General features: G+C 43.7%; 54 protein-coding genes (1 of these 54 running past the window's edge). 33 read left to right on the top strand and 21 right to left on the bottom strand.

Annotation, left to right across the window (positions count from 1 at the left end; genetic code table 11):
- The 6 genes from hemF to L1070_RS18270 all read right to left on the bottom strand — a co-directional run.
- Positions 1-506, bottom strand: the 5' portion of a protein-coding gene (hemF, locus tag L1070_RS18295; RefSeq protein WP_070987999.1) for an oxygen-dependent coproporphyrinogen oxidase. It extends 409 nt beyond the left edge of the window; 506 of the gene's 915 nt are visible here — the first part of the coding sequence; its start codon is at positions 504-506; its stop codon lies beyond the left edge, outside the window.
- 5 nt (positions 507-511) lie between these two features.
- A complete protein-coding gene (locus tag L1070_RS18290; RefSeq protein WP_237126638.1) occupies positions 512-1,087 on the bottom strand; it encodes a Sua5/YciO/YrdC/YwlC family protein in 576 nt (191 codons plus the stop codon).
- On the bottom strand, positions 1,080-1,655 hold the full coding sequence (locus L1070_RS18285) for a topoisomerase DNA-binding C4 zinc finger domain-containing protein (protein WP_237126637.1): 576 nt from the start codon (positions 1,653-1,655) through the stop codon (positions 1,080-1,082). The genes L1070_RS18290 and L1070_RS18285 overlap by 8 nt, the downstream gene beginning before the upstream one ends.
- Positions 1,656-1,734: 79 nt before the next feature.
- On the bottom strand, positions 1,735-2,208 hold the full coding sequence (locus tag L1070_RS18280) for a DUF494 family protein (RefSeq protein WP_070988003.1): 474 nt from the start codon (positions 2,206-2,208) through the stop codon (positions 1,735-1,737).
- Between the two features lie 2 nt (positions 2,209-2,210).
- Positions 2,211-3,314 (bottom strand): DNA-processing protein DprA, encoded by a 1,104-nt coding sequence (gene dprA, locus L1070_RS18275; protein WP_237126636.1) that lies wholly within the window; start codon positions 3,312-3,314, stop codon positions 2,211-2,213.
- A gap of 24 nt (positions 3,315-3,338) precedes the next feature.
- Positions 3,339-4,460 carry a LysM domain-containing protein gene (locus tag L1070_RS18270; RefSeq protein ID WP_237126635.1) on the bottom strand — a complete coding sequence of 374 codons (1,122 nt, stop codon included), beginning with the start codon at positions 4,458-4,460 and terminating at the stop codon, positions 3,339-3,341.
- A 119-nt stretch (positions 4,461-4,579) separates the two neighbouring features.
- On the opposite strand from L1070_RS18270, the gene def reads away from it, so the two are divergent.
- From def to trkA, 4 genes are read left to right on the top strand one after another with little or no spacing between them, the layout of a single operon-like run.
- On the top strand, positions 4,580-5,086 hold the full coding sequence (gene def / locus L1070_RS18265) for a peptide deformylase (protein WP_070988009.1): 507 nt from the start codon (positions 4,580-4,582) through the stop codon (positions 5,084-5,086).
- A gap of 59 nt (positions 5,087-5,145) precedes the next feature.
- Positions 5,146-6,093 carry a methionyl-tRNA formyltransferase gene (gene fmt / locus L1070_RS18260; RefSeq protein ID WP_070988010.1) on the top strand — a complete coding sequence of 316 codons (948 nt, stop codon included), beginning with the start codon at positions 5,146-5,148 and terminating at the stop codon, positions 6,091-6,093.
- On the top strand, positions 6,090-7,376 hold the full coding sequence (rsmB, locus tag L1070_RS18255) for a 16S rRNA (cytosine(967)-C(5))-methyltransferase RsmB (RefSeq protein ID WP_237126634.1): 1,287 nt from the start codon (positions 6,090-6,092) through the stop codon (positions 7,374-7,376). The genes fmt and rsmB overlap by 4 nt, the downstream gene beginning before the upstream one ends.
- Before the next feature lie 9 nt (positions 7,377-7,385).
- Positions 7,386-8,762 (top strand): Trk system potassium transporter TrkA, encoded by a 1,377-nt coding sequence (trkA, locus tag L1070_RS18250; protein ID WP_070988014.1) that lies wholly within the window; start codon positions 7,386-7,388, stop codon positions 8,760-8,762.
- Positions 8,763-8,767: 5 nt separating this feature from the next.
- Here the strand turns inward: trkA and L1070_RS18245 are convergent, their stop codons facing one another.
- From L1070_RS18245 to L1070_RS18225, 5 genes are all read right to left on the bottom strand, one after another.
- Positions 8,768-9,442, bottom strand: coding sequence for a flagellar brake protein (locus tag L1070_RS18245; RefSeq protein WP_237126633.1), 675 nt, complete (start codon positions 9,440-9,442; stop codon positions 8,768-8,770).
- A gap of 120 nt (positions 9,443-9,562) precedes the next feature.
- Complete coding sequence (locus L1070_RS18240; RefSeq protein WP_237126632.1) at positions 9,563-11,014, bottom strand: TrkH family potassium uptake protein; 1,452 nt, start codon at positions 11,012-11,014, stop codon at positions 9,563-9,565.
- 49 nt (positions 11,015-11,063) lie between these two features.
- The gene (locus L1070_RS18235) at positions 11,064-11,678 is read right to left on the bottom strand and encodes a YigZ family protein (RefSeq protein WP_237126631.1); all 615 of its coding nucleotides are present in this window, start codon (positions 11,676-11,678) and stop codon (positions 11,064-11,066) included.
- Positions 11,679-11,744: 66 nt separating this feature from the next.
- Entirely contained in the window at positions 11,745-13,067 is a 1,323-nt protein-coding gene (gene pepQ, locus L1070_RS18230; protein ID WP_070988117.1) for a Xaa-Pro dipeptidase, read from the bottom strand.
- Positions 13,068-13,192: 125 nt separating this feature from the next.
- On the bottom strand, positions 13,193-15,079 hold the full coding sequence (locus L1070_RS18225; protein WP_237126644.1) for a transglycosylase SLT domain-containing protein: 1,887 nt from the start codon (positions 15,077-15,079) through the stop codon (positions 13,193-13,195).
- Positions 15,080-15,351: 272 nt separating this feature from the next.
- Between L1070_RS18225 and fadB the strand changes: the two genes are divergently transcribed.
- The 3 genes from fadB to tusA all read left to right on the top strand — a co-directional run bounded on the left by fadB (position 15,352) and on the right by tusA (position 19,111).
- Positions 15,352-17,514 (top strand): fatty acid oxidation complex subunit alpha FadB, encoded by a 2,163-nt coding sequence (fadB, locus tag L1070_RS18220; protein ID WP_237126630.1) that lies wholly within the window; start codon positions 15,352-15,354, stop codon positions 17,512-17,514.
- A gap of 10 nt (positions 17,515-17,524) precedes the next feature.
- Positions 17,525-18,691 carry an acetyl-CoA C-acyltransferase FadA gene (gene fadA / locus L1070_RS18215; RefSeq protein ID WP_070988121.1) on the top strand — a complete coding sequence of 389 codons (1,167 nt, stop codon included), beginning with the start codon at positions 17,525-17,527 and terminating at the stop codon, positions 18,689-18,691.
- A gap of 180 nt (positions 18,692-18,871) precedes the next feature.
- A complete protein-coding gene (gene tusA / locus L1070_RS18210) occupies positions 18,872-19,111 on the top strand; it encodes a sulfurtransferase TusA (protein ID WP_237126629.1) in 240 nt (79 codons plus the stop codon).
- A gap of 55 nt (positions 19,112-19,166) precedes the next feature.
- Here the strand turns inward: tusA and L1070_RS18205 are convergent, their stop codons facing one another.
- The 8 genes from L1070_RS18205 to dnaA form a co-directional block, all read right to left on the bottom strand.
- Positions 19,167-19,610: a hypothetical protein gene (locus L1070_RS18205; RefSeq protein WP_070988026.1), complete on the bottom strand. Its 444-nt coding sequence runs from the start codon at positions 19,608-19,610 to the stop codon at positions 19,167-19,169.
- Between the two features lie 144 nt (positions 19,611-19,754).
- Positions 19,755-21,824, bottom strand: coding sequence for a glycine--tRNA ligase subunit beta (gene glyS, locus L1070_RS18200; RefSeq protein WP_237126628.1), 2,070 nt, complete (start codon positions 21,822-21,824; stop codon positions 19,755-19,757).
- A gap of 2 nt (positions 21,825-21,826) precedes the next feature.
- On the bottom strand, positions 21,827-22,726 hold the full coding sequence (gene glyQ, locus L1070_RS18195; RefSeq protein WP_070988029.1) for a glycine--tRNA ligase subunit alpha: 900 nt from the start codon (positions 22,724-22,726) through the stop codon (positions 21,827-21,829).
- Positions 22,727-23,045: 319 nt separating this feature from the next.
- The gene (locus L1070_RS18190; protein ID WP_237126627.1) at positions 23,046-24,059 is read right to left on the bottom strand and encodes a hypothetical protein; all 1,014 of its coding nucleotides are present in this window, start codon (positions 24,057-24,059) and stop codon (positions 23,046-23,048) included.
- 259 nt (positions 24,060-24,318) lie between these two features.
- Positions 24,319-26,742 (bottom strand): DNA topoisomerase (ATP-hydrolyzing) subunit B, encoded by a 2,424-nt coding sequence (gene gyrB / locus L1070_RS18185; RefSeq protein WP_237126626.1) that lies wholly within the window; start codon positions 26,740-26,742, stop codon positions 24,319-24,321.
- 12 nt (positions 26,743-26,754) lie between these two features.
- Positions 26,755-27,843 carry a DNA replication/repair protein RecF gene (gene recF, locus L1070_RS18180; RefSeq protein WP_237126625.1) on the bottom strand — a complete coding sequence of 363 codons (1,089 nt, stop codon included), beginning with the start codon at positions 27,841-27,843 and terminating at the stop codon, positions 26,755-26,757.
- Between the two features lies 1 nt (position 27,844).
- Positions 27,845-28,948: a DNA polymerase III subunit beta gene (gene dnaN / locus L1070_RS18175; RefSeq protein WP_237126624.1), complete on the bottom strand. Its 1,104-nt coding sequence runs from the start codon at positions 28,946-28,948 to the stop codon at positions 27,845-27,847.
- A gap of 14 nt (positions 28,949-28,962) precedes the next feature.
- Complete coding sequence (dnaA, locus tag L1070_RS18170) at positions 28,963-30,363, bottom strand: chromosomal replication initiator protein DnaA (protein WP_070988039.1); 1,401 nt, start codon at positions 30,361-30,363, stop codon at positions 28,963-28,965.
- A gap of 558 nt (positions 30,364-30,921) precedes the next feature.
- Here dnaA and rpmH point away from each other — a divergent pair.
- The 7 genes from rpmH to L1070_RS18135 all read left to right on the top strand — a co-directional run bounded on the left by rpmH (position 30,922) and on the right by L1070_RS18135 (position 35,714).
- Complete coding sequence (rpmH, locus tag L1070_RS18165; RefSeq protein WP_008488847.1) at positions 30,922-31,056, top strand: 50S ribosomal protein L34; 135 nt, start codon at positions 30,922-30,924, stop codon at positions 31,054-31,056.
- Positions 31,057-31,062: 6 nt separating this feature from the next.
- Entirely contained in the window at positions 31,063-31,524 is a 462-nt protein-coding gene (gene rnpA / locus L1070_RS18160; RefSeq protein ID WP_237126623.1) for a ribonuclease P protein component, read from the top strand.
- 112 nt (positions 31,525-31,636) lie between these two features.
- The gene (gene yidD, locus L1070_RS18155) at positions 31,637-31,876 is read left to right on the top strand and encodes a membrane protein insertion efficiency factor YidD (RefSeq protein WP_237126643.1); all 240 of its coding nucleotides are present in this window, start codon (positions 31,637-31,639) and stop codon (positions 31,874-31,876) included.
- An 8-nt stretch (positions 31,877-31,884) separates the two neighbouring features.
- Positions 31,885-33,519, top strand: coding sequence for a membrane protein insertase YidC (yidC, locus tag L1070_RS18150; RefSeq protein ID WP_237126622.1), 1,635 nt, complete (start codon positions 31,885-31,887; stop codon positions 33,517-33,519).
- A gap of 200 nt (positions 33,520-33,719) precedes the next feature.
- Positions 33,720-34,412: a cytochrome c biogenesis protein CcdA gene (locus L1070_RS18145; RefSeq protein ID WP_237126621.1), complete on the top strand. Its 693-nt coding sequence runs from the start codon at positions 33,720-33,722 to the stop codon at positions 34,410-34,412.
- 23 nt (positions 34,413-34,435) lie between these two features.
- Complete coding sequence (locus tag L1070_RS18140; protein WP_237126620.1) at positions 34,436-34,936, top strand: TlpA disulfide reductase family protein; 501 nt, start codon at positions 34,436-34,438, stop codon at positions 34,934-34,936.
- The gene (locus tag L1070_RS18135) at positions 34,929-35,714 is read left to right on the top strand and encodes a thioredoxin family protein (protein ID WP_237126619.1); all 786 of its coding nucleotides are present in this window, start codon (positions 34,929-34,931) and stop codon (positions 35,712-35,714) included. Before L1070_RS18140 ends, L1070_RS18135 begins: the two co-directional genes overlap by 8 nt.
- Here L1070_RS18135 and L1070_RS18130 read toward each other — a convergent pair.
- Positions 35,690-37,924: a winged helix-turn-helix domain-containing protein gene (locus L1070_RS18130; RefSeq protein ID WP_237126618.1), complete on the bottom strand. Its 2,235-nt coding sequence runs from the start codon at positions 37,922-37,924 to the stop codon at positions 35,690-35,692. The two genes, L1070_RS18135 and L1070_RS18130, sit on opposite strands and share 25 nt — an antisense overlap.
- 125 nt (positions 37,925-38,049) lie before the next feature.
- On the opposite strand from L1070_RS18130, the gene mnmE reads away from it, so the two are divergent.
- Complete coding sequence (gene mnmE, locus L1070_RS18125) at positions 38,050-39,414, top strand: tRNA uridine-5-carboxymethylaminomethyl(34) synthesis GTPase MnmE (protein ID WP_237126617.1); 1,365 nt, start codon at positions 38,050-38,052, stop codon at positions 39,412-39,414.
- A gap of 53 nt (positions 39,415-39,467) precedes the next feature.
- Here mnmE and L1070_RS18120 read toward each other — a convergent pair whose 3' ends face one another.
- The gene (locus tag L1070_RS18120) at positions 39,468-40,232 is read right to left on the bottom strand and encodes an EAL domain-containing protein (RefSeq protein WP_237126616.1); all 765 of its coding nucleotides are present in this window, start codon (positions 40,230-40,232) and stop codon (positions 39,468-39,470) included.
- A gap of 152 nt (positions 40,233-40,384) precedes the next feature.
- Here L1070_RS18120 and L1070_RS18115 point away from each other — a divergent pair, with 152 nt between their 5' ends.
- The 18 genes from L1070_RS18115 (at position 40,385) to L1070_RS18035 (ending at position 57,575) form a co-directional block, all read left to right on the top strand.
- The gene (locus L1070_RS18115; protein WP_237126615.1) at positions 40,385-41,176 is read left to right on the top strand and encodes an isocitrate lyase/phosphoenolpyruvate mutase family protein; all 792 of its coding nucleotides are present in this window, start codon (positions 40,385-40,387) and stop codon (positions 41,174-41,176) included.
- A gap of 518 nt (positions 41,177-41,694) precedes the next feature.
- Complete coding sequence (gene mioC, locus L1070_RS18110) at positions 41,695-42,141, top strand: FMN-binding protein MioC (protein ID WP_237126614.1); 447 nt, start codon at positions 41,695-41,697, stop codon at positions 42,139-42,141.
- Positions 42,142-42,564: 423 nt separating this feature from the next.
- Positions 42,565-44,454, top strand: a complete 1,890-nt coding sequence (gene mnmG, locus L1070_RS18105; protein WP_237126613.1) for a tRNA uridine-5-carboxymethylaminomethyl(34) synthesis enzyme MnmG — start codon at positions 42,565-42,567, stop codon at positions 44,452-44,454.
- A 15-nt stretch (positions 44,455-44,469) separates the two neighbouring features.
- The gene (gene rsmG, locus L1070_RS18100; RefSeq protein WP_237126612.1) at positions 44,470-45,090 is read left to right on the top strand and encodes a 16S rRNA (guanine(527)-N(7))-methyltransferase RsmG; all 621 of its coding nucleotides are present in this window, start codon (positions 44,470-44,472) and stop codon (positions 45,088-45,090) included.
- Between the two features lie 14 nt (positions 45,091-45,104).
- Positions 45,105-45,890: an AAA family ATPase gene (locus L1070_RS18095; protein ID WP_237126611.1), complete on the top strand. Its 786-nt coding sequence runs from the start codon at positions 45,105-45,107 to the stop codon at positions 45,888-45,890.
- A 15-nt stretch (positions 45,891-45,905) separates the two neighbouring features.
- The gene (locus tag L1070_RS18090) at positions 45,906-46,835 is read left to right on the top strand and encodes a ParB/RepB/Spo0J family partition protein (protein ID WP_237126610.1); all 930 of its coding nucleotides are present in this window, start codon (positions 45,906-45,908) and stop codon (positions 46,833-46,835) included.
- Positions 46,836-46,974: 139 nt separating this feature from the next.
- Complete coding sequence (locus tag L1070_RS18085; RefSeq protein ID WP_237126609.1) at positions 46,975-47,355, top strand: ATP synthase subunit I; 381 nt, start codon at positions 46,975-46,977, stop codon at positions 47,353-47,355.
- A gap of 15 nt (positions 47,356-47,370) precedes the next feature.
- Positions 47,371-48,225, top strand: a complete 855-nt coding sequence (gene atpB / locus L1070_RS18080) for a F0F1 ATP synthase subunit A (protein WP_070988096.1) — start codon at positions 47,371-47,373, stop codon at positions 48,223-48,225.
- Between the two features lie 55 nt (positions 48,226-48,280).
- Complete coding sequence (gene atpE, locus L1070_RS18075; RefSeq protein WP_070988097.1) at positions 48,281-48,514, top strand: F0F1 ATP synthase subunit C; 234 nt, start codon at positions 48,281-48,283, stop codon at positions 48,512-48,514.
- Between the two features lie 57 nt (positions 48,515-48,571).
- Positions 48,572-49,042, top strand: a complete 471-nt coding sequence (gene atpF / locus L1070_RS18070; protein WP_070988099.1) for a F0F1 ATP synthase subunit B — start codon at positions 48,572-48,574, stop codon at positions 49,040-49,042.
- 15 nt (positions 49,043-49,057) lie between these two features.
- On the top strand, positions 49,058-49,591 hold the full coding sequence (atpH, locus tag L1070_RS18065) for a F0F1 ATP synthase subunit delta (RefSeq protein WP_070988101.1): 534 nt from the start codon (positions 49,058-49,060) through the stop codon (positions 49,589-49,591).
- 14 nt (positions 49,592-49,605) lie between these two features.
- Positions 49,606-51,147 (top strand): F0F1 ATP synthase subunit alpha, encoded by a 1,542-nt coding sequence (atpA, locus tag L1070_RS18060; protein ID WP_070988103.1) that lies wholly within the window; start codon positions 49,606-49,608, stop codon positions 51,145-51,147.
- Positions 51,148-51,205: 58 nt separating this feature from the next.
- On the top strand, positions 51,206-52,066 hold the full coding sequence (atpG, locus tag L1070_RS18055) for a F0F1 ATP synthase subunit gamma (protein WP_070988105.1): 861 nt from the start codon (positions 51,206-51,208) through the stop codon (positions 52,064-52,066).
- 32 nt (positions 52,067-52,098) lie between these two features.
- A complete protein-coding gene (gene atpD, locus L1070_RS18050) occupies positions 52,099-53,484 on the top strand; it encodes a F0F1 ATP synthase subunit beta (RefSeq protein WP_070988107.1) in 1,386 nt (461 codons plus the stop codon).
- A 14-nt stretch (positions 53,485-53,498) separates the two neighbouring features.
- Complete coding sequence (locus L1070_RS18045; RefSeq protein WP_237126608.1) at positions 53,499-53,915, top strand: F0F1 ATP synthase subunit epsilon; 417 nt, start codon at positions 53,499-53,501, stop codon at positions 53,913-53,915.
- 337 nt (positions 53,916-54,252) lie between these two features.
- Positions 54,253-56,388, top strand: coding sequence for a winged helix-turn-helix domain-containing protein (locus tag L1070_RS18040; RefSeq protein WP_237126607.1), 2,136 nt, complete (start codon positions 54,253-54,255; stop codon positions 56,386-56,388).
- A gap of 459 nt (positions 56,389-56,847) precedes the next feature.
- Complete coding sequence (locus L1070_RS20370; protein ID WP_275423311.1) at positions 56,848-56,979, top strand: hypothetical protein; 132 nt, start codon at positions 56,848-56,850, stop codon at positions 56,977-56,979.
- Between the two features lie 50 nt (positions 56,980-57,029).
- Positions 57,030-57,575 (top strand): hypothetical protein, encoded by a 546-nt coding sequence (locus tag L1070_RS18035; RefSeq protein WP_139158583.1) that lies wholly within the window; start codon positions 57,030-57,032, stop codon positions 57,573-57,575.
- The last annotated feature ends 96 nt before the right edge of the window (positions 57,576-57,671 follow it).

The following is a 57,671-nucleotide window of genomic DNA, read 5'->3' as shown; positions in this document are numbered from 1 at the left end:
CACCATTTTTTGTAATCATCATACACCTGCTCACCAAAAGGCTTACACAAGTCTTGGGCTGTTTGGTGCCAATGTTTTACATCTTCTAGCACTGGATAAAATGGTGTTAAATCAAAACCACCACCAAACCACCAAATAGGCTCCTCACCTTCTTTTTCTGCGATGAAAAAGCGTACATTGGCATGACTGGTAGGGATGTGTGGATTCTTTGGGTGAATAACCAATGAAACGCCACAAGCGTGAAAACTTCGGCCTGCTAACTCTGGCCTATGTGCCGTCGCAGAAGCAGGCATAGACTCACCAAAAACATGAGAGTAGTTTACTCCACCTTGCTCTATAACAGCGCCATCACGAATAACACGGGTACGCCCGCCACCGCCTTCCTCACGTTGCCACGCATCTTCAACAAATTTTGCTGTACCATCAGCCTGCTCCAAACCAGCACAAATCGAGTCCTGCAATGTCAACAAAAACGCTTTAACTGATTCTAAATTTACCTTGCTCATGTGTATTATTGATTTCCTCGAATAAGTGCACCACTGAGTGCATGTTTTATTTGGCTTGGATTAGCACTCCCACCTAACTCACCCATTACATAACAGGCTATCTGATCATGAAAAGTGGCTTTGGCCTGTGCAATACTCATCACAGGCTCAGCACCAGTAATGTTTGCACTTGTGGATACCAAAGGCTTTGCGAACGTTTGACACAAAGCTTTTACAACTGGGTGGGCACTAATACGAATCGCAATCGTATCGTGATTACCCGTCAGCCACTTAGGTGTATCTACTTTTGCAGGCAGTAACCAAGTGATGGGCCCCGGCCAAGATGAAAAAATGTCGGCCCGTTTGTCCATGGGAATTTTTGCATCATCAACGTAAGGCAAGCACTGTCCATAATTATCAGCGACTAAGATCAGCCCTTTTGTTACGTCTCTTTGCTTAAGGTTGAGTAACTGCATTACCGCAGCTTCATTGTCAGGGTCACACCCTAGGCCATAAACGGCTTCAGTAGGATAACAAAGCACGCCACCTGCGTTAAATGCACTCTGCGCATCCTGCAAATTAATCGGTTGTGTATTACTCACTTTGACTCTCTACCTTGTGCTGACAGGTTTTTTGTGGACATTGTAACACAGCTTTACCCGACCTTCGCTTTTGCACCATGACGCCCCAACCACATTTCGGGCAAGCTTGGGCAACTGGCTGCTGGTTTAAACTGTACTTACAATGTGGATAGCGGTCACATGAAAAAAAGAACTTCCCAAACTTGTTCTTACGCTTTGTTAACTGCCCTTTGTGGCATTTCGGGCAGTCAACTTCTTGCTCGGCTTCTGCCTCTTGCTCATCATGTGCGATGTAGTGACATTCAGGGTAGCCGGTACAACCAATGAACATGCCATAGCGGCCGTTTCGAATCACTAAGTGATTACCACACTCTGGACATGGGGAGTCCTCTAATACTTTAATGTCATGGTTATCATGGTGAGCCAGAGGGCGAATGTAATTACACGCGGGGTAACTGGCACACCCCAAAAAAGGGCCATTTTTGCTGTGTTTGATCACCAGCTCAGAGCCACACTCGGGGCAAACTTCATACTCTTTTTCTAACGCATGCTGTTTTGCATTAAATAAAGAATGGTCAATTTTACTCATATCACCTTCGGCCAGTGCACAATTTTGCGCCTAATATAACCGCCATGGGCTTAGGGTCAAGGGATGACCCTAAAATTTATTAGTGCAAGTAGCCGCCCGGTTCATCAAAAATAAGATCTTCCATCTGGGCATAGGCTTGCTCCTTACCAGGCACGTTAAAGAGCACCATTAAAATAACCCACTTTAGGTCTTCGAGCCCAATCGTTGGCTTTTCTAACGCAAACAAGCGGTCAATCACCATTTCTCTTGTTATTGAATCAATCACACCCACTTGCTCAACAAACATAAGAAAACCACGACACTCAACGTCTAACATTTGGCATTCTTGCTCTGTGTAAATTCGAATAGCGCTATCGGCTTTGCTGTTTAGATAAGGGATTTCATCGCTATGTTGTAGGTCAGCTAACTGCTCTAACCAATCCAGTGCTTTATAGATTTCTTCTTGATTAAAGCCTGCCCGTAACAACTCATCGGTTAACTCATTTTGCTCAACAAAGATATCCGCTTCACTGTGGATATAGTTCTCAAATAGATACATTAGGATATCAAACATGATTAACCCCTTGCTAATTTAATGTAGCCGTCTAAGACGCGTTCTACTTTATCTTCAAGCTCTAGGTCCAATAAACGTGCAACTACACGTTCAACGGGCCACTGGGTCCTTTGCGTTAAGGTATCCACCGAAGTGACCTCAAAGCCAAGGTTTTGTAATACTGGGCAGTCCTCCTGTGGTGAATCATTTTTTATCACACTCTCTATACTATATAGACCGTTTTCTGGCAAAAAGCTCACATCTTCCAGAATGTCTTCTACGCTCTCCGTTAATTTTGCTCCTTGTTTCAACAAGTAATGACAGCCTTGTGACAGAGAGCTTTTAATGGATCCAGGCACCGCAAACACCTCACGATTCTGCTCCAATGCATAGCGCGCAGTGATCAACGAGCCACTTTTCATTTCAGCTTCCACTAGCACCACTCCTAATGACAAACCTGAGATAATACGATTTCGTCGTGGAAAGTGATTTGCTTTTGCCCCAGTTCCCGGAAAAAACTCACTGACCAGCAGGCCTGCCTCCAACACCTGTTGATATAACAAGTTATGGCGTTTAGGGTACACAATATCAACCCCCGTCCCTAGCACTGCGATAGTGGTACCCGATAACAGCTCGTTACCTGCAAGCGCCCCTTTATGAGCTGCTCCATCTATTCCTCTGGCCAGTCCCGATGTAACAACGAGTCCAGCAAGGCGTAATTTATATGCAAAATCAGCGGCTATTTCTAACCCTGTCGCGGTTGCACTGCGACTCCCAACTATGGCTACCTGAGGCTTGGCCAATAACGATATATCCCCTTTACAAAAAAGGATAAAAGGGGGACTGCTGATCTCTTTTAATAACGGTGGGTAAGTATCATCAAAGTAACTAATGACCGAAATCTGTGTCTGCTTACAGTAGGACACGATGCGCTCAAGATAGGACCAGTTAATATGACCGAGTTGCTTGATGAGTTCATCGTTTAAACCCAGCCGCCGCAACTTTGCCTCTGATGAATGAAAAAGTGAGTTAAGTGCACACTTTTTTTGTAGTGCGAGTATTGAGGCTACTCCCAGCCCCTTACACGCGTGCAGTGCTAAACACTGTAATTGTGTTAAAGTTTCCATGCTCCCTCCTTAGAGCATTGAGCGTTAATTTATACTGACACTATCCCCAATCCTGATAGGTTGTAGCGCACTGGTCACTAACGCATAGCTAACTTTGTCATAGACCTTAAAAATCATTAGCTCACCAATTTTCTCTTCTGGCATGTTCCACACCGCATTGTTTTTTGAACTTGAAGTGCTAAACAGCTCCCCTATACTACTAGATAGCTTTTCCAATCGGCTTGCATCCTCAACGTAACGAGGCCCCTTGCTACCTTCAATAACTTTAGGTGAGCGCTTGCTAATATCAAGTATGTGTCCTTCCTGTACGTTATGCTGTCGGCCCAGGTTCAACACCACCACAGTAGTCGCACCGAACTCACGCAACTTGTTGTCACTGGAGATGATTTCACCTTCCACTGGGTGTGAAGGCCTAAGCATACTGAATTGTACAGAAAAGCTTTGCCCCTGAGATATAGGCATTAAAATGTCATTGGGTTTTATCTCTCGCTTAGCAGTTTCGACCTTCACTGTTGCAGGCTTACCCTGCGCCGTATTACCCATATCTAAAACACGCGCCGTTCCTACGAGGTTGGCTTCATAGGCCAAGGTTTTTTGCGAATCAGGGTCAATATACCTATCTTCCACACTATAAATACCATAATGCGCATACTGTTCAAGATCCCCTTTGATATATAACAGGTGCCCTTGCGTTGCCAACTTAACGTTATGATTTGCACCTAAAATAAATGGCAGGTCAGTTAAATCATCTTCGCTCAATGCCTGTTCAAATGCCAACAGCGGCTCTATGAGCGCTGCGGGTAAAGTTGGAATAGCAGTGCTCTTTTGCACAACCACACGAGCGGTAGGTGACAACTTCTTAACCCCTTTGGCCAACGTTATCATTGGCTTTCCTTGTGCGTCATGCCCAAGCACCAATACATCACCGGGGTAAATCAAATTAGGGTCACCCAATTGGGGGTTTTGCTTCCATAGTGTCTGCCATTGCCAAGGAGACGATAAATATAATTTAGAAATGTCCCATAACGTATCGCCCTCTTTGACCACATAGCGGGTCGGTGCATCCTCTTTCACACTCAATTCGTCTGCCAAAGTTGGAAAAGTGATACAAATTGCCATGATCAGAGCTGTAAATGGGTGTTTCATTACGGCTTCCTTGAGTTATTTTTCGATATTATCAACCAAAACCTGTTAAAGGGGAACGCGAATGGCTAAAATAAGAACATATAGTATTTTGCATTTAAGCTTAACGATAAAAGGTAACCATGGCAAAGTTAGAAGTACTTAGATTCCCAGATGAGCGCCTGCGCACAGTGGCAAAACCCGTAGCGGAAGTAAACGATGATGTGCGTCAAATCGTCAAAGACATGTTAGAAACCATGTATGATGAAAATGGGATTGGTCTTGCAGCAACTCAAGTTAATATCCACCAGCGTATTGTCGTCATTGACGTATCTGAAGAACGTAATGAACCTCGAGTGCTTATCAACCCTGAAATCACTCGTAAAGAGGGCTCTACGACCAGCGAAGAAGGCTGCTTGTCGGTACCTCACTCTTGGGCCAAAGTAGACAGAGCAGAAGAAATCACGGTTACTGCGCTTAATGAACAGGGTGAAGAATATAGTTACGATGCGGATGGCCTGCTTGCGATTTGTACACAACATGAGCTTGACCACTTAATGGGTAAGTTATTTATAGATTATTTGTCGCCACTGAAGCGCCAACGTATCCGTAAGAAGCTAGAAAAAGAAGCTAAGTTGGCTGCTCGCTAATTTGCGCGCAGACAATCCTCGCTTAACTCTCTTCCCATTAACTAATATTGGATAATTCAGTGACCAAGCCATTACGCATTGTTTTTGCCGGGACGCCAGATTTCGCTGCGCGTCATTTAAGTGCCCTAATCAACTCCCCTCATCACGTTGTCGCGGTTTACAGCACGCCAGATAGACCAGCTGGTCGAGGTAAAAAACTAAAAGCCAGTGAAGTAAAAACATTGGCTCTTGAACATAATTTACCTGTATATCAGCCTGAATCATTAAAAACCGAAGATGCACAACGTGAGCTTGCTGAGCTCAATGCTGATGTAATGGTGGTCGTGGCATATGGTGTCTTGTTACCAAAAGCCATTTTAGAAACGCCTAAGTTAGGTTGTCTAAACGTGCATGGTTCTATATTACCTCGTTGGCGCGGTGCAGCCCCAATTCAACGTGCCCTTTGGGCGGGCGATCAGCAAACCGGCGTAACCATCATGCAAATGGATGAAGGGTTGGACACAGGTGATATGCTGCACATTGCAACCTGTCCGATCACAGCACAAGATACCAGTGCGAGCCTATATGACAAGCTAGCACAACTTGGTCCCGTTGCGTTACTCGATACATTAGAGCAACTTAGTAATGGTACGGCAGTCGCGACCAAGCAAGATGATGCACAAGCCAACTACGCCAAGAAGCTATCTAAAGAAGAGGCTAATATTGACTGGACCATGACCGCCACACAAATCGCGTTAAATGTCAGAGCATTTAACCCATGGCCTGTGTGTTTTACATCTATGGCACAACAAACAGTGAAAATCTGGCAAGCCGAGGTGGTTGAACAACAAGGTGAAGCTGGCGTTGTACTCAGTAGCGATAAGACAGGTATTGTCATTGCCTGCGGTGAACAAGCTTTAAAAATCAATCAGTTACAGCCGCAAGGTAAAAAGCCTATGTCAGCGCAAGACTTCCTCAATGGTCGAGCAGATTGGGTTGCACCCGGCTCAAAGGTAGGCCACTCATGACAAATGTACGAGCGTTGGCCGCACAAACACTGTTTCAAGTGGTCGACAAAGGTCAGTCTTTAAGTACTGTATTGCCTAATGCCGCAAGTAAACTAAACCCGAAAGACAAAGCATTACTACAGCAGATATGCTACGGCGTGCTGCGCTATTTACCCACACTTGAGCATTACTGCCAGCAATTGCTTGACCAACCTCTCAAAGGTAAACGTCGGGTTTATCAATTTTTGCTTTATGTGGGTATGTACCAACTACAATACATGCGTACACCGGAACACGCAGCGGTCGCAGAAACCGTCAATGCTTTGCAAAGTATGCGAGCGCCAGGCTTAAAAGGACTCGTAAACGCGATACTGCGCACCTTCCAACGCCAATTTAGTGAATTAGAAGATAGCGCAAACCGTATCCCTGTGTGTCAATATAATCACCCTAGCTGGTTTATGAAGAAGTTGCAGGCAGCCTATCCTGATCAATGGCAAGACATTCTAGCCGCCAACCAAGACCAAGCACCGATGTGGTTGCGCGTAAATCAAGCGCATTACAGTGTTGCTGAATATAGCGAACTGCTGGATGAGGCTGGTATTAGCCATTGCCTTGAGCCTCGCTTTGAAGATGCCATCGTGTTGGATAAGCCCTGTGATGTTTATTTGCTTCCAGGATTTCGAGAGGGGGCCTGCTCGGTGCAAGATGCCGCAGCGCAACTCGCCGCTCGGCTTCTCAACCCACAAAACAACGAACGCATTCTAGATGCATGCGCAGCACCAGGTGGCAAAACGTGTCACATACTAGAGTTAGCTGATGCTAACGTTGACGCACTAGATGCCGATAGTGAACGCCTACTTCGGGTGGAAGAAAACCTAAAACGCCTTGGCCTGCACGCTCATTGCATACATGCAGATGCATCTACACCAAATGATTGGTGGGATGGGCAACCCTATGATCGTATTCTGTTAGATGTACCCTGCTCTGCAACGGGTGTCATCCGTCGCCATCCCGATATCAAGTGGCTCAGACGCAACACCGATATTGCCGATCTAGCACAGCTACAACAGCAGATCTTAGAGAATATCTGGCCACTACTAAAACCTGGAGGCACGCTGCTGTATGCCACCTGCTCAGTTTTACCAGAAGAAAACTGTGACCAAGTAGCCGCATTTTTAAAAAACACAGACGATGCTTTGCATCAATCTCTACATCAGGACGATACCCCAACAACGCCTGGGCTACAGTTACTCCCTGGGCTGAGTGACGGTTTCTATTATGCAAAAATAACCAAACGACAATAAGCTATAACTATGAAAATCATCATCTTAGGCGCCGGCCAAGTCGGGGGCACACTTGCAGAAAACTTAGTAGGTGAACAAAATGAGATCACCGTGGTAGATATTGACGGTGACAGACTACGTGAACTACAAGATAAGTATGACCTGCAAGGAGTAACGGGTCACAGCGCACATCCCGATGTGTTGCGCCAAGCTGGCGCTGAAGATGCGGATATGATTATTGCGGTTACCAGCTCTGATGAAGTAAATATGATCGCGTGTCAGGTCGCTTATAGTATTTTTAATACCCCGACCAAAATCGCGCGTATTCGCTCAGAGCAATATCTGAAATACAAAGAGAAGTTGTTCCAAAATGATGACTTGCCTGTTGATCACTATATTGCGCCTGAACAACTCGTTACCAAGTATATCCGTCGTTTGATTGACTACCCGGGCGCATTGCAGGTTCTGCAATTTGCCGAGGGCATGTTATCTTTGGTTGCGGTAAAGGCTTACTACGGTGGTTTACTCGTCGGCTATGCCTTATCAGCGTTAAAAGAGCATATTCCTAACGTCGATACCCGAGTTGCAGCAATTTACCGCCAAGGCAAAGCAATTAAGCCTCTGGGCACAACGGTAATTGAAGCCGATGACGAAATTTTCTTTATCGCTGCAACGAAGCATATCCGTGCTGTCATGAACGAACTGCAAAAGCTTGAGCGTTCATACAAAAAAATTATGATTGCCGGTGGTGGCAACATAGGTGCGGGTTTAGCACGCTCACTGGAGCGTAATCATAGCGTAAAACTTATTGAGCGAAACCAGCAGCGCGCGTCACAGCTATCGGAAATGCTGGATAATACGGTGGTTTTCTGTGGTGATGCATCCGATCAAGAGCTGCTATCTGAAGAGCACATCGAACAAGTCGATGTCTTTATTGCTGTTACCAACGACGATGAAGCCAACATTATGGCCGCCATGCTTGCCAAACGCATGGGCGCACAGAAGACCATGGTACTGATTCAACGCGGTGCTTATGTTGACCTCGTTCAAGGCGGTGAAATTGACATTGCCATCTCGCCCCAACAGGCCACTATTTCAGCATTATTGACCCATGTTCGCCGGGGTGACATTGTTAATGTTTACTCATTGCGAAAAGGGGCCGCTGAGGCCATTGAAGCGGTAGCTCATGGGGATGAAACCACCTCTAAAGTTGTTGGACGAACCATAGGTGAAATCAGGCTACCTGTTGGTACTACCATAGGTGCAATTGTGCGCAACGACGAAGTTTTGATAGCCCATGACGACACCACCATACTCTCGGGTGACCATGTCATCATGTTCTTAATTGATAAACGCCAAATCAGTGTGGTTGAAAAACTCTTTCAGGTCAGTGCGTTATTTGTCTAACCCGGTTATCTCATATCCAGCGCTGTCAGGTCGATTAGATACTCCTGTAACAGCGCGGCTATTTTTTGCTCTTGTGACACCAATTTAATACCAACCATGGCCAGCTCATCATGATGAGTGGTACTACATACCTCTCCTTGCAAACGAATAGGCTCATTTCTCTTGCCAGAGATCACCACATGGCATGATTTATCGTGTAGTGGTAAATCAACCTTTGCCCCCCGCAAACTAAATTGTAAACCCGTTGGCGAGATGTCTTTGATCACCCCATCACAGGTTGAACGACTGGTCATCAAAGTCGCTGGTATCAGTGTGGGGATCCTCACATGATGGCGCAAACAATGACTTTGAATTTCCTGTGGAGGGTAGAGAAAAATCAATTTTGTAGGGGTGTAGGCGACGGCTTTTATATCCGTTTTAAACGCAATGATTTGTCCATCACTATGGTCAGCCACAGCTCGCACAATGACCGAAGCGCCTTCTTTTACATGCTCTGTTATCTTACCTAGTTGCTTTTGTCCGGGATAATTGAGGATTAAGTACTGCCCAGGTAGATACCCGATAAACTCTGTTTTAACACGTTTGGAATTAGCAGCCAGTAGAATTTCAAGATCCACCAGATTACCAACAGAGATCAGTTCTATTTTTTGCTCACCAGAAGAGGACTTGCTTTTATACATGACTTAGGCCTAACTGATATGTACAACATTACATCGCTTAAGCTTAGAACATATCGGGTCATGGCGACAGTGACATAGCGGCGAATGTTCCGCTATGTTCACGTAAATGATTGTGGGTAATTAGCCTCGCCAAAACGTCGGCGTAAATAACACGAGTAAAGTAAATATCTCCAGTCGACCAAATACCATTGCCAAGGTAAGCAACCATTTAGCGGTATCTGTGATATCACCATAATGCGCAGCGACATCACCAAGGCCTGGGCCCAAATTGTTCAAACACGCCGCCGTTGCCGAAAATGCGGTGATGTTATCCAATCCCGTGCCGAGCAGCGCAATCATGATGATCACAAATACTAACGCATAGGCCGAAAAGAAGCCCCAAACCGCTTCGACGACTTTATCAGGCAAGGCCTTACGTCCCAGTTTTATAGAGTAAATAGCCCGTGGGTGCACAAGTCGATTGAGCTCACGAACACCTTGTAGATACAACAAAAATACCCGCACAACCTTCATACCGCCACCGGTTGACCCTGCACATCCGCCAATGAAGCTGGAAAATATCAGTAGAATTGGTAAAAAAAGTGGCCACGCCGAAAAGTTATCCGTGGCAAATCCCGCGGTAGTACTGATGGAAACCGCCTGAAACATCGCCTGATCCAAGGTTTCATCACCATTGCTATAGACCTTATTTGATGACAATACCGCAAAGCAGATCACCACAAGGGCCAGCTGAATAAGCAAAAACACCTTAAACTCTGGGTCACGTAAATAGGCTCTCACGTTACGACTAGCCACCGCAGCATAATGCAATGAGAAGTTCACACCTGCAATCAATAAGAAAAATACACAAATAAAATTGATAGCAGGACTGTCAAAATGACCAATTGAAGCATCATAGGTCGAGAAGCCACCAATTGCGATGGTTGAAAAAGCGTGGCAGATGGCATCAAACCAACCCATGCCAGCAATCCAATAAGCAATCGTACAGGCAATAGTAAGCGAAACATAGATATACCATAAGTGCTTTGCGGTATCGGCTATTCGTGGCGTCATCTTAGAGTCTTTCACAGGCCCCGGCGTTTCCGCGCGATACAGCTGCATACCACCGACACCAAGCATCGGGAGTACCGCAACCGCCAATACGATGATACCCATGCCACCTAACCACTGTAGTTGCTGGCGATAAAACAGCACAGATTTAGGCAGGTATTCTATCCCAGTTAACACCGTGGCACCGGTGGTTGTTAGCCCTGAGAATGCTTCAAAAACCGCATCGGCCAATGATAAATTGGGAGACTGAAGGAAAATGAGTGGCACTGATGCAAACGATCCTAGTACCAACCAGAACAAGACTACGATCAAAAAGCCTTCACGCGCTTTTAAGTCACCATTTTCTTTACGGTTTGGATAGTAAGCAATTAGTCCAATGACAATGCTAAATACAAACGCCAAGACGAATGGTACACCACCACCGTCTTTATAAATCAATGATACCAGCGCTGGAGGCACCATGGTCAGGCTAAATAAAGCCACCAGCTGGCCGAGTATTTTTATTATGGTACGAAATTGCATGGTGCGTTTCGCTTTTTTAGTGATTTAAAATTATAGAATAAGGATTGTCTTACGCTTTGATTGTTAACTCAACTGCACCGTGCGTTAAATCTAAAATTTCTTGGCTCGCCCGTTGTGCTTGGCGGCGATCAATATCAATACGCCACTCAATGGCTGCGCCGTACTGCTTATCCATCGATAATATCGTAAAGTGCGTATTTAAGTATTGTTCTATCACCCCTTGCAGTGCATAGTCCGAGCTCCCAATCAAGGTGACTGCAGGGATTTTTAAACTGGTTTGTAATTGCGCCAATGCATTATTTAGCGTACCACCATAAGCACGTACTAAGCCGCCCGTACCCAGCTTTATACCACCAAAATAGCGTGTTGTTACCGCTGTTATCTCACCCAGTCCAGAGCCAATCAACACATTCAGCATCGGTTTGCCAGCCGTACCATTGGGTTCACCATCATCAGAGAAACCGTAAACATGACTGCCACCAGGTTGCCCTGCCACATGCGCCCAACAGTTATGTCGCGCATCTGGGTATTCGTCATTGATTTGCTTAATAAAAGCTTTAGCATCATCAATATTCGGAGTATGGGCCAAGTGCACAATAAATGTGCTTTTTTTTATTTCTTCATGATAACTCAAAGAGCCGCTTGGAATATGGTATTCAGACATGAAATTATTTAACGCCTTACAAACAAAAAAGGAGCCTAATGCTCCCTTTCATCATACACCGAGTGATTAGTCTAAGTCTAAGTCACGCGTCATATTTTCTAACCTGTCATCATGGACAATGATGTTATCTTCAATACGAATACCACCAAATGGTTTGAACTGCTCAACTTTCTCCCAGTTGATGTAACGTTTGTTGTCTGTTTGCGCTAAATCACCTAACAGAGATTCAATAAAGTAAAGACCAGGCTCGATAGTGAACACTTGCTTCGCTTCGATCTTACGTGTACACCGCAAGAATGGATGCCCCTCAGGTGGCGCCTGATGTGTACCCGCTTCATCCGCCATGAAGCCGCCCATATCATGCACTTGTAAACCAAGGTGATGACCCAATCCATGCGGGAAGAAGGTGGATGTAATCCCCTTCGCCACGATGTCTTGTGCGGGTAACTTCACAATATCAAAGTCAGCCAAAACTTGTGCCACTCGGTCATGACATGCAATGTGTAGCTCTCCATATAGCTTGCCTGGACTCAGCATTTTACCGAGCTGAATTTGATGATCATTCATCACACTCAGCAACTCAGCAAATTCGCCCTGCTTTGCAAAGTCGTAAGTACGCGTAATATCCGACGCATAGCCATGAAAGTTTGCACCCGCATCAATCAAAAATGAACGATGTTGTTTTGGTGCTTCGCGTTCAAAGTGTGTGTAGTGCAAGATGGCACAGTTTTCATTGAGGGCGACAATGTTGCCATATGGCGTGTCATTTTCCATATGCTGTGTGGCATTTAAATACGCCTGCTGAATAGCATACTCAGAACCCCCTGCATAAAACGTATCTCGTGCAGCTTTGTGGCCTAGTACCGCTAAACGGTTTGCTTCACGCAAACAGCTCAATTCATACTGTGTTTTGTAAGCACGGTGATAATGTAGATAGTTCATCACCGCTTCAGGGTTGACGATAGAAAAGCCAAGCGCCTGCGCAACTTCTAAATACTCACCTATATAAGCAAAGTTGGCCTTATCATAAGGCAAGAACTTTTCAACTTGATCAGGTTGAACCAATAACTCAATATCAAAGTAATCGGCCCAAAAATCATTCGGCTCATCAGGCACCTTGTGCCAAAAATCAACGGGACGGTAGAACACTAGCTTTGGCTTATCCAGACCATTCACAACTAACCAGCAGTGAGGGTTATCAATCACGGGTAACCAGGCTTTAAACTGCGGATTGACCTTAAATGGATAATACATGTCATCTAAGAATTGTCGCTTCGCCTGACCTGAGTGGATCACCAATCCCTCTAGTCCTTCTCGCTCAATAATGGTTTTTGTGCGCTGTTGCAAGGTTGCAATATGTTCGGCGTAATATTGTGCTAATTGTTCCATGGTTAACCGTTTCGTTTGTTGTGATAAATTGAGTCTAACACAAGCTCGAAAAAGCAATCCAGCGAAGTCGCCAGATTGCTCTGCATCCAAGCCTGTGGCCTGTTCACTATCCAATACAGTGTAAACTAGCCACCAATTTGCATCTCTAAAAGCGGCGCAACAACGTTGCCCTTTCTACCCAATCTTGTATGGTAAACCTGCCTGTAAGCAAATACGTTCTTCACATATTCTCGGGTCTCTCTGTATGGGATAAGCTCTATCCACAATTCGGCAGGCATCGCATCCTTGGGCAGCCATTTTTTAATCCGATGATAGCCCGCATTATAGGAGGCTGTTGCCAACATTTCATTGCCGTCATTTTTCTTCTTCAAATACTCTAAATAATCGGTACCCATTTTTATATTGGTCGCAGGGTGAACTAAATTTCTCTTCGACACCCGCTTTTTACTAACGTAACGTGCGGTGCTCGGTAACAGCTGCATCAGACCGTAAGCATTAGCGTGAGAGCGTGCATCTGGCGCAAATGAACTTTCTCTGCGTGCAATGGCGATGCTCCATGCCACATCAACATGATTATGTGCGCTGTAACGTTTAAACAGTTCTTCAAAAGCCATCGGAAAACGCAATTCAACGTAGTCCCAAGCCTTAATCTGCGCCAGTGTATAAATGGTGCTGTCATACCAATCCAGTTCTGATGCCAAAATTGAAGCTGCCAGTTTTTCAGCCTCACTGGAAGTATTAGTCAAATAGTTCCATTCACGGCGTGCTGAGGTATAGCGCTCAAGCTGATATAAAGCCTTCGCGCGTTTGAACCCAGGAGCCTGAGCCACTTTCGCCAATAAACTCTCAGGTACATTCAACGACTTGGTATTTAATGAAACATCCAACCCTAAACGTCCCGCAGCCAAAAAGCCGTAATAATCTCGCTCCTTAGCAATGCGTTGCCATAACTGCTTCGCTTTGTCCTGCTCGCCGCGTTGTGCATAGCTATATGCCAGCCAATAAGTTTGTCCATGACTGAGATTTTCCATGCCAGTAAACAACGCCGCAATACCAGACCAATCCTGTTCTTTGAGCATATTACTCATCATCCACTGGCGAAGTTTACTATCTTGTAGCTCTGGCGGTACTTTGTTGAGCCAAAACTTTGCTTCTGGGTGACCTTTTGAGGCCAAAGCCAAGGCAAAGCGATACGCCACGCTATTCTTTTGCTGCTCAGTGAACTTAAACATGCCTTGTAGTTTATCCCATGCACGCAATGCAAGCTTTTGGTCTCGCCAAATCAGTCGACGCACACCATATACTGCAATTTCAGCTTCTTTGCTGTTGCGATTTTTATACCGATATAAACCAGCGGCAGCGCTTGGGTCTCGCCTAACCGTCGTGTACAAATCAGCAAGATAAGCTTCATCCTTCGGCAATAGCGTCTTTAAATATCTCAGTAAAGATACTTGTCCACCTTGCGCAGCTTCGCTGATGCGTTGCCACACTAATTCTGAATTTAAATACCCAGCCTGTTGCCATGTATTAAAAATGCTATTACATGCCCTAGGTTGTGATTTGCCCACCACCCATAGCTCTTTGACTTGCTCCAATATTGCTTTTTTAGGCGCACCCAACTCAAGTTGATACTGTAAGTAAGCACATTTGAGTTCGGCATCAGCGGTGTCTTTGTAATATTCAATAAAGAGTGCCTTTTTACCTCTGCGCTTGAGGTATTGCAGCCAGCTTTCGCGCACTGGCCACTCCAATGGCGTACTGTCATACACAGTAAGAAAGTGCGCTATCTGCTGTTGACGATCAAGCCGTGGATGACGCTTATAAAACGCCATTTCTACGTAAGGTTTAAGCGGGTGCTCTAGCTCACTGATAGCTTGACTAAATGCACTGTAGTTGCCCGACCAAGCAATCCTCTCCGCTTCCTTAAATGCTTCATGATCGCTGCTTGCTAATGAAAACCAGCTTGAAACTGCAAGAGAAGTAGCAGCGATTCTTGAGATCCATGAGTTCATATCGACCTTCACAAATAATTGTCTTTGAAACGCGCCAGACAACAACAACGAACTTCTGTTATCCAACAATCCAACCTACTAAGCAAAATCGCTAAAGACGACTAGGCTGTAAGTTCATAAAAAGAGACTTAGCAACCATATCACCAAAGCTTACGCTTTTTAAGGCGTGGGTAAACGCTGAGTAAATTTTTCATTGCATTTTTCATTTAAAGCGGCCAAACTGGGTGAAATAGCAACTCATCGTACCAGTGTAATTACACGGGAGAACAAGCATGTTATATAAAAGCGAGTCCTTTGTTGTTGATTTTTGCAAAGGCAAGATCGCTGAGTTTAAGTTTTGTGCCTCAGGCTCTGTTAACAAACTTTCTCAGCAAACCCTGCAAGAATGCGCAAAAGCATTCCAAGAATTAAGCCAACGCGGCGATATCGACGCGATGGTATTTACCAGTGATAAAGACCACTTTATTATTGGTGCCGACATTTTTGAGTTTTTACCTACATTCCAACGCCCAGAAGAAGAACTTGTTGGCTGGATCAAAGATGCAACCGATGTATTTGATGCCATCGAAGACCTACCATTTCCAACAGCTTCAGCAATTCACGGTTTAGCACTGGGCGGTGGCTGTGAATGGCTACTGGCAACAGACTTCCGTTTAGCAAGTACCAGTGCCAAAATCGGTCTTCCAGAAGTAAAACTGGGTATTATGCCGGGCTTTGGTGGTACCGTACGCTTACCTCGCTTAATCGGCGCTGATAATGCGATGACTTGGATCACCACAGGTAAAGAAAATCGCCCGGATGATGCATTGAAAGTAGGTGCAGTAGATGGTGTTGTCGCACCAGAAAAGCTACTGGATGCAGCCATCAGCGTATTGGAACAAGCCGTGGCAGGTAAACTAGACTGGCGTGCCAAGCGTCAGGTGAAGCTTGAGCCACTGAAAATGAATCGTACTGAACAAGGTATGAGCTTTGCGATGGCAGAAGGCATGGTACTGGGTCAAACTAAAGGTCATTACCCTGCTCCATTGATGGCTGTAAAAACCATCAAGGCGGCCGCTAACTGTACGCGTGCAGAAGCGATGGCCATCGAGAACGCAAACTTTGCAAAACTAGCTAAAACTAATGAAGCAGCCGCACAAACAGGTATTTTCCTTGCGGATCAATACATCAAAGGTGTCGCTAAGAAACAAGCAAAAGCTTCATCGCTTGAAATCAAACAAGCTGCGGTTTTGGGTGCTGGCATCATGGGCGGTGGTATAGCTTACCAATCAGCCTACAAAGGCACGCCAATTATCATGAAAGATATTAATCAAGCAGCGCTTGATTTAGGCATGAATGAAGCAGCAACGATTTTAGGCAAGAAAGTACAACGCGGCCACATGAGTATGGAAAAAATGGTTTCCACACTAGGCAAAGTTAAGCCAACGCTTGAAGAGCGTGACTTAAACAGTGCAGACATTGTGGTTGAAGCGGTTGTTGAGAATCCAAAAGTAAAACAAGCGGTGCTATCGGCTCTTGAAGCGCAGCTACCTGAAGGTACGGTACTGACTTCAAACACCTCTACCATCCGTATTGATGAACTAGCTTCTGCACTTAAACACCCTGAAAACTTCTGTGGCATGCACTTTTTCAATCCAGTGCCAAAAATGCCATTGGTAGAGATCATCCGTGGCGAGAAAACTTCTGACGCGACCATCAATGCCGTGGTTGATTACGCATTAAAGCTAGGCAAATCTCCTATCGTTGTAAATGACTGCCCAGGCTTCTTTGTTAACCGCGTACTCTTCCCTTACTTCGCAGGCTTTAGCAAGCTTGTTGTAGAGGGCGCTGACTTCACTGTGATTGATAAAGTGATGGAAAACGTATTCGGCTGGCCGATGGGACCGGCTTACCTACTTGACGTTGTAGGTATTGATACGGCCAATCACTGTACCGGTGTAATGGCCGATGGTTTCCCTGAACGTATGGCTCGCCAAGAAAAAGACCCAGTAGCGGTACTTGCCAATGCTGAACGTTATGGCCAAAAGAACAAGCTTGGCTTCTATCAGTACGCACCAGATCGCAAAGGTCGTCTGAAAAAGTCCAAAGACGCAACTTCTGTTGAGTTGTTGAGCTCTATTTGTGAACCGCATAGCGAGTTTGACAAACAAACCATTATTGAACGTTGTATGGTGCCCATGTTGAACGAAGTACTACTTTGTTTACAAGAAGGTATCGTTGCCTCTGCACAAGAAGCAGACATGGCACTCATTTACGGGATTGGTTTCCCACCATTTAGAGGTGGCGCATTCCGCTACTTAGACCAGATTGGCCTAGCCAACTTTGTCGCGATGGCTGATAAATACGCTCACTTAGGCGCGATTTATCAAGTATCTGAGCAAACCCGCGCATGGGCAAGCGAAGGTAAAGTGTTCTATTCTGTGGAGGGCCAGTAACATGTCTGTAATGCAACAAGCAGTAATCGTTGATTGTCTTCGTACCCCTATGGGACGTTCTAAAAATGGTGTGTTTAAACACCGCCGTGCTGAAGATTTAAGTGCTCACTTAATGAAAGGGCTGTTAGATCGCAATCCAAGTGTAGACCCAGCGTCTATCGATGATATTTATTGGGGATGTGTACAACAAACGCTAGAGCAAGGCTTTAACGTAGCGCGTAACGCCGCGTTACTGGCTGGCATTCCTCACTCGGTCCCAGCGGTCACAGTAAACCGTTTATGTGGTTCTTCTATGCAAGCACTACATGATGCAGCGCGCGCAATTATGACCGGCGCTGGTGACACATATCTTATTGGCGGTGTTGAACATATGGGTCATGTGCCAATGACACATGGCGTAGACTTTCACCCTGGCCTGTCGACTTCAATTGCACAAGCTGCGGGCGTAATGGGCTTAACTGCAGAGTACTTAGCGACCTTACACGGTATCAGCCGTGAGCAACAAGATCAGTTTGCTTATCGCTCACACCAACGTGCCCATGCCGCGACGGTAGAAGGCCGTTTCGCCAAAGAAATCTTACCGATGGAAGGTCATGACGAAAACGGCGTGCCTGTTTTAGTTGAGCATGACGAAGTTATCCGCCCTGAAACAACGGTTGAAGGCCTAAGCCAACTGCGCCCAGTATTCAACCCAGCTTCAGGCACCGTAACTGCCGGTACATCTTCAGCGCTATCAGATGGTGCGTCTGCCATGCTGGTTATGAGCGAAAGCAAAGCCAAAGAACTCGGCCTACCAATTCGTGCCCGCATTAAGTCAATGGCCGTCGCGGGCTGCGATCCATCTATCATGGGTTATGGTCCAGTACCTGCGAGTAAGAAGGCCCTGCAACAAGCTGGTATCGGTATTGAAGATATTGATGTAGCAGAATTGAACGAAGCTTTTGCAGCTCAATCTCTGCCAGTTCTAAAAGATTTAGGTCTGTTGGAAGTTGCCGATGAAAAAGTGAACCTAAACGGTGGTGCGATTGCACTCGGTCATCCACTGGGCTGTTCTGGTGCGCGTATCAGTACTTCACTTATCCATATTATGGAAGACAAAGGCGCGAAGTACGGCCTTGCAACCATGTGTATTGGTTTAGGTCAGGGTATCGCAACCGTATTTGAACGCGTAGATTAATCATCCCCTGAGTTGGCGCTCGCCGCGCTCAACTCACCAAATTCAACTTGGTGACAAAGGTAAAGTGGTAATACGCTTTGCCTTTTTTCTTACCTTTTTATTGGCATAGGTTTATTTGTGTAGTCGCTGTGGGTAAAATAGTACGCTCATTTTACATTCAATAGTTAAGCGAGTTACATCATGCCCTTTTCAAACCCTGATCACACCCTCGACGCGATTGGCCTTCGCTGCCCAGAGCCTGTCATGATGATCCGTGGTATGGTAAGAAAAATGAATGACGGTGAGACGCTATTGATCATTGCTGATGACCCCTCAACAACCAGAGACATTCCCAGTTTTTGTGAGTTTATGGACCATACCTTGGTTGCAAAAGAGGTTGTACAAGCACCTTTTCAGTATTTAATTAAGAAGGGCCTGTAAAGTGTTGCTTGCCATTGGTAACTTTTCTAAATTGACTCAATGACAAGACTCCTTATTACGCTCTACTCACCATTACTTTTGGTGATCGACTATCGCTATAGTCAAAAGTGATGACATACCAACCTTTTTTGTTGGGCATAAAGCTAAAGTAATTATATACCGTGTTACAGTCAGCTAGTTGAGGCTGATTGAGCTGCAACGCCCCTTGCACTTTGTAGCCACAGTTAAACCCTTGGCTCCACTGTTCGTCTGCGATTTTAAATTCATACACTTTACCCGGCGTCATAAACTTGGCTTTAACTGTGTATATTCCCTCACTTTGCTGCTGCAAAATATAATGAGGCTCTGCATCCCAAAGCGTAAAATCACCACGTAAGTACATAGTACGATCGAACGTTTCACCTGTAGAAGGTAGTGTGGTGATACTATCAAGTATTTTGATTTGGCTCGAACAAGCTGATAAAAATAACGCCGCCACAGCCGTAATGAGCTTTTTCATGTAGTTACTCCAATTCTAGTGCACAAGATATTAATGTTTATAGAGTGAATACTCGCTTACTCTTAGCTAACTAATCTTACTTTATTACTGAGTTAAACGAAAAAGCCAGCACTAACGCTGGCTTTTTTGTAACTACTTTTTAGATTAGTTTTGCAATACCGAGATATCCGCCGTATTTAAGAATAAACGGCTTAATTGGCTCAATAGCGCCAGACGGTTTAGTTTCACCGCTTCATCGTCCGCCATTACCATAACGTTATCAAAAAAGTCATCTACCGCTTCACGTAAACTTGCTAAACGAGTCAGTGCTTGTTGGTAATCACCCTGTTCATAAATCGGGGTCAATTCAACACTTAGCTCAGCGACTTGTTCAGCCAGTACTTTTTCGCTCGCTTCGGTGAGTAACGCTGGGTTCACTTGCGCATCGCTCGTCACATTATTCTTAGCAAGAATGTTGTTTACACGCTTATTTGCCGCAGCCAGTGCATCCGCCTCAGCAAGTGTACGGAAGTGGCTCACTGCTTTAACACGACGGTCAAAATCAACCGGCGCAGTTGGACGTCTCACCAATACCGCTTGGATCACATCGACACTGATACCTTCATCCTGATACCAAGCACGGAAACGGCCTAGCATAAATTCAAGTACTTCTTCAGCCACATTACCGTTGCTCAGCTTGTCACCAAACAACTGCTGTGCCTTAGCAACGATATTATTGATATCGAGTGGTAGCTCTTTTTCTACCATGATGCGTAATGCGCCAATTGCTGCACGTCGTAACGCAAATGGGTCTTTATCCCCTTTTGGTGCTTGACCGATGCCGAAGATGCCTACCAAAGTGTCAAACTTATCAGCCAATGCCACTGCGTAGCTGATTGGATTTGAAGGCAAGCTGTCACCTGCAAAGCGTGGCATGTACTGTTCATTCTGTGCCAGCGCCACTTCTTCTGCCTCACCATCAATACGTGCGTAATGCATGCCCATTACACCCTGTACGTCGGTAAACTCCATAACCATTTCAGTCATGAGATCCGTCTTGCTTAACAAGCCAGCGCGTTCAGCTAGTGCTTTATCAGCACCAACCTGCTCAGCGATAAAGCCCGCCAGTGCAGAAATACGCTCCGACTTGTCTTTCAATGTACCCAGTTGCTTTTGGAACAATACCGAGTTCAGTGACGTCAAGCGGCTTTCTAGGGTTTTCTTTTTATCGGTTTCAAAGAAGAATTGCGCATCTGCCAGACGAGGACGCACCACTTTTTCATTGCCAGAAATAACCACGCTTGGGTCTTTACTTTCAATGTTCGACACAAACAAGAACTTGTTGATCAGCTTGCCATCGTTGTCTAACAGCGGGAAGTACTTTTGGTCATCCTTCATGGTGTAGATCAGCGCTTCAGCCGGCACATCCAAAAATACTTCTTCGAAAGAGGCTGTTAAAGTCACTGGCCATTCTACCAATGAAGTTACTTCTTCAAGCAAGTCTTCATCCATGGCTACTTTGGCATTTACCGCCTCAGCTGCCGCTTCAATTTGCGCGCGGATCATGTCCTTACGGGTTTGATAGTCAGCAACAACATAAGCGCCCTTGAGTATATCAAACACGTCATCTGCGTGGTTCACTGTGACACGCTCTGGATGATGAAAGCGGTGGCCTTGCAGCTCATTACTGATCTGCTTGCCAAGTACTTCACCTTGTACTTGCGTACCGCCCAATAGCGCGGCTACCGTATGAACAGGACGGATAAACTGCGTCTTGTTCACGCCCCAACGCATCGGTTTAGGAATTGGTAGTTTAGCTAAGGCTTTATTGATCACATCAGCAAGCAGCTCAATTGCTTCTTGCCCTTTTACGGTTGCACGGTGCAGTAGCCATGCGCCTTTGTCTGTTTCTAAGGTTTGAGCATCGCTCACATCAATGCCACAGCCTCGAGCCCAACCTTGAGCGGCTTTCGTTGGATTACCGTCTGCGTCAAACGCCGCTGCTACCGCAGGACCGCGCTTTTCAACAACCTTGTCTTGTTGCTGTGTCTCTAGTGCGCTGACAGTTAAGCCCAAACGACGCGGTGACGCATACCAATTAATCGCTTGGTAGCTAAGCTCAAGTGCCTGAAGCTCAGCTGCCATATTGTCACTAAATGCCTCAGCAAGCTTACGTAAGGCTTTCGGTGGTAACTCTTCAGTACCAATTTCTACTAATAGATTTTCAGTCAACATGCTTAATCCTTACAAAGCGGGAAACCAAGTGCTTCACGAGCGTCATAGTAAGCCTGTGCACAAGCTTTAGATAACGCACGTACACGCAGAATGTAACGCTGGCGTTCTGTCACTGAAATTGCATGACGCGCATCCAATAAGTTAAACGCATGAGATGCCTTCATTACTTGCTCATAGGCTGGTAATGGTAAGCCAGCTTCGATTAGCTTTTGACTTTCTTTTTCACACTGATCGAATTGTGCAAATAGCGCATCAACATCAGCGTGTTCAAAGTTGTATGTTGACTGCTCAACTTCATTTTGATGGAACACGTCACCATAGGTTACTTTACCCATAGGTCCGTCAGTCCAAACTAAGTCATAGATGCTGTCCACACCTTGTATATACATGGCCAGACGCTCTAGACCATAAGTGATTTCACCGGTTACTGGCGCACATTCGAGACCACCAACCTGTTGGAAGTAGGTGAACTGAGTCACCTCCATACCATTTAGCCAAACTTCCCAGCCAAGACCCCACGCACCCAATGTAGGTGACTCCCAGTTATCTTCAACGAAGCGTACTTCATGGGTCAACGTATCAATGCCCATGGCTGCTAATGAACCTAAGTAAAGTTCCTGGATGTTATCTGGAGATGGTTTAAGAACCACTTGAAACTGGTAGTAATGTTGCAAGCGGTTTGGGTTTTCACCGTAGCGACCATCTGTTGGACGGCGACAAGGTTGAACATACGCGCTCGACATTGGCTCTGGTCCAATCGACTTTAGAAAAGTCATAGGGTGGAATGTACCCGCACCAACTTCCATATCTAGAGGTTGCGCAATTACACAGCCTTGCTGTGCCCAATAGTCCTGTAAAGCCAGGATCAACCCTTGAAAGGTTTTTACGTCATATTTTTGCATAGTTGGCTTAGTTATAATTAGGATCTGTATAGCCCTTGAGACATGTGGTAATAATCTACTCACTGACAAGGATTAATGATTGAAAATTGTGCTCAGTATACCGCGAGCAGCGCCTCGTTTTAAACGTTAAAATGCAAAAAATACCGTTAAAAACTCCACTTTTAATGGAGTAACACCCGATTCGCTTTATCTTCTTTGTGAAAATGGGGTACGAGCTACAACCGGCTCTCGGTCAAAGTGTATTGAACTTCGCTACGAGGTGCGCTTATCACTAAGGCGGCATGCATCTTAGAACACAGAGAATTCTAAGACGTCCCTTCTACTTATGGGTCACTCCACAAGCTGCAGCCTCACTATCTAGTTTCATATAATGTAGGCTTGAACTTGCTGGACCTGTTTGGTTAATAAATGAAACAATGACCTCATTGTGATTGAACATTTGGGCACTTGGTTTAGCTACATTGTATTTTTTGCTATCGAGCAGCACCTCTTCAATTCCTAAGCTGCCAGTGTGATTTATGCACCTTCTTGATAGGATAAGCCGTTCTTCGCTTTCAGCTTGTTTGACAAAGTACACATCCACATTGCCATCACTTCTGCGTAGCATAAACGCATCGTGAATATTTTTGTGTTCTGCAATTCGCTTAGGCTTAGAGGTAGTCCCCCCTTTTTCTTGGATAGAAAAGTACACCTTCATGTTACGTAAATCCGGTCCAGCCTGATACGCCGAAATCAAACTACCATTTCCAAAAGCCGAAATATCCGGCATCGTGCCTATAGCAACACTTTGTTCATTAGCAAAGTTTAAACCATCATCACTGTGTGCAATAAATATATTACTTTTCCCTGCTCGATAAGTCGCGAATACTTTACTATCGGTTAGGCCTTTAAATCTCAATAGTGAACCAACACTTACACCTCTAGGCATGAGCACTTTCTCGACGACGTTACTCTCGAGGTTTACTCGCAATACCGAGCCATTTTTACCCCAGTATTTCTGTGATACGACGATGTATAAATACTTGTTTGACACAAGCGATGGACGAGCGATTAGGTTATATTTTTTGGCAAGATTAAGCTTTTTTAGTCGCGGTCTCGGCTCACTATCCAAAAGAGCAGCACTGTAAACCTCTGCATGTTTAAAGTCTGTATCAAATGTTTCGTAGAACACCTTCACAACTGAGTCTGTAACAACCATAGTCGAAGCTCCTGTATACTGAGCATTAATATCGACAGAAAACACTTCTGCTTCATTTGCATATGCAACTGCACAGCCAAATAAGCAGCTAATGTTTATAAAATTATTAAGACTTAACCCAAATATTGCACGCATACTGTTCCTTATGTTTTTACTTACACTTAAATAGGTATATTGAGTAAAATTTTTAGCTCGACATTCTTGCCAATCAGCACGTTCTTAATCGTTCTACGATACCTCTTTACTTACAATCACTGATTCTATAAGTCATCATTACGCCAATAAAAAAGGCTACCTGAGTATTCAGGTAGCCTTCCAATTTTTAAGGATTCTGATACAAATTTTCAAATGTATGAGAATTTTTTGCAAGGATTCTGAGATCCCACAATTTGTATTAAACGTCTAGGTTAACCACACGCAACGCGTTAGTTTCTATGAACTCACGACGTGGCTCAACTTGATCGCCCATTAGTGTAGCAAATAACTGGTCTGCAGCGATTGCATCCTCAATGGTTACACGCAACATACGACGAGCACCAGGATCCATTGTGGTTTCCCACAATTGGTCTGGGTTCATCTCACCCAACCCTTTATAACGTTGTGTATACAAGCCGCGTTTTGACTCTCCAATCAGCCACTCTAGGCCATCAACAAAGTTGTCGACAGGGAAGACTTTCTCGCCACGTTGGATATAACCGTCTTTTTCCAATAGCTTACTAATCTGCTTGCCTGTGTGGGCAATGCGAATGTAGTCTTTTGAAGTAATAAAGTTATAGTCAAGCGTATAGGCTTTATCCACTCCATGTTGGCGAATTTTGACCACAGGGTAATACATGTGGCGCTCATCATCAAAGCTAACATCTGAGCTAAAAATGGTTGCATCTTCATCCCAGTCTATTAGGTCTTTGATCAAACCATCGGTCCAGCTTTGTACTTTTGCTTGATCTACTAAATCGCTTTCCGTAAGTTCTGGTTGATAGATCAAACGATTAGTCACAGAGGATGGATATTTGCGATTCAAGCGCTCTATGATTTTCACCGTATTTTGATAGTCATTAACTATCTCTTCCAACGCTTCACCCTCAATTGCAGTAGCACCTTCGCTTGGGTAAAGTGCCGCGCCATTTAGCGCGAGCGACGTTAGATATACAGTCAATGCCGCATCATCTTTGATGTATTGTTCTTGCTTGCCCTTCTTCACTTTATACAGTGGCGGCTGAGCAATATAAACATAGCCACGCTCAATGATTTCTGGCATTTGACGATAGAAGAAAGTCAACAGCAAGGTACGAATGTGCGAGCCGTCGACGTCTGCATCGGTCATGATAATGATGCGGTGATAGCGCAGCTTTTCAGGGTCGTATTCATCACGACCGATACCACAACCTAATGCGGTAATAAGCGTTGCCACTTCCTGAGAAGAAAGCATTTTGTCAAAGCGCGCTTTCTCTACGTTTAAGATTTTACCTTTCAAAGGCAAAATGGCTTGGTTCTTACGGTTACGGCCCTGCTTTGCAGAACCACCCGCAGAGTCACCCTCCACTATATATAGTTCAGAAAGTGCTGGGTCACGCTCTTGGCAATCGGCAAGTTTACCCGGTAGACCGGCTAAGTCCATTGCACCTTTACGACGCGTCATTTCACGGGCCTTTCGAGCCGCTTCGCGCGCACGGGCTGCATCAATAATTTTTCCAACTACCGTTTTCGCATCAGTTGGATGCTCTAGTAGGAACTCGCTAAGCTTCTCAGCCATAGCCTGTTCTACTGCCGATTTCACTTCACTTGAAACTAGCTTATCTTTCGTTTGCGAAGAGAACTTAGGATCCGGCACTTTCACACTCACAACCGCTGTTAGACCTTCACGAGCGTCATCACCGGTTGCATTGCTAGTGGTTTTTGCTTTTTTATTATAGCCTTCTTTTTCCATGAAAGTGTTTAGGGTTCTCGTCAATGCAGCACGGAAACCGGCTAAGTGTGTACCACCATCACGCTGAGGAATATTGTTGGTAAAACAATAGATGTTTTCTTGGAAACCATCGTTCCATTGCATAGAGACTTCAACACTAATGCCATCTTCACGCTCTGAGGTAAAGTGGAACACGCTTGGGTGAACTGGTGTTTTCTTACGATTTAAATATTCAACAAACGCACGAATACCACCTTCATATTTGAAGTGGTCTTGCTTATTCTCTTCTCGCTCATCGCTAAGAATGATACTTACACCAGAGTTCAAAAATGATAGTTCGCGTAAACGCTTAGCTAGAATATCGTAGTGAAAATTTATGTCTGAGAAGGTTTCGCTACTTGGCCAGAAACGTAGTTCTGTACCAGTCGTATCAGACTCGCCAATTACTTCCAACGGTGCATCCGGCACACCCATGGAATATTTTTGTTGGTGCACTTTGCCTTCACGGCGAATTGTTAATTGTAGTTTTTCAGAAAGTGCGTTTACAACAGATACACCTACACCGTGCAGACCACCTGATACTTTATAGGAGTTATCGTCAAACTTACCACCCGCGTGTAGAACGGTCATAATAACTTCAGCGGCTGAAACGCCTTCCTCTTCATGAATTGAAGTAGGAATTCCTCGACCATTGTCACGAACAGATACTGACCCGTCCGTATGGATAGTGACAAAAATATCATCACAGTAGCCAGCCAGCGCTTCGTCGATTGAGTTATCTACAACCTCGAATACCATATGATGTAGACCTGTCCCATCATCAGTATCCCCTATATACATTCCTGGACGCTTTCTTACCGCATCCAATCCTTTCAGTACTTTAATACTGGACGAATCGTAATTTTCAGACATGGTTTCTTCCAATTATTTTGTTATTAAGCTGCCATGTTTCACGTGGAACATACTGCAACTTCTTTGCATGGGTTCCACAACAGCAGAAATACTTTCAGCGGTGATAGCCGTAATGAACAGTTGTGACTGACATAGGGCTAATAAAGCAGAAACACTCTGCATTGTCTCTTCACCTAACTCTGAAGGTAAGTCATCTATAAGCAGTATTGACTGCTTATCTGTCTCTGACTCAATCAAACTATTCTGCGCTACTTTGAGTGCATATAAAAGTAATTTTAGTTGGCCACGAGACAAAATATTTTCTACGCCATGCCCTTCACTATAAAAGCTAAGGTCAGCCTTGTGAGGCCCTTTACTTGTATAGCCAAGCTTTACATCGCGTTCAAATTGTTGCTCTAATTGTGACGCTAGACAATCTTTCCACCCAGCATCATATCGTAATTCTAACCCAGAAAATATGGGTATTTGACAGACTATTTTATCAAAAAATAGCGCCTCAAACCTACTTATATAAGCCTTTCTGTGTATATTTATTTCTTCAGCAAGGCGAACATATTCTTTGTCCCAATATTTGATCTGCTCAGCGTAGTTTGATGGTCTAGATTTCAGTAGCGCGTTGCGTTGCTTAAGAATTTTATTAAAATTACGCCAAGCGTTAAAGAAGGCATGTTCCACGTGGAACACGCCCAAATCAAGAAACTTCCGACGCTCTTTTGGCCCACCAAAAAATAGCTCATAGCTCTCCGGCGTAATAACTTGCACAGGAATAAGTTGAGCCAATTCTGACATTTTCCGACTTGACTGACCCTGAATCTTAAGCTTGGTTTCTCCCGCATTATCCTTACTTATACCAACAGGTATAGACAAGTTATGTATTTGTTTTTTAGCATGAACAATACAACGAGGCTGCTCATGGCGGATCAATATTTTGTGCTTGTTGGTGCGGAAAGATTTACCATGGGAGAGAAAATAAATGGCCTCAAGTAAAGAGGTTTTACCGCTGCCATTTGCCCCGTAGATAATATTTATGTCGGGGCTAGGTTCAAATGATAGCGCCTCAATGTTTCGAAAATCACCGAGGCTAAGATGCGTCAAGCTCATATTATAAACGCATTGGCATCACAACATAAGTTGCCTCTTCATCACCAACCCCCTCAATTAAGGCACTGCTGTTCGAATCAAGCAAAGTAAATTGCACATCTTCAGTTCTCAATGTATTCAATACATCTAAAACATATGAGACGTTAAAGCCGATCTCCAAATCATCTCCCTGATAGCCTACTTCCACAACTTCTTCGGCTTGCTCTTGCTCTGGGTTATTAGCACTGATCTTCAGCACACCATTTGATAAATTGAGACGTACACCACGAAACTTTTCATTTGATAAAATGGATACACGTTGAAATGCACTGCGTAACCACTCACGATTTGCATGAACCAATTTATCACCACCGCGTGGCAATACACGACGATAGTCTGGGAAGCGGCCATCCACCAATTTACTGGTAAATGTGAATTCAGCATCAATCAAACGAACATGATTGGCACCAAATTGAATTGTCACATTTTCATCATCTGCTGCTAGCAGACGCATGATTTCTTGCACACCTTTACGTGGAATGATCAACTGACGTTGTGTATTCACGGAGCTCGATAAGGTTTTTTGCGCAATAGCCAAGCGGTGACCATCTGTGGCAACCGTTTTAATTTCATTGCCATCCACTTCAAACGACATACCATTTAGATAATAACGTACATCTTGGTTAGCCATTGAAAAGTGGGTACTTTCTAACAGTTTACGTAACTCTAAGCGAGTACACTGAAACTCTATTTCACCATCCCACTGCTCAAGATTAGGGAAATCTTCCGCAGCAAGTGTCGTTAATGAAAATCGACTTTTACCGCTGGTCAACAATAACTGATGCTCTTGGCTTTCCAGTTTTAATTCACTACCATCGGGCAAGCTTTTACAAATATCGAGTAGCTTCTTAGCGGGTAACGTCACTTTAGCGTCACCACAAGGTTGTTCTAATTGCACAGTCGCGACCAACTCTATTTCAAGGTCGGTCCCCGTCATTGCCAAAGTGCCATCTTTAATCTCTAGCAAGACATTAGATAATATCGGTAACGTATGCTTTCTTTCGATAGCACCCGAAACCTGCATGAGTGGCTTTAAAAATTGCTCTCTTGAAATGGTAATTTGCATAACTTAAACAGCCCTTAAGATGACAATGTTCTGATCAGGTTTTGATAATCTTCTTTTACTTCATGAGATTCGTCACGAAGTGCCTTCACTTTACGACATGCATGTAAGACCGTGGTATGGTCTCTGCCACCAAATGCATCGCCGATTTCCGGCAAGCTATGGTTGGTTAATTCTTTAGATAAAGCCATTGCGACTTGACGTGGCCTCGCCACCGATCGACTACGACGTTTAGACAATAAATCCGAAACACGAATACGATAGTACTCTGCAACCGTACGTTGAATGTTATCTATCGTTACTAACTTGTCTTGTAATGCAAGCAAGTCGCGCAGGGCTTCTTTTACAAAATCAATTGAGATTGGGCGGCCCGTAAAGTTCGCATTGGCGATCACACGGTTTAATGCCCCTTCTAACTCACGCACGTTTGAACGCAGTTTTTTGGCAATAAAAAATGCTACCTCGTGAGGGAGTGAAATATTACTTTGCTGAGCCTTTTTCATAAGAATAGCCACTCGCGTTTCTAACTCAGGCGGCTCAATCGCAATAGTTAAGCCCCAACCAAAGCGCGATTTCAGTCTGTCTTCAACGCCTTCAATTTCTTTTGGGTAACGATCCGAAGTTAAGATAATCTGTTGATTGCCTTCTAATAACGCATTGAAAGTATGAAAAAACTCTTCTTGTGAGCGCTCTTTATTAGCAAAGAATTGAATATCATCAATCATGAGTGCATCAACACTACGGTAATAACGTTTGAACTCTTCTATTGCATTATTTTGTAGCGCCTTAACCATATCTTGTACAAAACGTTCAGAATGCATATAAACGATTTTTGCATCCGGTTTTTTGTCTAAGATACCGTTGCCTACCGCATGTAAGAGGTGTGTTTTACCAAGGCCCGTACCACCATAAATGAAGACAGGATTAAAAGCAGAACCGGGGTTATCAGCAACCTGTGTCGCAGCAGCTTTTGCGAGTTGGTTTGATTTACCCTCAACAAAATTATCGAAAGTGTAGTTTTCTTTAATGTTTGGCTTATATGCCGACTTTGGTGCAGGCTCTACTTTTTGGGTGTTAGATGAAGCGATTGGTGCGGAAGGAGCCAGTTCCGATCCGCTAGATGCAGCGTTGGCAGAAGGTTGTTTATCTTCTACAGATACTCCACCCATGATCGGCTTACTACCAACATCAAAGCGCAACTCAGGCGCTTCATTTCCACAAATTTCGATCAACAACTCATTGATGCGATTTAGGTATTTTTCTCGAACCCAATCCAATACAAAGCGATTTGGTGCATAAATCGTTAAGGTATCTTCGGTACTTTCTGCTTGTAGTGGTCTTACCCACATACTAAATTGCTGAGATGGCAATTCATCTTGCAATACATATAAACAACTTTGCCAAACCGACAGATACACGCTGAACTCCAAATGCAGTTAATATTCCCGGACACCAAAAAGGTGTAAAAATATACAGGAATTATTGTTTATTATCATTAAATTATTCGTGGAAGCCGAGTATTATGAAGTGATCTTATCCACAACATCAATATTGACTTTTTCAAAAAAGAGGATCTCGCTCACGATATTTCATAACATATTGTTTTATGTATTATTTTATTTTAGATCCAAGAAGTAGATCATAGCAAAAAACCAGCAAGATCTCATTATTATTTTATGATCTATTTTAGTTTTCCAGAGCTTGTTGCCTAATTTCACACACACCCTGTGGAAAACTTCAATTAGATCAGATCGATCATGATCTATTAGGTCGTTGGAAAGATCTTGCTATATAATAGCCGCAACCCTAACTGACAGGCTTAATTTTGTCTGATGTGTAAAAATCCACCAGCAAAGTAAGATTATGATTGACTTTAGGGCCTGTCGGCATTACTATCTCGCGCTCGCAATGGCACCTGTGCCAGGATCGCGACCTGCATAGGATGTTTTAAACTTAACCGATCGGATGGAATTGTTATGAAAAGAACTTTTCAACCTAGCGTATTAAAGCGCAAACGTACTCACGGTTTCCGTGCTCGCATGGCAACTGCAAATGGCCGTAAAGTACTAGCACGTCGTCGTGCTAAAGGCCGTAAAGTACTTTCTGCTTAATACTTAGTGGAAAGCTTTAGCTTTGGCAGGGAGTTACGTCTGTTAACTCCCTCGCATTACTCCAGAATATTTCAAGAGCCTGCTCGCGCAGCAACCCCCTTCTTTACTTTACTCGCAAAGCCCAATGAAGTTGGACGCCCTCGTCTAGGACTTACTGTCGCCAAAAAACGCTGTAAGCTTGCGTGTCAACGCAACAGAATTAAACGACTTGCTCGCGAAAGTTTTCGTTTAAACCAACACAAGCTTGATAACATCGATATCGTTTTGATGGTAAAAGATGGCATCGCCGAACAAAGTAATGAAGAGCTCACAAAGCAATTGAATAAACTGTGGCGAAAAATAAACGAACGCTGCAAGCCTGGCGCACCAAAACCTAAACCGTTTAAAAAGCGGCCAGCTAAAAATGCCAAACCTAATAAATCGCCTGCTAATAAACAGCAAAAGCGCGATAATACTTCCAGTTCATAGCTTTGGTCCTGTAATTAGGGTATCTTTAGCTCACCTTTTGAACATAGTTAATGTGGCAATGACATATAAAGCGCTTAAGTCTTGGTACCGACCTATTATCGCCATACCAAAAATGGCGTTAATTACTGTAATTAAAGGTTATCAGCGCTTTATCAGTCCATTATTGGGCCCACACTGTCGCTTTAACCCAACCTGCTCACGTTATGCAATTGAGGCAATTAATTGTCATGGAATGCTAAAAGGGAGTTGGTTAGCGGTTAAACGCATATTAAAATGTCACCCTTTAAGCGCAGGTGGGGATGATCCCGTGCCTGATAAATCAACCGAAGTTAAACACCAACACGAGAAATAAGAGCTGTTATGGAATCACAACGCACGTTTTTATTTATCGGTTTATTGCTTGTGTCGTATTTATTGTTTCAAGAATGGAACACTGCATACAACCAACCAAAAATCGATACCAGTGCCACCACACAAGTGACCACCCCTACATCAACCCCTGTATCGGATGACGTTCCGGCTTCAAGCCAAGACGACGTACCTGTTGCGCAAACTAAAGCCATTCGTTCAACTGTTTCAGTGAAAACCGATGTACTTGACGTAAAAATCGATACCAAGGGCGGTGACATTGTTGAGGCGAAACTTCTCCAACATGCTGAAACTCATGGCAGTGAAGAGCCTTACCTGCTATTGGGCGAATTTGAAAACAAACAATATATCGCACAAAGTGGATTAATTGGCCTAAATGGTCCAGATGCGTCTCGTGACGGTCGTCCAGTGTATGAAAGCACTCAATCAGCTTATACCCTTGAAGGTGATGAATTACGCGTGCCACTGACCTTTGTCGATAGCAAAGGGATTGTTTACACAAAAACCTATGTGTTTAAAGCTGGCAAATATGATGTAGCACTAGAGTATGACGTTAACAATACCAGCGCTGATCCGATTCAAGTACAGCTTTATACTCAGGTCAAGCGCACAGTACAGAACAAAGGTAGTATGGTCGACCAAACCTATTTAGGGGCAGCATACGGTACTAATGAAGAGCCTTACGAGAAGTACAGCTTTGATGATATGAGCGAAGCCAACCTTAACAAGAATACTCAAGGTGGCTACATTGCCTTTATTCAGCATTACTTCGTAAGTGCTTGGGTGCCAAATCAAACCGTTAACAGTACTATTTATACGTTGTTACGTACTGGTCAGGGCATCATTGGGGTAAAAAATGAGCCTGTTAATGTTGCTGCGAACAGCTCATCAACGATGAATGCAACCTACTACATGGGTCCAAAAGATAGTGACGCTCTAGAAGCTATCCAAGAAGACCTTGATTTAACCGTTGACTACGGTTGGTTGTTCTTTATCTCACAACCACTATTTGTATTGCTTAAACTTATTTACGGTGTTGTGGGCAACTGGGGTATTGCTATTATCGCGATTACTATTTTAGTAAAAACAGCGCTCTACCCGCTCACTAAAGCACAATACACGTCTATGGCTAAAATGCGTATGCTACAGCCAAAAATGCAGGCCCTAAAAGAGCGTTATGGCGATGACCGTCAGAAATTTGGTCAAGCAACCATGGAGCTATATCGCAAAGAAAAAGTTAACCCTATGGGCGGTTGTTTACCTTTACTACTGCAAATGCCTATTTTCTTAGCGCTATTCTACGTATTCTTAGAGTCAACTGAACTACGTCATGCTGAGTTTATGTTGTGGCTAACCGACCTTTCAGCAAAAGACCCATACTATGTACTGCCAATTTTGTTTGGTGCAAGTATGTTCCTGACGCAAAAGCTACAACCTATGACTGTCACCGATCCAATGCAGCAAAAGATGATGACCTATATGCCGCTGGTATTTACGTTCTTCTTTATTATCTTCCCATTCCCTTCAGGGTTGGTACTGTACTGGTTAGTGTCTAACTTGATCACTATCGCACAGATGCTTTACATCTACCGCGGTATGGAGAAAAAGGGTCTGAAAGTGAGATAACACATTCAGCCTTTCATAAAAACGCCCGCTTTTTGCGGGCGTTTTTGTTTGTCTGCAAATCCTACCAACACAATAAAAAATCAATATAATCAACTATTTGATATTATTTTATGGCGATTTTATGTCGCTTTGATGGTGTCTTTCTCAGTTTTTCTCAATACTCGCCTCATCCTAAACCACAGCAATGAATAAAAACACCGATGGGCGAATTTAACACTTACTTATTAACACTACTTACGTCACCCTCTCTTCACTGGTGGCTCATACTGGCAGCCTTTGGCGCAGGGGTACTTGCCAGCTTATCACCTTGCATTTATCCGCTGTTACCGATCACAGTCGCCATGTTAGCACCCAAAGCAGGCAATCAAGTTCGGGCAGTACAAAACGCAGCTCTATACTGCCTTGGGTTTGCATTGCTTTATGCCCTACTTGGCTTACTGGCCGCACAAACGGGGCAGCTATTTGGACAAGTCGCGAGTAACCCTTGGTTACTCATCGGCTTTGCTAATTTACTGTTGTATATGGCAGCAATAATGAAGGGTTGGCTTACACTCCCCTCCCTTTTCATCTTCAATAGCGCTCGCTCTCGCAATCCCTTACTGATGGGTGCGACCAGTGGACTGGTTGCGGCACCATGTACCTCCCCAGTATTAATGGGGCTGTTGGTATTGGTAGCAAATCAACAACACGTTTGGTTGGGTGGAATGTTGCTGTTTTTCTTTGCCTTGGGCATGAGTAGCTTGCTGTTTTTAGCGGGCACCTTTAGCCAATTACTTGCTCGACTGCCCAAGTCCGGTCCGTGGCTTAGCATCGCACCCAACATATTTGCATTACTGCTATTTGTCATGGCGCAGTTTTATCTCATCAAAGCAGGTCAGAACCTCTTTTTTTAATCACTTTATAAGGAATCCGATATATGAAAATCCGCAATACGCTGACAACTCTATTGATAGGACTCAGTAGCCTTACACTCAATGCCGAATCACACGCTCAACCGCGCTACATACAAGGTAAAACACTGCAGGGTGATCATGTTAATACCCAAGGCAAAGTAACGTATTTAAAGTTTTGGGCCACATGGTGCCGTTACTGCATTGAGGAAATGCCGCATTTAAATAGCATGTTCAACAACCGCTCACCTCGCTTGGAGGTTCTGTCCATCAACATTGGACTTAATCAATCTGAAGACTTGGTAAAGCGCTTTTTAGATAAACACCAATACCAAATCGCCACGCTCTTTGATGGTGATGGCAGCATCACTAGAAGCTTTGACGTCATTGGTACTCCGACTCACATATTACTTGATGAACAGGGTAACGAAATATATCGCACGGCGTTGATGGATGAAGCATTACAAACAGCTCTATCGACATATTTAGCAAAAGAGCTTAGCGATAAGGAGCTTAGCCATGATTAGAGTCTTGCTGCTTATTACCTCTTTATTACTGAGTTTTATTGCCAACGCCACTGATGATAGTTATGAATTGGTATTTATCGATATGTGGGGAGAATATATTCCGCCGAGCGCGTTACCAAAGAGCGAGCTTCCGCGCCGCTTTATACAACTAGATATGAATGTTTCACAAGCGGATATAGATAGGTTTGTAAAGACTTACCCCCCATATAGCTCTCTAAAAATAGATATAAATAATAAACTTGCATTTCAGTATGGGGTGCGTCGTACGCCAACAATTGTGCAAATAAAGCAAGGTGAGATGGTGAACAAAGTCGAGCTAGGTGAGCTTCCTTCGCTTCCCAGCTCAGAGCATCAGCCGATTACTGCACACCATCTGATAGTCAATGCTCTCAGTGGCACGCAATATGGCTTTAAAGTTCGCTCGAAGAATATACGTTTAATATTGTTTTCCGATGCGCTTTGCCCTGCTCGCCACTTACCACATTGTGAACATAAAGCGATGCAACACAATGAAATACGCATCCCAGATAACATGGAAAAACTCACTGTTATCAAACCGTTTTATGTCTCTTTAGAAGATGTGAAAAGCTATCAAAAACGGCTACGAGTTAATCACCCTGTACTATTTGATAAGCACAATGCACTATTTCGTCGTTATGGTATAACCAGTTTGCCCTATTGGCTGATACTCGATAACAACAACCAAGTCGTTTATCGCAGTGCAAAAGCGCCAGCACAATCGGATTTGGCAACTTACTCAAGTCGCCACTCTGATTGACAGTACACACTATAAGGTGGAGGCAACAGCTCAAGATGTAGTGACTGAAGGCTCTCTGTTGCAACCACCCGCTCAAAAAAATCATCATCTTGTTGTTGCCATTGCGATGCAAACTGCTGTTTAGCAGCCTGTAGTTGCTTTGCTGCCGCTTGGTGCTGGCCAAGGCGAGTAAGCGCAAAACTGCCATAAAGTGCTTCTAGCTTTTGCACAGGTTTCGCCGCAAGCATTGCTATAGCATCTTGATACTGCCCCTGAGAAACTTGTATATACATCTGGGTATAGCGCACATAACTGAGGCTATCAGTAAGCTGTAACTGCTCAAAGGTCGAACCGGCACGCTCAAGCAAAGGTTTCGCCTGCGCATACGCTTGTTGTTTTATCAGCAGCCATGCATTCATCAACTGTGCACTGGCTTGGGTGACTTTATCAATATCTGTGCGACCCAGCAGCTGCTTAAAATGCGTTAATGCATTGTTTAGTGCGCCTTCACTAGGCATAGCATCTTGCAGTCCCCTATCCATGGTGGCCATCGCTGTTAAGAACTGCGCTTTGACCTGCAGGCCTATGCGCGGCGTATCCTCAGCTTTTAGTTGTGCCAAAGCTCGTAGGGCCCCATCGCCATCATGTAGCTGAATGTAATAAAAAGCCATATAAAGCAATATATTGTTTTTTACGTACAGATTATTTTGCGAATCCGCCATTGTTAAGGCTTGCTTAAGTGCCTGCTCACGTGCCGCCAGCGGCGCAAGATAGTTTTGTCCTAGAGCAAAATAGCTCAACATCAGTGGCGCATTCTGCTGCTGTTGTTGATAATAGCGAATGGCTTTTTGTACCACGGCTAGATTTTCGATCATATCCAGTTCTGTGCTTTGCTCTACACCGGCTTGTGGTGGGTTCGCTAAATAAAATGCGCGTTGCGATTCTGAATGGCTTAACGACCCCGCGCCCAATAACACCTTAGCACTGTGCATAGCTTTACTATGCGCTTGCCAACGCAACTGTAACCAAGCCAAATCTGCTTGTAATTGATAGCCCTGAGCCAATAATCTTTGGTGATTCAGTGCCCGGGCCATAGCAATAGTGCGCTCAAGTAAAGGTGTCACACGGTCATATTCCCCCATGTTCAGCCAGTAACGACCAAGGTACAGGTGATAGCGTATCGCCAGATAGCTCGTTGCGTCGACATTATTGATTGCCTCAAAATGCTCTCGCGACACTTGCCACATGCCCGTTTTCCACAGGGCATTAGCCAGCTCCAATCGTGCAGCTCGATTATCGATGTCATGAACAAGTGCGGCTTTAAAGTAAGGAATCGCAGCACCTACCCCCTGATAGCTCAGCGCATGTAATCCACCAAGATAGCTTTGTCTCGATTGAACATTCGCTGAAATCTTCTCCGTTGATACCGCTTCGGTATGGCCACTTAACTGCATCACTAATTGACTGACAAGTTCATCTATCGGTGTTTGCAAGTCTTCACTGACAAGCTGCCCTTGCTGTAAAGACTGGCCACGACGGTTGATTTGATAATGTAAAACATAGCGCTGCTGTTGCTGTGTGAGTTTAGCGCTAAAGCCAACTTCCGCGATGTTTTGCATCACATCACTCAAAGATATGTCTGCAACCGATACTTCATCAACAATTGAAAAATATGGACTAGCGGCTTGCTTCAGTTGTTGCTGCAGCGCAAAACTCCACCAATCTAGCTGGCCTTGCCCCGTTAAATTTTCAACTGGAGCAATAAAAATACTTGGTAAAGCTTGTGTATTAACATGCTCTGCAACGGTTGGGGTATGTATGTTGGTATACCAAATTGCACTGCCGATCACCGAAACACTCAACGCTATTGTTATTGCGATAGATAGCCATTTTCGTTGTGGCGCTGATTTAATGCTTGGTGTGATAGTGGCTTTAACTGGGGCAACCCACATGTAACCCTTTTGAGGCACGGTTTTTATAAACTCAGGTTGCTGTGCATCATCCCCCAATGTTTTACGCAGCTCCTGAATGCTTTGAGTCAGTGCACTGTCTCTATATTGTGAATGTTGCCAAAGTTCGCTGAGTATTTGCTCTCTACTAAGCAGTTGTTCTGGGTTATCTAAAAAATACTGTAGGAGCTTTGCAACCTTGGGCCTAAGCGTATGGGTGTATGCGTCACAACTGAGTTTTTCTAAGGTAGGATCGAACTTAAACCGCTTGAATTGATACACAAAGATGACTTTCCCTTGCAAATTAATATGCTCATAGTACACCAATAGTCATGTAAGCTAATAGCTGTGTTTGTCGCTTTGCTGTACAATTCGCCCCTATTGTAATAGCAAGTTTTTATATCACCATGAATTCACAAGACACCATCGTCGCACAAGCCACAGCCCCAGGGCGTGGCGGTGTAGGGATCATTCGCGTATCGGGCGCTTTAGCACAAACAGTTGCCAATCAGATCTTAGGGAAATGCCCTAAAACTCGTTACGCCGAGTACCTGCCATTTAACACCTTACAAGGTGAGCAGTTGGATCAGGGGATTGCTTTATTTTTTAAAGGTCCTAACTCTTTCACTGGCGAGGATGTACTGGAATTACAAGGCCATGGTGGTCCAATTGTTATCGACATGCTACTTAAGGAAATTTGTCAGATAGATAAAGTACGTCTAGCGCAGCCAGGAGAATTCTCAGAGCGTGCTTTTATGAATGACAAACTGGATCTCACCCAGGCTGAAGCCATCGCGGATTTAATTAATGCCACCAGTGAGCAGGCAGCAAAGAGCGCCCTGCACTCCTTACAAGGAGATTTTTCTAAACATATCAATATGCTGGTGGAGAAAGTGATCCATCTACGTATGTATGTTGAGGCCGCGATTGATTTTCCTGACGAAGAAATAGACTTTCTATCTGACGGCAAAGTCAGTGGCGATCTGAATGCCATCATCACGCAATTGGATGAAGTGCGTAAGCAAGCGAAACAAGGCAGTATCATGCGCGAAGGTATGCGGGTGGTGATCGCAGGCAGACCGAACGCAGGCAAATCCAGCCTACTAAATGCCCTAGCAGGCAGAGAAGCGGCGATCGTTACCGATATCGCGGGGACTACACGCGACGTACTGCGCGAGCATATTCATATTGATGGTATGCCATTACACATCATCGATACCGCAGGTCTTCGTGAAAGCCCAGATAAAGTGGAACAAATAGGTATCGAACGCGCTTGGGATGAAATTCGTCAAGCTGATCATGTGCTATTTATGGTGGATGGTACGGATACACAAGAAACGGATCCAACCAAGATCTGGCCTGATTTTATGCAGCAACTACCTGCTGGCATGGATGTTACCGTCATTCGCAATAAGATTGATTTATCCGCCGAAACAGCGGGTATGTGCCAACAAAGCGACTATCCCGTTCTGCGCTTGAGTGCCAAAAATACCGAAGGTATTGATTTGCTACGCGATCACCTAAAAGCCTGTATTGGCTACCAAGGTGCAACTGAGGGTGGCTTTATGGCACGTCGCCGCCACTTAGATGCGCTAGAGCGCGCCGCTGAACATTTAGATATTGGTAAAACCCAGTTAGAGATGCATATTGCAGGAGAGATTCTCGCCGAAGAGCTGCGTTTGACTCAGCAGTATCTCAATGAGATCACCGGTGAATTTACCTCGGATGATCTCCTTGGCAAGATCTTTAGCTCATTTTGTATCGGTAAATAAACCTTGTAAGTACAAACCAGAACACATTCTGGTTTGTACTTAATTTTGTTCGTTTAAAAAGAAAAGTTCACTTCCGGTAGGCTTTCAAAACTGGGCTTAGCAAACAAATAACCTTGCATTAATGATACTCCAGCTTCACGCAACCATTGGTACTCTCCAACCGTCTCAATCCCTTCAGCAAGCGGAGTAATGTTAAGCTCGTGAAACATATTCAGGCAATTTCTCACAATAACCTGACGCAATTTATCCTCATGAATATTTCTGATCAGTGCCATATCCAACTTAATGATATTGGTCTGAAAATCGGCCAGTAAGTTTAACCCCGAATACCCCGCACCAAAATCATCTGTGGCCGTCAAAAACCCTAAGGCCCGATAATACTCAACTACTTGCTTGATGTGATCGGCATCCTCTATTTTTTCAACTTCGGTAAATTCAAACATGATACGACTGATTGGAAAGTCATACTCCTTTGCAGCCTCCAAGGTGGTGCGAATACAACGTTCTGGTTTATAAATGGCATTAGGTAAAAAGTTAATACTTAAAAACTGCTGCATATCCAGCTTAGCGGCTAGTTTTATCGCTTTTACACGGCAGAGTTGATCAAAAGCATATCGGTTTTCTTCATTAACTTGTGAAATAACAGACCAGGCCGATTCGTTATTCACCCCTCGCACCAACGCTTCATAACCAAATATTTGCCGATGTTCGCATGCCAAAATAGGTTGAAATGCCATCGAAAAGTCAAAATTAAGGCTAAGTTTATCACGGCAATTTGTACATCCCGCTCTTTGACAACTGTGATCTACTTTGTCCATCGCTACCTTCCTTAACGCTCAATGTCTATGCCGAGCTTAGCGTTCATACTAAGGGTTCGCAACTTAGCGCTGTTGAGTTCCAAATCTGGCCAGAACAAAAAAACATAGAAAACTATGATACGTCCCTCATCAACCAATGGAGCACAAATATCATGAACAAATATCTACATTTTCATCACCTACACAATCAACCCACACTTTTTAAGTTACTCAACGCATGGGATCCGCTCTCGGCAATGCTGCTAGAACAAGCAGGATGCGCAGCCATAGGCACCACAAGCTGGGGCATGGCCAATGCTCGCACTCAGCAAGATGGTGAGTCGTGCTCATTTGAGTGTTTTATTACACAAACCAAGCAGATTGTTGATTCTGTTAATATTGGTGTGAGTGTGGATATGGAGTCAGGTTTTTCAGATGATATAGAGACCATCTGTGACAATGTGTTAACCATCGCTAAACTTGGCGCGGTAGGTATCAATATTGAAGATAGCAGCAAAAAAACAGGTCAGTTACGCCATATAAATGAACAAAGTCTTATTTTAGGCGCAATGAGGCAATCTCTTGATAATGCAGGCTATAAGCAGTTTTTTGTAAATGCACGCATCGATACGGCGCTGTTAGCACAGCATCAATTTAGTAACACACAAGCACGTGCTGATGCCTACGCTAAAGCAGGTGTAGATGGCATATTTATCCCAGGTTTAACAAATCCCACCCAGATTGAAACCTTATGTAAGCAGCTACCTGTACCGGTTAATATATTGGCACTCCCCACATGTTATAACAGCGAAGCGCTGCAAAATTTGGGTGTAAAAAGGCTCTCATTTGGCAATACGTTCTCAGATAACTGTATAAATCTAATACAAAAACAGGTAAGCAAGACACTAAAATGCTCAGATCATGGCGATTTATTTCAGTACAATTCGATAGTTTTACCATTTTAAGCCTTTTACAAACCAAGCAGTGCTGTAAAACACAGCACTTTTTGCGCTAAAAGCCATCACCGTTTATGGATGTAACGCCGTTTTTCGCTATCGGATCATCTAATCGCGATCTTTTTAGCCTGTTTTTAGATTATTTTCTTATATGGATCGATACTGATAGATCTGACAAGTTGCGCGCTCAATCCATCTCTTATAGTTTATACACATCATTACTGTCCACATGCGTGGTTTACTTACTAGATGCAGTAAATTTGAACGACCGACCTAAAATTAGCGCAAATTTTACGAAGGATCAGTCTAAGTTATTGCAAACATACTGCCAGCTTATCCACAAATTTCACAGGATAACCACAGTAGGAATAATTTATTTATATTACTTAAATCAATTAGTTAAAAATAAAAATTCACAATTGATGATAAACTAGCCTGATAAATTTATCCAAACCCTTGTGATCTACTCTTTACTTCTTGTAAGAGGTCATTATGATGTCGGCATTCGTGACTAAGTAGTAGAAGTTATGCAGCACATAGAGATCATCGTTGGCAGTCAAATGGGTTCGGCCGAGTATGTCGCCGAGCAGCTGCAAGAAGCCCTGCAAGATCAAGGCATTGTTACAGCGCTCCATGAACAGCCAATGCTTAGTGATATTGCTCATCCGATCTGGCTGGTGGTAACGTCTACATATGGTGCCGGTGATTATCCGGATAATTTGTTATCTTTTATAAGTGAGTTAGATCAACAAAATAACTTAGATCACATTGATTTTGCAGTGGTGGGTATTGGCGACACAAGTTACGATACTTATAACTTTGCAGCAAAAAACTGCTCGCAGCTGCTCATAAATAAAGGGGCGACGCAATTACTGGCAAATCTTGAAATAGACGTGCTTGACGATGCGCTACCAGAAGATACCGCTTTGGCGTGGTTACCCCAATTGCTAGAAAAGCTCACTCAAACAAAATAACGATCTTTTACATAAGTTATTCACAATTTTAAGTAAAATAAGATCGTACTGTGGATAACACTTGATCTATCAGGGGATCTACCCCTACTTATCCATGGGATAAATTTGATTGGATCTGTGCCTGTGTATAAATAGCCGTTTTGATCAGAGCTTGTCCGCGTGTAGATCCGATCTAATTCACATCAATTGATCAGGTATAAAATATTGATATATATAAACAATATAGGTTTACTCACAGATCATGTGATCACTAATAGTAAGATCTAATAAAAGATCTTTAAAAAGATCCTTATATATATTTAGTGATCAAGTTTTAGAATTTTCTAAGTTGGTCATTATTTAAACATTTCACTTCTGAGCATTTCTAGGTAGAATACGCTCCCTTTCAAAATTTGCTGGTTGTTTTTAAGTAGGATCCCGTAAATGATTTATCATGAACATTTTGACGTTATTGTAGTTGGTGGTGGACATGCAGGCACAGAGGCTGCGTTAGCTGCTGCTCGCATGGGTATGAATACCTTATTGTTAACACACAATATGGATACGCTAGGTCAAATGTCATGTAATCCTGCTATTGGTGGGATTGGTAAAGGCCATCTGGTAAAAGAAATAGACGCTTTAGGTGGTGCAATGGCCAAGGCCATTGACAAAGGTGGTATTCAATTTAGAACCCTTAATTCATCTAAAGGCCCAGCGGTACGCGCTACAAGAGCTCAAGCAGATAGAGCACTGTACAAAGCTGCAGTACAAGACATATTGCAAAACCAAGAAAACTTAAAGATTTTCCAGCAATCATGCGATGACTTAATTGTTGAACAAGATCAGGTTAAAGGCGTAGTGACTCAAATGGGCCTGCGTTTTAGTGCCCAAACGGTAGTGTTAACCGTAGGAACTTTCCTTGGTGGTCAAATCCATATTGGTATGGAAAACTTTAAAGGCGGACGAGCAGGTGATCCTCCTTCAATTGCCCTTGCGCATCGTCTACGTGAATTACCATTTCGAGTGGATCGCTTAAAAACAGGTACACCGCCTCGTATTGATGCCCGTACCGTCGATTTCTCTGTTATGCAAGAACAGCCAGGTGATACCCCAACTCCTGTATTTTCATTTATGGGTAAAGCATCTGATCACCCAAAGCAGATCCCTTGCTATATCACCTATACCAATGAACAAACCCATGATGTGATCCGAGAAAATTTACATCGCTCACCCATGTATGCTGGGGTGATTGAAGGCATTGGACCGCGTTATTGCCCTTCAATAGAAGACAAAATTGTTCGTTTTGCTGAAAAAGAAAAGCATCAGATTTTTGTAGAGCCAGAAGGTCTAACATCGTATGAGCTCTACCCTAACGGTATTTCTACCAGTTTACCGTTTGATGTGCAGCTGCAAATTGTTCGCTCTATCAAGGGGTTTGAAAACGCACACATTTGTCGTCCAGGTTATGCGATAGAATATGATTTCTTTGATCCTCGAGATCTAAAACAATCCTTAGAAACTAAGTTTATCAACGGGTTGTTTTTCGCAGGGCAAATCAACGGCACAACTGGTTATGAAGAAGCTGGTGCTCAGGGTTTGATTGCCGGTATGAACGCTGCGCTTCAAGTGCAAGGTAAAGATGCTTGGACGCCGCGCCGTGATCAGGCTTATACCGGTGTATTGATTGATGATCTAGCAACTCTTGGGACAAAAGAGCCATACCGCATGTTTACCAGCCGCGCTGAATATCGTTTATTATTGCGTGAAGATAATGCCGATCTCAGATTGACTGAAAAAGGTCGCGAATTGGGCCTTGTGGATGATGAGCGCTGGGCTGCCTATAACGATAAGCTTGAGGTAATGGAGCAAGAGTCTCAGCGGCTTAAATCAACTTGGATCCATAAAGATCACCCTGCTCTTGCACAGGTTAACGAGTTATTGAAAACACCACTTATCCGTGAAGCGAGTTTGGAAGATCTGATCCGCCGTCCAGAAGTGAGCTATCACAGCTTAATGGCGATTGACGGATTAGAGTCTGAGTCAACAAATATTCAAGCACTTGAACAAGTTGAGATCCAAACTAAATACGCGGGCTACATTGCTCGCCAACAAGATGAGATCAATAAGCAGTTACGTCATGAAGAAACCGTACTACCTGCTGACTATGATTATTCTCAAGTCAGTGGCCTTTCAAATGAGGTGGTTGCTAAACTTACAGATGCGCGTCCGCAAACCATTGGTCAGGCTTCGCGTATTTCTGGTATCACCCCAGCCGCTATTTCGCTATTATTAGTGTATCTGAAAAAGCAAGGGCTACTGCGCAAGTCTGCGTAGCAGCATAGGAATACTGTGTTACAGCAACAACTAACTTCTTTGTTAGCGCAAACGGAACTTGCGCTAAGTGATCATCAACAACAGCAATTAGTGCAATATGTTGAGTTATTAGATAAATGGAATAAAGCTTACAATTTAACCTCAGTACGCGACCCGCAAGAAATGATGGTAAAACACATCATGGACTCTTTAGTCGTGGCACCACACCTTAGCGGTAAACACTACATTGATGTAGGTACCGGCCCCGGTTTACCTGGCATTGTATTGGCTATTGCTTTGCCCGACACTCAGTTTGTATTATTAGACAGCTTAGGCAAACGTGTACGTTTTTTAATGCAAGTAAAACATGCGCTTGGCTTGGATAATGTGACTGCGGTGCAGTCTCGTGTTGAAGAATATCAGCCAAGTGTTAAATTAGATGGTGTACTCAGCCGTGCTTTTGCATCATTGCAGGATATGGTTGATTGGTGTGAACACCTAATCGACCAGTCAGGCCTCTTTTTGGCATTGAAAGGCCAATTTCCGGCACAAGAACTTGAACAACTGCCTGCGGGGGTAACCTTGCAACAGGATATTCATCTTACCGTGCCAGAGTTAGATGCAGAGCGACATTTAATCATTCTTTCAAAAGATTAGTATTCGAGGGCAACGTGGCAAAAGTCATTGCAATTGCAAACCAAAAAGGTGGCGTTGGCAAAACCACCACGGCTGTGAATTTAGCAGCCTCGATGGCGGCAACTAAGCGCAAAGTCTTATTAATTGATTTAGACCCGCAAGGTAACGCGACGATGGGAAGTGGTGTCGACAAGTATGGCGATGTGGCCACTATCTACGATTTACTGATCGAAGAAAAAGCTATTGATGAGGTAATCTGCAAAGAAACCTCAGGTGAATATCATCTTATTGCAGCGAATGGGGACGTAACTGCAGCCGAAGTTAAGTTAATGGAGTTATTCGCACGTGAGGTGCGTTTACGTAACGCTATTGAGGCAATTCAAGATAAATACGAATTTATTTTTATCGACTGCCCGCCTTCTTTGAATATGCTAACGGTTAATGCCATGGCGGCGGCGGACTCTATTTTAGTGCCTATGCAGTGTGAGTATTACGCACTTGAAGGTCTCACTGCGTTGATGGATACGATCACGCAATTGGCAAAATTGGTAAACCCTGAATTACAAATTGAGGGAATTTTACGCACCATGTATGATCCGCGAAATCGCCTAGCCAATGACGTGTCTGAGCAACTAAAACAACATTTTGGTGATAAAGTATATCGCACCGTGATCCCGCGTAATGTACGCTTGGCTGAAGCCCCTAGTTTTGGTGCGCCAGCGATGTATTATGATAGGGCATCAAGTGGTGCAAAAGCGTATTTGGCTTTGGCAGGCGAAATGTTACGTCGTAAAGAAAAACAATCCGCAGCGGTTGCCTAAGAGGATAATAACAACATGTCGGTAAAAAAACGCGGTTTAGGCCGAGGCTTGGACGCCCTACTCAGTTCTTCCAAACCTGCTCCTAGTAAAGAGTCTATTGAGGCAGAAACGCTTGTTAATGTCAGTGAGTCCGTTAATCGTGTTACGAGTGAGTCAGAGCTACAACGTCTGCCGATCGAATTTTTAAAACCTGGCAAATACCAGCCGCGTAAAGATATGTCTGAACAAGCTTTAGAGGAGCTAGCCAGCTCTATCCGAGCACAAGGTGTATTACAACCTATCGTGGTGCGCCCTACCGGCGACAATCAGTTCGAAATAATTGCTGGTGAAAGACGTTGGCGTGCAGCTCAGCTCGCTGAACTTGACGTCGTACCATGTATCTTAAAAGATGTCCCTGATGAAGCTGCGGTTGCCATTGCGCTGATTGAAAACATTCAGCGTGAAGACCTTAATGCGATGGAAGAAGCGGTTGCATTAGATAGATTGCTACATGAATTTGAATTGACTCATCAACAAGTGGCCGATGCGGTCGGTAAATCACGCACCACGGTTACAAATTTACTTAGACTCAATAATCTCAACGATGATGTTAAAAAGTTGTTGGAGCATGGTGACATTGAAATGGGTCATGCTCGTTGCTTGTTGGCCCTAAGCGGTGAAGCCCAATCTGATGCTGCCAGAATGGCTGTGGCCAAGGCGCTAACAGTACGTGAAACAGAGAAGCTAGTTCGCAACATTCTAGAGCCTGTGGACAAAAAACAGACAAAAGAAAAAGATCCAGATGTCAAATTGTTAGAACAACAATTAGCCGAAAATTTAGGCGCTAAGGTGGAAATAAACTATAACCAAAAGGGCAAGGGTAAATTGGTTATTTCATATGCCAATTTAGATGAATTAGACGGTATCTTAGGTCGTATCCAGTCAGACATGCAGCAACCTTCCTAATGCACGAATAATCGGCAAATGTGGCGTCGAAAAAGCGCCACATTTTGTCTCATCAAGTTGCAAAATCACCAAATATAAGTATAATTTCGCCAGTTTTAAGACCCTGATTAATTTTTACGCCATTAAAGGTTAACTAAAAGTGACTCAATCGTTAGTAAGCCCATATCGGCGCGCCGCATTAAAAGGTGTTTTTTATCAGGGAGTCGTGGCGTTAGCCATCGCAGTTATCGTTTTTGTATGTTGGGGAGCTTTGGCAGCTCAGTCGGCGCTAGTCGGTGGAGTGATAGCCGTGCTTCCCAATTTAGTATTTGCCGTTTACGCCTTTCGATATATGGGCGCAAGCAGGGCAAACCAAGTGCATAAATCGTTTAAACGAGGCGCTGGGTTAAAATTTTTGTTAACTACTGCACTATTTTTGGTGGCATTTAAAGTCCTAGCAGTCGAGCCGTTATGGCTGTTTGTTAGTTTTATCATCGTAACCATCGTGCATTGGTGTACATCGATTTTTTTTAATCATTAACTTTTAGGAAAAACAATGGCTGCAGAACAAAGCTTACAAGGCTATATTCAGCACCACCTTACGAATGCCAAAATGTGTTCTACCGATTCAGGTATCGCATTTAACAAGGCATGTAGTGAGGCTGGTTTCTGGACGTGGCATGTAGATACTTTGGCTTGGTCAATTCTATTAGGTCTTGTTTTTATCTGGATTTTCAAAAGTGCCGCTAATAAAGCGACCACTGGCGTGCCAGGTAAAATGCAATGCTTTGTAGAAATGATCGTTGAATTCGTTGACTCAAACGTGAAAGATACCTTCCACGGTAAGAGTAAACTGATTGCTCCTCTAGCCCTAACTATTTTCGTTTGGGTATTTCTGATGAACTTGATGGATTTGATCCCAGTTGACTTCCTTCCATTTGCTGCAGGGCAAATTGGTGCGGCAACTATGGGTATGGATCCTCATGACGTATACATGAAAGTCGTACCAACAACTGATGTTAACCTAACATTCGCGTTGGCACTGGGTGTATTCGCACTAATCATTTTCTATACCATCCGTACCAAAGGTGTAATGGGCTTTGTTAAAGAGTTAACTCTTCACCCATTCTCGGCTAAGAACCCGTTTGTTCAGGCGTTACTTATCCCTGTAAACTTTGTGATGGAATTCATTACGTTGATTGCTCGCCCTATTTCACTGGCGCTGCGTCTTCACGGTAACCTATTTGCAGGTGAGTTGATTTTCATCATCATCGCTGCAATTGGCTTGTTCCAGTTACCATTGCACTTTATCTGGGCGGTATTCCATATCCTAGTTATCGTGTTGCAAGCATTTGTATTTATGATGTTGACGATTGTTTATCTAAGCATGGCATCGTCTGACAGTCACTAATAATTAAGAAACACCAAATTCATTAACTTTAAATTTAAATAAATCGGAGACAATAATGGAAATCGTACTAGGTCTTAAATATATCGCTGTTGCACTTCTAATTGGTTTAGGTGCGTTGGGTACTGCAATTGGTTTTGGTACTCTTGGTGGTAAATTCCTAGAGTCTGCTGCTCGTCAACCTGAGCTTGCACCTCAACTTCAAGTTAAAATGTTCATCGTTGCTGGTCTTATCGATGCGATCGCGATGATCGGTGTTGGTATCGCAATGGTATTGTTGTTCGTAATGTAATTACTGGTTTTATAAGCCAATTTGTTTATCGAACAACTAATTTGAGGAGGAGCGGTTGTGAACTTAAACGCCACTCTACTGGGTGAATTAATCGCGTTTATCGTTTTCGTATGGTTCTGCATGAAGTATGTATGGCCACCGCTAAACGGTGCGATTGAAGCTCGCCAAAAGAAAATTGAAGACGGTCTTGCTGCTTCTGATGAAGCAGAAAAAGAGCTTGAGCGTGTGCGTCTTGAAGCTGCTGAGCAGTTAAAAGAAGCTAAATCTCAAGCGGCTGAAATCATCGAGCAAGCGAAAAAACGCGCTGCGTTGATCGTGGATGAAGAAACCACGCGTGGTCAGCAAGAGCGTGAGAAAATCATTGCTCAAGGGCACTCTGAAATCGAATCTGAGCGTAACCGTGTAACAGAAGACTTGCGTAAGCAGGTTGCTACTCTGGCCGTGGTTGGTGCTGAGAAGATTTTAGAACGTGAAATCAATCAAGCTGCACACAGTGACATCGTTGAAAAACTTGTCGCTGAGCTGTAATAAGGAGGTATGAGCATGTCTGAATTGGCTACTATCGCTCGTCCTTACGCTAAAGCGGCTTTTGAGTTTGCTGTTGAAAAAAGCGCTGTTGATGCTTGGAACGAGATGCTTTTCTTTGCTGGTGAAGTAGCAAAGAATGAGCAAATCGCGCGTTTCCTAGCAGGCAGCGCCTCTGTTGAAAAACAAGCTGAGGTATTTTCTCAAGTTTGTGCAGAGCAGATCAACGACCAAGTTTTGAACCTGATCAAGGTGATGGCTGAAAATGGTCGTTTGGTTGCACTTCCAGCAGTTGCACAGTTGTATGCTGAATTTAAAGCAGAATATGACAAAGAAATCGATGTTGACGTGGTTTCTGCAACACCATTAGCTGAAGAGCAGCAAACAAATCTAGTAGCGGCACTTGAAAAACGTTTCGCACGCAAAGTTAAGCTAAATTGTAGTGTTGATGAAAGCACGGTTGGCGGCCTTGTTATCAAGGCAGGCGACACAGTCATCGACGGCTCAGTACGCGGCAAGCTAAACCGCTTAGCTACTACACTACAATCGTAATTGGGAAAAAGAGCATGCAACTTAATTCCACAGAAATTTCTGCGCTGATCAAGCAACGTATTGAACAGTTTGAAGTTGTAAGTGAAGCTCGTAACGAAGGTACAATTGTATCTGTTACAGACGGTATCATCCGCATCCACGGTCTTGCTGACTGTATGCAGGGTGAGATGATCGAGCTTCCTGGCAACCGTTATGCTATCGCACTAAACCTTGAGCGTGACTCAGTAGGTGCTGTAGTAATGGGTCCTTACGCAGACCTTAAAGAAGGCGTAAAAGTACAATCTACTGGTCGTATCTTAGAAGTACCTGTTGGTCGTGGTCTACTAGGTCGTGTTGTAAACACGCTTGGTCAGCCTATCGATGGTAAAGGTGCACTAGATAACGACGGTTTTGAACCAGTTGAAAAAATCGCACCAGGCGTAATCGAGCGTCAATCAGTAGACGAGCCAGTACAAACTGGTTATAAGTCTATCGATGCGATGATCCCAGTTGGTCGTGGTCAGCGTGAGCTTGTGATCGGTGACCGTCAGACTGGTAAAACTGCACTAGCAATCGATGCTATCATCAACCAAAAAGACACTGGCGTTAAGTGTGTGTACGTAGCGGTTGGTCAAAAAGCTTCTACTATTGCTAACGTAGTACGTAAATTAGAAGAGCACGGTGCACTTGCAAACACTATCGTTGTTGTTGCATCAGCTTCTGAATCAGCTGCGCTACAATTCCTAGCGCCATTTGCTGGTTGTACTATGGGTGAATACTTCCGTGACCGCGGTGAAGATGCACTAATCGTATATGATGATTTGTCTAAGCAAGCTGTTGCTTACCGTCAAATCTCATTGCTACTTAAGCGTCCGCCAGGCCGTGAAGCATACCCAGGTGACGTATTCTATCTTCACTCACGTCTTCTAGAGCGTGCATCACGTGTTAACGCTGATTACGTAGAGAAGTTCACTAATGGTGAAGTGAAAGGTAAAACAGGTTCATTGACGGCATTGCCAATCATTGAAACTCAAGGTGGTGACGTTTCTGCATTCGTACCTACCAACGTTATCTCAATCACCGATGGTCAGATCTTCTTAGAAACTGACTTATTCAACGCAGGTATCCGTCCAGCTGTTAACGCTGGTATCTCGGTATCTCGTGTAGGTGGTGCTGCGCAAACTAAAATCGTTAAGAAACTAGGTGGTGGTATCCGTCTAGCGCTAGCTCAATACCGTGAACTAGCGGCGTTCTCTCAGTTCGCTTCAGACCTTGACGATGCAACTCGTGCACAACTTGAGCACGGTGAGCGCGTAACTGAGCTAATGAAGCAGAAACAGTACGCTCCAATGTCTGTTGCTGACATGTCTCTGTCGTTATTTGCAGCTGAAAAAGGCTACCTAAAAGACATCGAAATCAACAAGATCGGTGACTTTGAAGCAGCGCTTATCGGTTATGCAAACAGCACATACGCAGAGCTAATGGCTCAAATCAATGAAACAGGTAACTACAACGCTGAGATCGAAGCGCAGCTTAAAGAACTTCTAGAGAAGTTCAAAGCAACGCAAACTTGGTAATTTAGTTATGCTAGGTGAGGGTTATCGCTAACACTCACCTTGATTCGGAGAGAGAGTCATGGCCAGCGGAAAAGAGATTAAAAGCAAGATCGGGAGTATCAAGAATACTCAAAAGATCACCAGCGCAATGGAAATGGTTGCCGCTTCAAAAATGAAGAAGGCGCAAGACCGTGTGGCTGCAAGCCGTCCATACGCTGAGAACTTACGCAAAGTGATCGGTCGTGTTGCTCAAGCTAGCCTTGATTTCCGTCATCCGTTCTTAGCAGAACGTGACGTGAAGCGAGTTGGTTATATTGTTATCTCTACTGACCGTGGTCTATGTGGTGGTTTGAACTCAAACGAGTTCAAAAAAGTCGCATTAGACGTAAAAGCGTGGAAAGAAAAAGGTGTAGACGCAGAGTTTGCAACTATCGGCAGCAAAGCTGCTGGTTTCTTTAAGCGTTTTGGTGGTCAACTACTTGCTAAAAAAGCAGGGTTAGGAGATACGCCTTCAATTCAGGACGTAATTGGTCCTGTAAAAGTGATGCTAGATGCATACGCTGAAGGAAAAATTGACCGTTTGTACGTGGTATGCAACAAGTTTGTAAATACCATGAAGCAAGAGCCCGTAATCGATCAGTTATTGCCTTTGCCAAAAGCTGAAGAAGAAGTATCAAGCTACGCTTGGGACTACTTATATGAGCCAAGCCCAGAAGCGATCTTAGAGACGCTATTGGTACGCTTTATTGAGTCACAAGTCTACCAAGGTGTAGTTGAGAATGCTGCCTCTGAACAGGCTGCCCGTATGGTTGCGATGAAAGCCGCAACTGATAACGCAGGCGACCTGATGGATGAGCTGCAACTTGTTTACAACAAAGCGCGTCAGGCAGCAATCACACAAGAGATCAGTGAGATTGTTGGCGGCTCAGCAGCTGTATAACGCTTCGGCAAAGTTTAACGAGAGGAATAGACATGAGTTTAGGTAAGGTCGTCCAAATTATCGGCGCCGTTGTGGACATCGAGTTCCCACAAGACAACGTGCCAGCCGTATATGACGCACTAAAAGTAACAGAAGGCGACTTAGCTGGTTTGACTTTAGAAGTTCAACAACAGCTAGGTGGCGGTGTGGTACGTGGTATCGCACTTGGTACTACTGACGGTTTACGTCGTGGTACATCAGTAGAAGGCACAGGCGAGCCAATCAAGGTTCCAGTTGGTACTAAGACCCTAGGTCGTATCATGGACGTATTAGGTCAGCCTATCGATGAAGCAGGTCCAATTGGTGAAGAAGAGCGTATGTCTATTCACCGTGCTGCGCCTTCATATGAAGATCAATCAAGTTCAGTTGAACTACTTGAAACTGGTATCAAGGTAATCGACCTTGTATGTCCGTTTGCTAAAGGTGGTAAAGTTGGACTATTCGGTGGTGCCGGTGTAGGTAAAACCGTAAACATGATGGAACTTATCCGTAACATCGCAATCGAGCACAGCGGTTATTCAGTATTCGCAGGTGTTGGTGAGCGTACTCGTGAGGGTAACGACTTCTACCATGAAATGAACGATTCAAACGTACTTGATAAAGTATCGCTTGTTTACGGTCAGATGAACGAGCCACCGGGTAACCGTCTACGTGTTGCTTTGACTGGTCTAACTATGGCAGAGAAGTTCCGTGACGAAGGTCGTGACGTACTTTTCTTCGTAGATAACATCTACCGTTATACACTAGCGGGTACTGAAGTATCTGCACTTCTTGGTCGTATGCCATCAGCGGTAGGTTACCAGCCTACACTAGCTGAAGAAATGGGTGTACTTCAGGAGCGTATCGCTTCAACTAAGACAGGTTCAATCACTTCAATCCAAGCGGTATACGTACCTGCGGATGACTTGACTGACCCATCACCAGCTACAACGTTCGCGCACTTAGATGCAACAGTAGTACTTTCACGTGATATCGCGTCTCTTGGTATCTACCCTGCGGTAGACCCACTAGATTCAACATCTCGTCAGCTTGACCCTCAAGTTATTGGTCAAGAGCACTATGATACTGCGCGTGGTGTTCAAACAGTTCTTCAGCGTTATAAAGAACTTAAAGACATCATCGCTATCCTAGGTATGGATGAGCTATCTGATGAAGATAAGCAAGTTGTATCTCGTGCACGTAAGATCCAGCGTTTCCTATCTCAGCCGTTCTTCGTAGCTGAGGTATTTACAGGTGCTCCTGGTAAATACGTTTCACTGAAAGACACTATCTCAGGCTTCAAAGGCATCCTAAACGGTGACTACGATGATATGCCAGAGCAGGCTTTCTACATGGTTGGTTCTATCGACGAAGCAGTTGATAAAGCTAAAAACATGTAATTTAGGGGGTTGATATGGCATTGACAGTACAACTTGATGTAGTTAGTGCGGAGCAGAGTGTATTCTCTGGCGAAGCAGCTTCTATCCAAGTGACCGGTAGTGAAGGTGAGTTGGGTATTCACCCTGGCCACGCCCCACTATTGACTGGCCTAAAACCTGGTATGGTACGTTATGTAACAAAAGATGGTAATGAAGAAATCATCTATGTTGCCGGTGGTACGCTTGAAGTACAACCAAACATTGTCACTGTTCTTGCGGACGTTGCAATGCGTGGTGAAGACTTAGATGAGCAAGCTGCTGAGCAGGCTGTACGTGATGCTGAAGCACAGATGGCATCTGGCACAGCAGGCGAGCTTGACCACCATGCTGCGGCTGTACAATTAGCTGAAGCAATTGCTCAGCTACGCGTTATTCGCCAATTGCGTAAATAAGTACAAACCTATCTGGTTTAAAAAACCCGTGCTGCAAAGTACGGGTTTTTTTATTTTTAGGGATAGTGGATTTTTTTGCTGTGCCTTAAGTATGAGATTGTTCATTATTGCTTTTAATATGTTTCGTTCGGCCATTTAGCTTGCTTGATACCTTTCCCGCTATCTGAAATAATAAAAAAATTAATATATTGAATATCAATCGGCTTCACTACGTGTACAATTATATTTGTAAAATGATCAAGACGGTCCTCTTTTGCAACAATATCAGTCATCGGATTCAGAAGCTGGGCTGTAAAATCGCTGCATTATAATAACTCCAATAATAAACGATGTTTAAATGGCTACAATGAATGAAGTAAGTTTTTCAAGGAAAGTAAAAGAAGTGCACTTTGGGGCTTGGGTGTTTGATCCCAAAACTCAAACTCTTTCAGATGGAGAAGTTGAAAGAGAGCTTGAACCTTTATTATTCAAATTACTTTCTTATTTTATTATCAACAATGACCAAGTGATCACACGGCAAAATTTGGTTGACGATGTTTGGTGTCAAAATTATGTTGATGACAATGCCATAAATCGTGCTATTTCAGAGCTTCGAAAGATACTGAAATCGGATAAGCAAAGGAGCATAGTATTAAAAACACATTATCGGAAAGGGTATAGTTTTGTTTTTGAGCCTATTATTATTTACCACGATCAGCTATCTAGCGAAACACATCAGACTTCTCCACAGACCCCTTTTACACACCATCAAACTGACACTCACATCAAAAATGCCGGAAAATCCAAGCGCTCGAAAAGTATAATAATCGGGACTTTTTTTGTAGGCGCCCTCGCGCTGGTATCAATCGGCAGTCAATTTAAGTCGTTAGAAAATTCAAAGCCAGATATCGTAGAAAGCACCATTGAAGAAAGTGTTTTATCTTGGATTGAGGGGCGTTATACCTTACTTAATTTATCACCAGATAAGCGACAGCTATTGTTTGCGTTTGTGCCAAGTGATGGGCAAAACTATACACTGGTCGTGAAGGACCTCAACACTGGGTATGAAAAGCGTTTAGGGGAGGAGCAAGTTAACTACTTTCCAGTTGGGTGGTCAGTGGATTCAAGCACCGTATACTACCGTATCGTTAAAGACGATACCTGCCAAGTTTGGCGCTTAAACGCAGACTTTAATTCTAGCAGCGAATACCTCTTTCCATGCGAACCCGCAGGCCTATCTGGGATCGGTGTTGATAATGATCACTTTATTTACTCTAAACGAGGCTACAGAAACAAGGACGAACTGGCAGCATTGACCAGCCGAAACCTTGTTTCAGGCGAGGAATATCAAATTACTTCACCAAACTTGAATTCAAATGGTGATAGCTTACTGGCCTATATTCCTGAAAAAGAAACCATCATATTTGAGCGCTTGCAGTTCGATACCAGTGAACTATACATGACTGATTTAGATGGGGGTAATCAAGTCAAATTATATGAGGCTAAAAACAGAATTTGGGCGCTTAACTATGACCGTGAAAATAATATGTTGGTGTGGCTCGATACGGCGGAAAGTAAAGTATATGGATACTCCCTTGATGAAAATAAGCTAACCAATATCACTAAGCTTGTGGGAAATATTAATTATGCAAGCTATCAATCAATTGGGCTAAGTGAGTTTTTAGCGGTAAGCTACCCATTTTTACAAGACATCTATAGCTATGATCTTGAATCAGGCCAACTGACAGAAAAAGTTAAAAGCCCTTATGAAGACGTATTTGCACTTGATGTGCAAGATCACATCATTTTATTGAGGCGAGTTGGTAAAAAGCTGGCTATCAAGAAGGTTGATAGCAGTGGACAAGTGTCTGCGCTAGGTTTGCCCGATGGTCAGTATTCAGCGATAAGCTACAACAAGGAACAAAATCACCTACTCGTTCAACTTCAAAATAAAATAGATGTATATGACTATGAAACTTTGTCGCTGGTTGCCTCTATTGAAGTTGACGGTATTATCATATCGTCTGAGTTTTTACTTAATAATCGAATTGGCTATGTAGTACTCGATGAGCAAAAAGTAAGAAGTCGAGCCTATATTTACTCGTTGGACGATAGCAAAGAAACTAAATTACCCATGGTTAATTTGCGTTGGGTTGGACAATTAAATGAATATCAGTATGTAACCCTATCTTCAGATGACAAACTGCTGTTATATGACGCAAAGCAAGGTGAAGTGTCGATAACAGTTGATTTGCCAAAAGCATTGTACAAGCACTCTGAAGCCATTGGCGATGGTCTTTATTATCACTCAGATGGAAAAACTATCTATCGGGTAGATTTCTATGCTGAAGAACCCATGAAAGAGATATATTCAGTCGATGCATCAAAGTTTGTTATTCAAAACCTCCGTATATCTTCGAGCTCAGGCCAGTTATTGCTAGATATATTAGAAGTGAAGCAAAACCAGCTACTCAAAGTCAAAGTACAGGGCTAATTTGACTGCCATAATGAGCTATTGCGTTATTCAATAGCTCTCCATTACCTTTCTTTGGAACTCGTTTCTCCTTTCGAAGACAAAGATCTGCTTGCTGCGTGTTCTAAATGTTGTTTTTTGATCTAATGCAATAATCGATTTTTGAAAAAATGCTATGAATAAGCTGGACTACTAGTGAGTTTTCACCGTTTCTTCTTGTAGTTATGACACTAATGCAGGTTTTTTGTTCTTATATTAATTTTTGTTTCATAAGGAACGAGATATCAAACATTATGACTTGAAAACACTTTGATTTTTAAAATAAAACCTTATAAAACAATGGTTTATTTTTTTATAAATAAGATTTTATAATTTCTTGTTTTTGCCTTGTTTGGGTAATGTAGTTATCAAGCAAGCGGGCCAGATGAATGGTACCGCGGATTGAATACATACATTTATACAACAACAAGGAAAACAACAATGTTCTTAAAGCTGAAAACTAAAAAACTTAAAAAGCTAGTAAACAACGAAGCATTAAATACACAGCAAACAAAACAAATTGCTGGTGGCACAAACACAGATACGGCTAGACCAACTACTCAAATGGATTAATAAATGCGTGCATGTAAATGCAACATAGACTAAGACTAGGAAAGAGATTTTTGATTGAACTAAATGGATTGCTAGTAGCGCCTTTAATGATGACGACTTTGGTAGGGAAGCTGACGTTTCAAGCGCCTACAACGGAGTTCTACTATGCCAGAGAGGCAGGCGTTGTCGTTGAGAGTGTGTTCGAACCGGGTAATATCGTTCAAAAAGGCGATGTTATTTTAAAATACCTCACCGAGCTAGACAGAGAGACTCTACAACAGTTGAACGTAAATCAAGAAGGATTCGTTGATTACGTTCGTAGGGCCTCTGAGCAAGGGGGAAGTTACAGCTCAGGAGATATCCTAGCAAAAATCAGTAGTAATACGTCAATGGGAGTACTGCTTGTTGAAGGGCCTGTATTTCAAGATGCGTCTAAACTAAAACAACTTTGGACATGCTTGAATGGTTTAAAAAAGCGAGTTGTAGTAGATGGTGTCCATGATAACCAGATACTTCTCTCCATTAAGTTAAGCGAGTCTGATTACAGTAACAAAGTATGGTATCAAAATGAGTCGCAAGTGACGTTATCAACAAATGAGAGGCCATGTGCACAATAGTTGCTCTGGCCTAAATTTGCTCTAACCTCACCGCAAAGTAAAACCTCACTGCAAAGTAAAACCTCACTGCAAAGTAAAACCTCACTGCAAAGTAAA

Source organism: Pseudoalteromonas sp. MMG022 (genome assembly GCF_021654245.1).
Lineage (GTDB): Bacteria > Pseudomonadota > Gammaproteobacteria > Enterobacterales > Alteromonadaceae > Pseudoalteromonas > Pseudoalteromonas amylolytica.
The sequence above is the reverse complement of the archived record's forward strand: the minus strand, read 5'-3'. Positions and strand labels throughout refer to the sequence as shown.

Bases quoted from the DNA above. Each gene is read 5' to 3' on its own strand.
- L1070_RS18285 (WP_237126637.1), bottom strand. From the start codon at position 1,655: ATGAGTAAAATTGACCATTCTTTATTTAATGCAAAACAGCATGCGTTA.
- L1070_RS18280 (WP_070988003.1), bottom strand. From the start codon at position 2,208: ATGTTTGATATCCTAATGTATCTATTTGAGAACTATATCCACAGTGAA.
- dprA (WP_237126636.1), bottom strand. From the start codon at position 3,314: ATGGAAACTTTAACACAATTACAGTGTTTAGCACTGCACGCGTGTAAG.
- L1070_RS18270 (WP_237126635.1), bottom strand. From the start codon at position 4,460: ATGAAACACCCATTTACAGCTCTGATCATGGCAATTTGTATCACTTTT.
- def (WP_070988009.1), top strand. From the start codon at position 4,580: ATGGCAAAGTTAGAAGTACTTAGATTCCCAGATGAGCGCCTGCGCACA.
- rsmB (WP_237126634.1), top strand. From the start codon at position 6,090: ATGACAAATGTACGAGCGTTGGCCGCACAAACACTGTTTCAAGTGGTC.
- trkA (WP_070988014.1), top strand. From the start codon at position 7,386: ATGAAAATCATCATCTTAGGCGCCGGCCAAGTCGGGGGCACACTTGCA.
- L1070_RS18245 (WP_237126633.1), bottom strand. From the start codon at position 9,442: ATGTATAAAAGCAAGTCCTCTTCTGGTGAGCAAAAAATAGAACTGATC.
- L1070_RS18240 (WP_237126632.1), bottom strand. From the start codon at position 11,014: ATGCAATTTCGTACCATAATAAAAATACTCGGCCAGCTGGTGGCTTTA.
- L1070_RS18235 (WP_237126631.1), bottom strand. From the start codon at position 11,678: ATGTCTGAATACCATATTCCAAGCGGCTCTTTGAGTTATCATGAAGAA.
- pepQ (WP_070988117.1), bottom strand. From the start codon at position 13,067: ATGGAACAATTAGCACAATATTACGCCGAACATATTGCAACCTTGCAA.
- L1070_RS18225 (WP_237126644.1), bottom strand. From the start codon at position 15,079: ATGAACTCATGGATCTCAAGAATCGCTGCTACTTCTCTTGCAGTTTCA.
- fadB (WP_237126630.1), top strand. From the start codon at position 15,352: ATGTTATATAAAAGCGAGTCCTTTGTTGTTGATTTTTGCAAAGGCAAG.
- fadA (WP_070988121.1), top strand. From the start codon at position 17,525: ATGCAACAAGCAGTAATCGTTGATTGTCTTCGTACCCCTATGGGACGT.
- tusA (WP_237126629.1), top strand. From the start codon at position 18,872: ATGCCCTTTTCAAACCCTGATCACACCCTCGACGCGATTGGCCTTCGC.
- L1070_RS18205 (WP_070988026.1), bottom strand. From the start codon at position 19,610: ATGAAAAAGCTCATTACGGCTGTGGCGGCGTTATTTTTATCAGCTTGT.
- glyS (WP_237126628.1), bottom strand. From the start codon at position 21,824: ATGTTGACTGAAAATCTATTAGTAGAAATTGGTACTGAAGAGTTACCA.
- glyQ (WP_070988029.1), bottom strand. From the start codon at position 22,726: ATGCAAAAATATGACGTAAAAACCTTTCAAGGGTTGATCCTGGCTTTA.
- L1070_RS18190 (WP_237126627.1), bottom strand. From the start codon at position 24,059: ATGCGTGCAATATTTGGGTTAAGTCTTAATAATTTTATAAACATTAGC.
- gyrB (WP_237126626.1), bottom strand. From the start codon at position 26,742: ATGTCTGAAAATTACGATTCGTCCAGTATTAAAGTACTGAAAGGATTG.
- recF (WP_237126625.1), bottom strand. From the start codon at position 27,843: ATGAGCTTGACGCATCTTAGCCTCGGTGATTTTCGAAACATTGAGGCG.
- dnaN (WP_237126624.1), bottom strand. From the start codon at position 28,948: ATGCAAATTACCATTTCAAGAGAGCAATTTTTAAAGCCACTCATGCAG.
- rpmH (WP_008488847.1), top strand. From the start codon at position 30,922: ATGAAAAGAACTTTTCAACCTAGCGTATTAAAGCGCAAACGTACTCAC.
- yidD (WP_237126643.1), top strand. From the start codon at position 31,637: ATGGCGTTAATTACTGTAATTAAAGGTTATCAGCGCTTTATCAGTCCA.
- yidC (WP_237126622.1), top strand. From the start codon at position 31,885: ATGGAATCACAACGCACGTTTTTATTTATCGGTTTATTGCTTGTGTCG.
- L1070_RS18145 (WP_237126621.1), top strand. From the start codon at position 33,720: ATGGGCGAATTTAACACTTACTTATTAACACTACTTACGTCACCCTCT.
- L1070_RS18140 (WP_237126620.1), top strand. From the start codon at position 34,436: ATGAAAATCCGCAATACGCTGACAACTCTATTGATAGGACTCAGTAGC.
- L1070_RS18135 (WP_237126619.1), top strand. From the start codon at position 34,929: ATGATTAGAGTCTTGCTGCTTATTACCTCTTTATTACTGAGTTTTATT.
- mnmE (WP_237126617.1), top strand. From the start codon at position 38,050: ATGAATTCACAAGACACCATCGTCGCACAAGCCACAGCCCCAGGGCGT.
- L1070_RS18120 (WP_237126616.1), bottom strand. From the start codon at position 40,232: ATGGACAAAGTAGATCACAGTTGTCAAAGAGCGGGATGTACAAATTGC.
- L1070_RS18115 (WP_237126615.1), top strand. From the start codon at position 40,385: ATGAACAAATATCTACATTTTCATCACCTACACAATCAACCCACACTT.
- mioC (WP_237126614.1), top strand. From the start codon at position 41,695: ATGCAGCACATAGAGATCATCGTTGGCAGTCAAATGGGTTCGGCCGAG.
- mnmG (WP_237126613.1), top strand. From the start codon at position 42,565: ATGATTTATCATGAACATTTTGACGTTATTGTAGTTGGTGGTGGACAT.
- L1070_RS18090 (WP_237126610.1), top strand. From the start codon at position 45,906: ATGTCGGTAAAAAAACGCGGTTTAGGCCGAGGCTTGGACGCCCTACTC.
- atpB (WP_070988096.1), top strand. From the start codon at position 47,371: ATGGCTGCAGAACAAAGCTTACAAGGCTATATTCAGCACCACCTTACG.
- atpE (WP_070988097.1), top strand. From the start codon at position 48,281: ATGGAAATCGTACTAGGTCTTAAATATATCGCTGTTGCACTTCTAATT.
- atpH (WP_070988101.1), top strand. From the start codon at position 49,058: ATGTCTGAATTGGCTACTATCGCTCGTCCTTACGCTAAAGCGGCTTTT.
- atpA (WP_070988103.1), top strand. From the start codon at position 49,606: ATGCAACTTAATTCCACAGAAATTTCTGCGCTGATCAAGCAACGTATT.
- atpG (WP_070988105.1), top strand. From the start codon at position 51,206: ATGGCCAGCGGAAAAGAGATTAAAAGCAAGATCGGGAGTATCAAGAAT.
- atpD (WP_070988107.1), top strand. From the start codon at position 52,099: ATGAGTTTAGGTAAGGTCGTCCAAATTATCGGCGCCGTTGTGGACATC.
- L1070_RS18045 (WP_237126608.1), top strand. From the start codon at position 53,499: ATGGCATTGACAGTACAACTTGATGTAGTTAGTGCGGAGCAGAGTGTA.
- L1070_RS18040 (WP_237126607.1), top strand. From the start codon at position 54,253: ATGGCTACAATGAATGAAGTAAGTTTTTCAAGGAAAGTAAAAGAAGTG.
- L1070_RS20370 (WP_275423311.1), top strand. From the start codon at position 56,848: ATGTTCTTAAAGCTGAAAACTAAAAAACTTAAAAAGCTAGTAAACAAC.